This is a genomic window from Capnocytophaga canimorsus, from assembly GCF_002302565.1.
Classification (GTDB): domain Bacteria; phylum Bacteroidota; class Bacteroidia; order Flavobacteriales; family Flavobacteriaceae; genus Capnocytophaga; species Capnocytophaga canimorsus.
Genome location: NZ_CP022382.1, coordinates 1,982,814 through 2,040,484, shown reverse-complemented (window position 1 = coordinate 2,040,484; position 57,671 = coordinate 1,982,814). Strand labels below are relative to the sequence as shown.

Genomic DNA, 57,671 nt, shown 5'->3' with positions numbered 1-57,671 from the left:
CAGGCATCGGAAAAGAAAACTGACCCTGAGTCCATTGATCAGCAGTCGTTTTGTTAACCTTACCACTTTGTTTAAATCGGATTCTATCTCCAATATGGAAAGAAGATTTTTGTAAAGTTCTTGTATAGGTATCGGGATTTATAGGAATAAGATTTCCCGAACCATCGTACTTAGGCACTCCTTGATTATCAGGATCGGTGGGCTCAAAACCATAAACGGTACGCTCAATTGTAGGAATTTCACGTACAAACCCATCGGCACATCCAGAAGAACACCCATAAGGTGTTAAGTCAACTTTAATGCAGCGAGTTGGCATTGTAAATGAGGTACCACAAGACTCGGTTCTTTTAAGTTCCATATTTAATTTGTACCACGCTTCATCCCCTCCTACTGTTGTACCACAATTATAGGTAGCGTCAAATTTAATCTTCAACCCATTAATACTGAAGTCAGCACCTGACCATACTTTGTTATCGTATGGTTTAATATCATTCTGATATTTAAATCGAAAACGCACCTCATTGCCATTTGTAATAACCTCGCTAGGATTTACTGGAACTCCTGTATTTGTAAAAAGTTTAAGAGAACTTTCTTGTATGTTAGTAAACGAAGGTGAGAGTTGTAAAACAATATCAAAATAATCGTCTTTTTTAAGTCCATTCCAAGTAGCTAATACCCTATTAACGTTAAAAGAACCATTATAAACTTTTCCTCCTTCTACAGAAACACTAGCCTCATTAAATCCTCTAAAATCAATTTCTTGTCCAACATTTATTGGTGTTTGATTTGTAGTTACAGGTGCAGAGGTTACGCATTGATTAGCATTGCTATATCTCACTTTTGAAACAATATATCCATATGCTAAATTAGCAGGTGTAGTAGCACACCCTACTGTAGCAGAATTATTACGGGATTTTACACGTACATATAATGCACCGCCCGCAGGTATATCACGCAATCTCATCTCATAAAGCCAATGTTTTCCTGTGGTCCCAAAACGACCTCCCCATTCCGCTTTCCACTTGTAACCGTCTCCTGCCATAGGAGCCGTTAGTATAGGCGTTTCTACATTTTGAGTAAATGCATGGTCATCTGCCATTTCGTAACTGTTCTCTATAAAATAAGTAGAGCCAAAACGATCACCAGTGGAAGTTTCGATAGTAAAAATAAGATCTTTTGCAACACCTTGACCTTTATTTTCAATTTTGATGTAATGATAGATATCTGTGTCCAAGCACAAGCCTCCATTTTTAGCTACTGTGAGTGGATTACCATCAGCCCCTACGTGAATAATCTCTAAAATCGGTTTCTTAGTATTGTCTAACGAAATAGCAGGGGTTTCTGTAGCAGCATTTATTTCAGGATAATCACACGAAGCCAAAGCATCACACCCGTAAGTCGCAGTGTAAGAACTAGAGAAATCAGTACAACCTTGTAAACGCACTGTTTGTTTGATACTTACCGTTTGCCCTGGTGCCAACACACCCCCACTAAACTCATACGTACCGGCACCATCATCACTTACCGTCCAATCTGTGGCAGGTGAAGTATCGGAACTTACTATTTGCAAACCCGCTCCCAAAGTAGTTTTTATTCTAAAACTTTTGATGGTACCATTACCTCCGTTACGTAAATCGATGGTACGCTCTACTTGTTCCCCAGAGGGTAGGTTCACGGCAGAAGGAGTAATACTGGTTTGCAATGCAGCATACAGTACGTTAATGTCTTTACTACTTTTTATCTGTTCAGTTCCCACCCCTATGAGCCTATATAAAATCTTAGGTTTAGTAGCCCCCTGTACTGTAGTGGCAATTGCACCACAAAGGGTTCTTGCTCTAAACCTTATACTCATCTTAGGACTAGTTGTTGATGTAGCAGGTACATTTAGTTTAAGTATTACTTTATTACCTGATCTTGATTGAAAAGTAGCACTCCCCACATTTGCTTGAATTGAGCCATCTTCATACTCAAAATCATTAGGCAAAGTAATTTCCAAAGTAGCATCATTGGAAGCAGTATTACCTAGAATCAATTCAACCACATACTCACCAGCATCCCCACAAACACTGGGCTGTGGCGGGTCGGTTTCTCCCACCAACACCGCATAAGATGTAGGAGGACTCTGCGAAAAGCCTATCGTTGTAGTAAAGAACATCGCTACAACCATCAGGATACGAACGCTACATCGCGTTACAACATCATAGTTTTTCATTAGTAATTTTCTCATTTTTCTTACTTATATTTTGGCGGCAAATTTAACACTAAAAATGAGCAAAATTGACGTTTTCACATTTTATTTTATAATTTAATTGGTTTTCATTATTTGCCTTGCAATTCTAAAAGAGGAAAAACAAATCTAAAAACAAAAAAAATCCACTGATAGTCAGCGGATAAAACAAATACAAACAAAAAAATATGACAAAAGTCAGATAAACAAGTATTTATTTTTTTAACTCAATTTTAACTTTATTTCTATTCTTTACAATTCACCAATACAACTTCTTTTCCGTCAAAAACGGCATAAGTAAAATAGTGAATCCAATCGCCTGTGTTTATGTACTTGGAATGACTCGAAAGCTCAATCTCCATTGGCAAATGCCGATGTCCGAAAAGAAAATAATCATAATGTTTGGTTTTTAACTTGCGTTTGCAGTATTGCACCAACCATTCGTTATCTTCTCCTAAGAATTTCACGTCTTCATCTCCTGAAATTAACTTATTTTTTACCGAAAGGTGTTGTGCCAGTCGCACCCCAATATCAGGATGTAGCCATCGGAAAAACCATTTTGCTACTGGATTGGTAAACACTTTTTTCATCCGTTTAAAACCCTTGTCGCCTGGTCCGAGTCCGTCGCCGTGCCCCACCAGAAAGCATTTACCGCAAGACTCAAACTCCAGCGGTTTGTGAAAAACAGGAATATTCAATTCTTTTTGGAAATAATCGTTCATCCATAAATCGTGATTTCCAACAAAAAAGTAAATCGGAATTCCTTTATCGGTTAGGGATGCCAATTTCCCCAAAACGCGTACAAACCCTTTTGGAACAACCGTTTTATATTCGAACCAAAAGTCGAATAAATCACCCAACAGAAAAATCGCTCCTGCATCTGCTTCAATCTGGTCAAGCCAATTCACAAAAGCTAATTCCCGCTGACGACTTGCCACGAAATCAGGTGCCCCCAAATGATTGTCAGAAGCGAAATAAATTTTTTTATCTGGTTGAAGTTGTAAGTTCAAAGTTTTAAGTATAATAGGGAAAAAATCCAAGTTACAAGTTATAAGAGAAAGAAATTAACAATAACAGCTTATTGCCTAATGTCTATAATCTATCACAAATTGTCCGAAGCAAACCATTCAGCGTATGAACTTTCAGTTTCTTGCAAACGAAGCGAAAATAAAGTTACATTTTCGGGTAAATATCTTTTGATACGATTGGCAAAATCAGCAACCAAATTTTCACTTGTAGGCTGATAATCCACCAAAATAATATAATGTCCTTTGGCTTTAAGTTCGTTTGCCAACTCCAAATGTGGTGAATTGGCATTGAAAATCATCGCGTGGTCAAATTCATCAATAATTTCCTGCTTCACGATGCGTTTCAAATCACCAAAATCAATCACCATTCCGTATTTTACATTATTGGGGTCGTTTATAGGCTTACCAACTACGGTAACGTGCAACTTATAGCTATGTCCGTGCAGATTTTTACACTTTCCGTCGTAACCATACAAAGCGTGTCCCGCCTCAAATTCAAACTTTTTAGTAATGCGTATTGTACTCATGTATTGTATATAATCAATATGCAAAATTACTAAAAAAAATCAAGTGACGTTTCCAAAATTTAGAGGGATTATAATTGAAACCACAAGAACATAGTTTTTCTATGTCTCTATGTGATTTCAAACTTAATAGGTCAAGCGCATGAAAAATTTTGAATAATTTCTTTTAGGTAATCTGTATTGTAGGTGGCTTTGAGTCTTCGTTCCCACGAACTAATTCATTGAAATAATCCGCCGATAAGCCCTCTTCACTGCTGATATAATATCTCATTTCTTTCTGAATATCAGCACCTAAACACCTTTCGGATTCAATTTGAATCAGGGTTTTCAACCCCGCCCAAACCGATAAATTTTCGTCAAGCAACACCGATTTTAAGGACAGGAAATAATGCCCTTTTTTCGCCATAATTAAAGATGCTATTTCTTTCTGACAGCCCATCGCATCAATGCTAACTACCGAATTTTCAATATCTAAACTATTGATGATTTCAGGAATAGCCGTTATCTCATTGGATTTATCTGCTACTTTTTTCTGTCCGATACAAAGTTCGTTTTCGCTCACCCAAGCACTTACAATGTAAAGCTCTGTATTTCCATTCTTAAATCATGTTTTCGCTTTTTTTCATTGAAATTCAAAGTTTTTTTTATAAATTGCCACTGATTGTCAGTGATATCTGTTGGATAATTTTTCATCGTAACATAATTGTTTATTCACCAAAAGTTACGAAAAAATATTTAATATCAACAGCTGACAATCATTTTTTTGTTTTTATAAAAATTCTCAATACGAATTTTTGTAATATCTTTTTTAAACAGGCTCTTAAAAGAAAAGAAAAATGTTACTCGAAGTCAAAAACAATGTTAGAAAATTCCTTGAAACTTTTATTTTTGAAGCTAAATAATCAATTAAATATAATAATTTAACAATTCCAAAAATATTATCAGAGTTAAGAATAATATGTTATTGAAATCATAAAATAAATTCGAAAAAAGGTACTTATTGGAGTTGAATGAGGATTTTATTATCCTAAATGATTCCCCTGAAAAAGTAATTAAAATTTTGAATAAATCCTACAAATAAAACAGTACAATATGTTAAAAATCAATGAATACAAGTGAATGTTAGAGTTGTAAAATAGTTAAAAGTATTGACAGTGCTGTTAGTGATTTTGTTCGCTATTTTGTCTTGATCCTAGTATAACAAAAAGATTCCTAAAAGTTTAGGAATCTTTTTGTTATTAGGTGTATTGTTAAGGCTTGGATACTTTCAAAATCCAGATACCATTATCGCTTTCCCCAACAGCAGGTAACCCGTTGTTTATCATTAAGTTTCCAGCATCATCAAGGGAGCTGAAAGGTGCATTCAGATAAACGTAGGTCATATTAGTTTGTGGATTTACAAAGCCTAATGCTTTTATACCTTTGCTTTGCAGACGTTGTATGTATCGGAATGCATTACGTTTGTCACGGAAAACACTTACAATTACGTAGTAACCTGCACTAATCTTATCTCCAGCAACTTTGTCTTCACGAACGTTCAAGCGTACTTCCGCTTCTTTTAGAGGATCAACTTCCTTAGGCTTCTCAATAACTGGAGGTTTAGGTTTTTCCACCTCCGCTGTTTTTGGAGCCTCTGGGGTTACAGGTTTTTCCTCTTTTTGAACTTTAGGACGCTCAGATTCTCTACGCGCCTTTTCTTTAGCTAACTCAATTTCACGCTCTTTAGCTTTCACTTTTTCTTTGAGTTGTTTTGCTCTCTCGTGGCGCTCTCCTCCGAACTGATATGCTAGTACAACTTCGTAAGATCCACCTAAATTGTTGGCAAAGGTACCAATGCCTTGCTCGTAACCGAAACTAGCACTAAAATTGGCTCCTACGTGAAAGCCCAGTCCGCCAAAGATACCGTATTTTCGGTCATATCCAGCATAAATCCAGCCTAAATTAGGCATATCTAAAACGGCATTTGCACCTAATTGAAAGTTTTCGGAAGTTCTACGAGCTCGAAGCATTGTTGAAAAAACAGCATCTTCAAGCATTCCATATCCACTCAAAATTTCGTGACGATACATAAAATGCCCTACCAATGATTTCTCTTGAAACGGCACTGCCATTTCGCTTGCAGAGAAAGCATAATCAATTAAATTTTCTGCATTTATCCCAAAATGGATGTTTCCGAAATTGATGTCAAAACCAGGTTGTATGTTCACCATTCCGGTGTTAGAAATGTTATCTAAAATGGGGTCGTTATGCTGATTTACAATAATATCATTTCGGTTTAGCCCACTCATACCAATCATCGTATTTACCCCTAAGCGAAGGTAATTTTCATCACTAATCTCAATTTGATGAATGTAATTCCCGATGATTCCGTAGTTGGTAAAAACCCCTGCTTTCTTTTGAAAAAGCATACCATTAGCCATATTCTGCAAAGACCATTTTTTTCCGTAGGAAACCCCATAAGTAGTGAAATGGTTTTGATGTCCGAGCCATTGATTTCGATGATAAAGAGCAATATTAGTTTCCTTTGGGCTCATAATGGCAAAAGCGGGATTCATCAAAAAGGAATTGAATTTCACCGCAGAATGTCCAGGCATTTCATACGGAAAGTAATGTCCTCCTTTTTGCTGTGCCGATATAAGAGACCATTTTGTCAAAAAGAGGAATAATATAATGTAGTATTTATTCATAAGTTATAATTTATTTGAGCACTGAAATGGTTCCTTGTTTTTCAACTTTACCGTCTATTTCAATTACATATAAATAAACCAATGCTCTTTTATTTAAATCTTTGGTATAGTTTTTAGGCCAATCGTTTTTGTAATTTGTGGTTGAAAGTTCTACTTTTCCTTCTGGGGAATATATAGTCACTTTTACATAGTCTCGATTTGAATAGGTACTAGGGATTGCCCAAGTGTCGTTTGAGCCATCACCATTAGGAGTAACCACGTTCGGGATATCATTAATAATGATTGCCTGTGCATTTAAGATAATTGTTGTTTTACATCCGCCTACAGTTGCTGTTAAAATGTATTTTCCTGTTTCTTTTAGAATTACAACAGCTTCATTACTCACTACGGTGCCATCGGGAGCTACCCAAAGATAAGTATCTGCTCCTGAAGCTGTTACTTTTACGCCGTCAGTTCCTGTAATGTTCACGGTTTTAGTAACATCTACATCAACGGTAACTACATCAGTACTAAAGTTAGTAACATTGGCTGTTTCTGAAATTTTAGAACATCCTCCGCTGGAAACTTTTACGTGATAACCACCTGGCTCAGTAACTTTGAGTTCGAATGAGGTAGCTCCGTTTATCAATTCGTTGTTTCTGTACCATTGATAGTTGTAAGTGCTTGAAGTTAAAGATGATTTCAGGATTAAATCAGAGCCATCGCAAAGTACGTGACTTGCTCCCGAAGAAATTGTAACATCAGGAATGGTGATGAATGAAACAGATAACTGATTTGAGTTTACAATGATGGTACCGTACCCTACATTTAAACTATAATTGTCAGAAACTACGCCCGTAGCGGGTTTATGTATCGTAATTTGAGGTGCTTTCTGTCCTGCTTCAGGGACATCGTTTTTAACCCATTGTAAATCAAATTTTTCGTACTCATTTGCAGGAATCAACACCGTTTCTTGAGTGTCGGTAGTTTTGGAAAGAATGGCTTCTAATTTTTGGAGTTCCATAGTGACTTCTGTTCCGCCACAAGCATTTTGACTTTCTCGATAACCGATAACAGCATTAAATCCGATAGGTGCCACAAATTGTTTAGGAGTGGTTCTGATGGTTGCTCCGCATCCGCCTACTTCCGTAAGTTCTACGTGATAACTACCAGGTTGATTTACAGTGTAATTTGGCTGATTTTCGCCTGTAATAGGCATATTGTTACGATACCATTGTATGGTAGGGTTGGTCATATTGTGTGATATTCCTAAATGATAAGTTTTGTAGCTTAAAAAAGCTTGTTTTTGAGTGTTTTGATTTATCCAATTGGCAAATACTTCTTTTTTCTCGGCATATACAAAGTTTGATGATGCTTTACAATCGCCAGAGGTAGTTATTTGCACGTGATAAAGCCCCGTTTCTGAAATTTCAAGCTGATATCCTCCCTTTTCTTCCTTGATAGAAACTCCGTCTTTGAACCAAGTATAGGTGGCATTAGCGTCTTCAACACTGGCTTTTAGAAGGTGTTTTTCGCTACAGAATTGCAGTGCTTGATCGCCATTATTTAATTTAACATAATCACCATCAGCTAATTGTACTGTTAATTCGTTTGAGCGTGGAAAACTAACTCCAGAAGCCCCTGAAAGCCCCAATTGCAATGTGTATCTTCCATTGTTAGCAATTGATGACACTAAAACTTCGGAAGTGGATGAAGAAGGAAAAACAGTCTCATCTTTAAGCCATTGGTAGGTAAATAAATTATAATCGGAAGCAGGAATATTAAATTTATCACTTCCTTTGGAGGCAACAATGGATTTGACCACTAAAGCTATTTTGTCATAAGTACAATCAGTATAAGGGGTTTTATAATCAATAGTAACCGTGTATTTATCAGGGTTGACCAAAGTAATAACTTGTGTATTCACCGAGTTGGCGCAATCACCACTTTGGGTAACCTTTGCGTGGTATTTTCCCGCTTGATTAGCTGTGTAAGAAGCTCCGTTTGCTCCTACGATTTCAACATCGTTTTTGTACCATTGGTAGGTAGGCGAGGGAGCGGTAGTGGTTACCGATAAATTTTTCGTTTTCCCAGGTAGGATAACGTTACCTTCCTCAGAAGAAATGTTAGCCAAAAAACTATCTTTAAAACGTACTTCTATTTTGTTAGACAATTCGGAACATCCTTGGCCAGAGAACATTTCTACGTGATAAATTCCTGCTGCGGAGGTAGTATTGGCAGTGGTGAAAGAATACATTCCAACTCCGGAAGAAATCTGCGTTCCGTTGCGAAACCATTTGTAGGTAGCAGTTGCGTTTTGTACGCTAGCTGTCATTGTGTAGCTATTTCCTTTACAGATGATTGCGTCAGCTGGAGTTCCGCTTATGGTAAGTCCTGAAGTACCAGCGGCGCTAAAAACAACGTTATTGGAGCGGGTTGAGGCTGAATTGGAGCAATAATCACCATAATCAACTTCAGCATAGTAAGTTCCTGCTTGTGAAACCACTAAAGAATGTCCTTTTTCATTAGCAATAAGTTGGTTGTTTTTATACCAACGGTAGGCTTTTGCTCTTTGTTTGTCCACCGAGATGGTTTTGCTGTGTCCAGGACAAAGTGTTTCGTCGGAATGCCCTCCATTGAGAACAAGCGGTGTATTTATTTCTAAAAAGTAGGCTGAGAATGATGTACTTTCAACCGAATGTGCAGGATACGTACTTCGTACTCTTATTTTATATGCATTACCGTGTACCTCTTTAGGAAACTGAAAAGTCACTTTGGGTTCCAATTGGTTGTTTCTATCGGTATAAGTTCCTAATATTTTAGGGTTGGAAAAATTTCCAGTTTCATCGGATAATTCTAAAATGTATTGGTTACTTCCGTTGGGCATTGGAGGGGTCCACTTGAATTTAGCAGTAAAGGTATTATGACTTTGAGAAACACAAGCGGCATTAAACTCTAAGGTTAGTCCGCTTAACCCCTGTGAATATATACTACCTGCGATAAAAATCAGAAGTAGTGTAAATATATTTCTTACAGATAATTTCATCTTGTTGAGTATTATTTTAGTAGTTAGTGTAATACAAATTTTCGGATGATTCACACCCAATGTAATATAGTTCCGTACCGCAAATGTACGTAAAATATGTAGTTTATTTTGCTTTTAACAGTAAATTATACTTTGAATATTTCATTTAATAAATTTTTTACATAAAAATAGGATATTCTACTAATTTAATTTTAAAAATTAAACGTATTTAGCTCATTTATTTGTTTTAAAACGACTGAAAAATGCAAAAATATTACAAAAAAAGAGTTGCTCTAATTAGAACAACTCTCTTTATCCTGCTTGATTTCTAACCTTTTACTTTGAAAGGATAGGTTTTTCTTTTGCTTGAACGAAGTCTAAATCATAACCAGCGAATTTTTTAAGATAATTCTGCAGGGTAGTTCCGTTTGCATCAGCAAAAGTATAGTTTCCTTGGTACTTGAAAAATTTCTTGACACTGTTTACTCCTGCTAAGTGAGCGGCAGCAAGTATGCCCGATTCGGTAATGTAAATGCCATTGACCTTTTTACCAACAAATTGGTTGATTTCATTTCTAAGTACCCATTTACTTCTTTGTAAGCTTACTAATAGTAGCTTTTCTTGAAGTTCTGGAGAATTTAAGAATTCATCCACATTTCTCACTCCGTAGTGGCGTAATGTTGTTTTACCAAATTGGTATTTACCAACATATCCGTACGGATTTACAACAAAGTAATTTCCTCTTGATTCTCGGTAAGCTAAGGCTTCCTTGAAACCGATAAACGATTTACCAATCAAAGGAGGAGTTAAGAACTTGTTCACGTTGCTATTGTGGTCGGCTGCAACGGTAGCCAGTTGAGGTTCTTTCACAATATAGTTGCCGTGTATATCCACCCGATTTCTTTCGCCAATTCCTGCGGAAAATCCAACGACACAGAGCGCAGTTGCTCCTAAAATTGTGAAGAGATACCTCTTCTTAATTTTTTTCATAAATATAAATTTCTTCAAGACTTACATCCTTAACTTAGCGTGTAAAAGGCGGCTCGAAATTTGCGGTGCAAATGTAGGTATTTTTTAAAAAACACAAAGTTTGGGTCTGTTTTTATAACTTTTTAACGAGATTTTTGAGACTATCATCCTTTAAATCAATCACTTATCTTTTAATGAAAATATTTTTGGGATTATTCAACGAAAAGGCTGTACTGAGGTAGATAAATTTGTGAAAATTTAGAGGAATTTGTTTTTAGTTTTTTGGTGAATGAAGCTTGTTTAATCTCACTTCAAAATTATTGAGACCTTTGCAAGGCAAATTTCCCTAAAATAACTTGTTAATTATTTGAATATTAAGTGATTATTTTGTAAATTTGCTTTATAAAACGCACCAAAACCCTATCCGCTATGTCCTTTGCTGCTTACGATGTAGAAAGACGCACCCGAAAACCAACAAATTTGTACGACAATATATCCCTAAGGGTTTTATTTTGAGAAAATTAGCAAAGAGAAGATTAAAGAAATTCAACATAAAATTAACCGAAGACCAAGAACTGCGAAGCACATCACGAACACCTTAACTTTAAAAACTATAAAAAGTGAGTAATGACATTAGATTTTGAAGAACCTAAAAATTTATTTCATAAATTCGTGGCATAAAAAATTGCACTTGGGGGATGAATGTAGCATCTTCAATTATAGGCTGTATAATTTGTATAAATTCTTGTAAAGATATATTGACTTCAATATCAATATCGAAAGAAGTAAAATCAAAAAAAGTTAAAGTATTATTTTCTTAGTATTCTACTCCAAAATAATCCATTACTAATCCAGATTTATTACTTAATAATATCAAAAATTCTTTAAAAGCACTTGGGCGAACGCAATGTAAGAAGCCTAAAATAGGAGCTCTATTAGCGTTACAATTTTTTATTTTATCTATATTCATGACTTTACTCCCTTTGTTCCTGTTGAAAAAAAGTTTATAAGAAACATTTCACAAAGAAAAACGAAAAAGGCTTCACATTTCTGTAAAGCCTTGATTCTCTTTGTGGTCCCAGCTGGGCTCGAACCAGCGACCACCTGATTATGAGTCAGGTGCTCTAACCAACTGAGCTATAGGACCTGCTTTGTTGCTAAAAGCGAATGCAATATTACAACTATTTTCTTTTCGGAGCAAATTTTTGAATACATAATTTCATTTTTTTATATGTTTTTTACTTTATTTACTTGATTTTTAGATTGATTTATCATATTTATGTTTTTATACAAAAAATTTCAAAACGATTACTAAAAACTAAATCATCCCTAATTTAAAGAGTTTTAGGCTTGTTTTCTGTTTTTTTGGAGCAGCTATCCTAAAAAATGCTTATTTTTGCAGTTTAAAAAATAGGTTAATTATATGCAACTATCAGAACAAGAGATAATTCGTAGAGAAAAACTTGATAAATTAAAAGAATTGGGTATCAATCCATATCCAGCGGAATTGTATCCTGTTGATACAACTTCTGCCGATGTAAAATCGAATTTTCAAGAGGGAAAAAAGGTAACTTTGGCTGGGCGACTAATGTCTGTCCGTATTCAAGGGAAGGCCTCTTTTGCTTCATTACAAGACAGCCAAGGACGCGTACAACTCTATATCAATCGTGATGAAATTTGTCCCGACGAAGACAAAACCCTTTACAATGAAGTATTTAAAAAATTGCTCGACTTGGGTGATTTCATCGGTGTGGAAGGCGAACTTTTCCTTACACAAGTGGGTGAAAAATCAGTTCGGGTAAAAAACTTCAAACTACTAAGTAAAGTACTCCGTCCGTTACCGCTTCCTAAAACCGATGCCGATGGAAATACCTTTGACGCCTTCACCGACCCCGAGCTTCGTTATCGTATGCGTTACGTGGACTTGGTGGTAAATCCACAGGTGAAGGAAGTTTTCATCAAGCGTACCAAACTTTTCAACGCAATGCGTCAGTTTTTCAATGAACGTGGTTATATGGAAGTGGAAACACCTGTTTTACAATCCATTCCAGGAGGAGCAGCGGCTCGTCCGTTCATCACACATCATAATTCTTTGGACATTCCTTTGTATATGCGAATTGCCAACGAATTGTATCTGAAAAGACTTATCGTAGGCGGATTTGACGGCGTGTACGAGTTCTCGAAAAACTTCCGAAACGAAGGAATGGACAGAACTCACAACCCCGAATTTACCGCAATGGAAATTTATGTGGCGTACAAGGACTACCATTGGATGATGGAGTTTACCGAACAATTGTTGGAGCATTGTGCTATTGCTGTAAATGGCTCAACCAAAGCTACTTTCGGCAAACACGAAATTGATTTCAAAGCTCCGTATCCGCGAGTTACGATGACCGAAGCCATTCAAAAATTCACAGGGTTTGACATCACAGGGAAAACCGAAAAAGAATTGTTCGATTTTGCTAAATCTATCGGGATTGAGGTTGATGACACAATGGGCAAAGGCAAACTAATAGACGAGATTTTCGGTGAGAAATGCGAAGGAAATTTCATTCAACCTACATTTATCACGGATTATCCGAAAGAGATGTCGCCACTGACCAAAGAACATCGCAACGACCCCAATCTGACCGAGCGTTTCGAGCTGATGGTCTGCGGAAAAGAAATCGCCAATGCGTATTCCGAGTTAAATGACCCTATCGACCAACGCGAACGTTTCGAGGCACAGATGGCACTTTCCGAGCGAGGCGATGACGAGGCGATGTTCATCGACCAAGACTTTTTACGAGCATTGGAATTTGGTATGCCTCCAACATCAGGCTTAGGAATCGGAATGGACAGACTCATAATGTTCCTGACCAATAACGAAAGTATACAAGAAGTACTTTTCTTTCCACAAATGAAGCCTGAGGCGAAAGCCACACAGACAGTAGAGTTAAACGAAGATGAAAAAATGGTGTTTGAAATTCTCCAAAAAGCCGAAACACTTCCGTTGGAAGAGTTAAAAGCCCAATCGGGATTATCCAATAAAAAATGGGATAAAACCATCAAAGGTCTGACCAGCAAAAAGGTAGCTTCGGTTGAGAAACAAGGCGATAATTTATTGGTGAAATTAGTATAACATAAGGGCGAAAAATCTTTTGCCCTTTCATATAACACAAAATAAAATAGGACGATACGAATTGGTAAAGCAATTACGTATCGTCTTTTTTATGAAGTAAACATATTCATCAAAAAGGGCGAAAAATCTTTTGCTACTACGTATCCGAATATCAATGTTTTCACTTAACTTTATGACCTAAACCGACCTCACACAAAGAGTTAAAAGTATTTTAATCCTTTGGAAAAGAAAATCAAGTGCTGGGAATACAAAATGAAGCAACATATAAGTAAAAATAACGATTATTTAACCTTTCAGTAGTTCAATATTTAGAGCTTTATTCATTATGTTTGCATCGCTATAATAAAAAACTGCAAATATATGAAACGAATTATTTTTTCAGCACTAATTGCTGTGCTAATTATTAGTTGTTCAAAGGATAACAATAACATAAATGAACAACCCAACACACAGGAGATTCTATTTCCTAAAAAAGTAACAACCTCTTTCAAAAGTAATAACGACTCTGGTGCCGAAGTATCAATTGTCGAAGTTATAGAAGCTAAAATGGAAAATGGAAAACTTTTGGCTGAGGTTTTTACTATGTTTGAAGACAATGAAAAAGTAGATGGTTACGAAAATACTATGACCTACGAGAATAATCTGCTAAAAACTCTTACACATTTAGATACTAAAAAAAACAAAATAGAAAACAAAACAACTTACAATTATGCTGGTGGAAAATTGGTTGAAGAAATTGAAGAGAATGATAATGCTCAAGAATCCAAAACCGTAACATATAAGTACACGAATGATAGATTAACTGAAATTCAATACAATCGAAAAGATTCTGATTTAAAATTTCCACAAGTAACCAAATTTGTATATCCTTCGGCTACAGAAATACAAGAAATTGAGCATTTTTCCATAGTTACTAACGGAATAGAATATGCAAAAGTACGCACCAATACACACACGCTTGATACACAAAAAAGAATAATAAAAACTGTGAGAGTTGATGAGAGTTCAAAAAAGACTATTGAGTATCAATATGATGACAAAAACAATCATTTATACTATCAACTGGATATACCAAGTAGTCCAACCCTTTTTATTGACCCAATATCAGCAAAAAATAATATAATTTCTGAAAAACGAATCAAAGAAAAACTAACAGACCCCAAACGCACTGAGATGGAAAGTGTTGATTATACCTATCAATATAACGATAAGAGATATCCTATAAAAATAAAGAGAGTTCATAAAGAAAATAATAAAGTAGTTCAAGAAAGTACTGTTGAAATTACCTATTACTAAATAAATATAAAGAAGAGACATAATAAAATATGTCTCTTTCTTTTATCAAAAAACTAAAAAAGCTAAAAAGTTATTCACCTAAAAATAAAACCAATCTTGTAAGGGCGAATTGCTATCGCCTTTTTTTACAAAATACCCCTATTTTTCAACAAGGGCGAAAGGTTCGACTTTATTTAGCTTGACAAAAGTTTTTTGTAGTATATCGTACTTTTTGAATTATATTCAATCTTTGTAATCATACAATATTTTATGAAAGCATTATCAAAATGTAAATTCTGTCAATGATTTTTATCTGATTTATAGAGTGTTAAAAATATTTTTTTAGAATTATTATGTTAAATATTATTTTTATTCAGTTTAAATAGATATATTTGCCCTGCTAAATTAGTTAAAACCATTAATCAATGAGAAAAATAAAAGTTTTTTTAGGGCTAATGCTTATGGCATCAGTAATGTTTGTTTCTTGCGGAAAAGATGACAACAAAGTAGAACCACCTATTATTCACGAAATCAAAGTGGAGAATAACGCTCTAATCATTTTAGAGGGAGAGAGCAAAACCATAAAAATTGTTTCAGGAAATGGAGGTTACCAACTTAAATCGGATAATGATAACGTAGCGGTTACTGAAAAAGAGGGAGTAATTACCATTACTGGACAAAAAGCAGGGAAAAGTACTATTTCCGTGACTGATAGCAAAGGAAAGAAAGTTTCTATCAGTGTTACTATCAACGCATTAGTTTTGGATAAAGTGGAAGTTTCTCTTCAAAAAGCTGAAAAAGCAATAGTTGTAATACTATCGGGAAGTGGAATTTATTCCGTAGCTTCTGATAACGAACCTATTGCAACTGCCGAGCTTTCAGGAACAAATATTACCATCACAGCTATTGCCGATGGTACAGCTACAATAACCGTTACTGATACCAAAACCAATAAGGCACAACACGTTAAGGTAATCGTAAAAACGCCTATTCCTGAGAATTATTATAATTTAAGCAACGATAAAACAACTTTGGTAAAATGGCTTAATGACGAGCTTACAACCCTTGATATGGAAAATGACCCAGTGCTAAGCAAGGTAACTTCCATCGCAGCAAGAGCTTTTTTGGATTCAAAATTGACAAGTATTACGCTACCCAAAGGATTGAAAACTATAAAAGAACGTGCCTTTGAAAATTCTCCATTAACATCGTTAGTAATTCCAGAAGGGGTAACTACCATAGAGGGCAGTGCTTTTTATAGTTGCAAAGCATTAACAACCATAACGTTACCTCAAACACTAACAGAAATTGGAGAATCAGCTTTCAAATCCTGTCATAAACTTAACAATGTAGTTATTCCTGACGGAGTAAAACAATTGAAATCAGATGCATTTTCAGATTGTAGAGAGTTGACTACCATTACATTATCAAATCAATTAACTCATATAGGAGATACCGCTTTTAATGGATGCGGAAAATTGGCTTCTATTGAACTTCCTGAAACCCTTGAAGAGATAGGAATATCTGCTTTTTCAGATTGTAAAGCCTTGACAAGTATCACAATTCCAAATAAGGTCACTACATTATCAACCACTCTTTTCTGGGATTGTAGCAATCTGACTTCGGTAACTATGGGAGAGGAGGTAAAAAATATAGGTGGTGAAGCTTTCCGTGATTGTTCGAAATTGACTACTATAACCATTCCAAGCAAAGTAACTGAAATGGGAGAAAATATTTTCTCAGGTTGTGAGAGTTTGGTTTCTATTACGATGAAACCTGTAACGCCTCCTACATTAGAAGGTTCGTTGTACGATGATGAATTGACTGCTTTTAAGCATATTTATGTGCCGTCAGCAAGTTTGAATGAATATCAACAAGTTGAAAGTTGGAGTGAGTATGAAAGTAAAATAAGTGCTCAATAATTATAAATTAAATAAAATGAAAAAAATAGGTTTGATTTTAGGGCTACTCTGTTTCGGATTAGTAGCCATAGTCTCTTGTGATAAGGACGACAATAAACAAGTGGAAGTTCCTGCGAAAGAAATCAAAATAGGTAAAGATGCTGTAAATGTTTTGGTCGGAGAGACTCAAGTAATTGACATTACCGACGGAAATGGTGGCTATAAAGTAAAATCTTCGGACGAAAATAAAGCTGTTGTATCTATAAAAGGTGAAAAACAAATAGCTGTGGAAGGTAAAAGTGCTGGGGAAGTTACTCTGACCATAACGGATAGTAAGCAGAAAAGTATTACAATTAAAGTAACAGTTTCTGACTTTTTACTATCAGCTACGGAAATAAGTATCATAGCAGGAAAATCTGACATTGTACAGATTTCCTCAGGTTCAGGAAATTACGAGGTGACTTCAGAAGATGCAAACATAGCCACTGCCGAAATTGTAAGCAATGAAGTTAAAATTACGGCAAAAAATGTAGGAACAACCCAAGTTGTTGTGGTTGACAAAAAAACAAATAAAAAGAATTCCATCACTGTAAAGGTAGTGAATGACCTGAAAATGGAAAAATCTGAATTGACGGTAACTAACGGAGATTTTGAAATTATAAATATTCTTGGAGGAGATAATGCAAATGGCAATTACGAATTTGAAATTACGGCTACTCCTACTGATGTGGCAAACACTGAACACCAATGGTATGATGCCACACAAGGACATCATCTAAAGGTAACAGGTTTAAAACCAGGGGAAACTACTGTTACAGTGAAAGATAAACAAACACAGCAAGTTACAACATTTAAAGTTACTGTGAATTTGAGTGAATTTTCTATCCCTCGCACTGTGTTGGAACTTTCAGCAGGAACAAGTACAACCATAAACATCAAAGGCAATGGTAAATATGAAGTTAGTTTGGCTAATTCTTCAATAGCAACTGCTACAGAAAGTAATGGTGTGCTTACTATTGCTGCTGTGGGAAGTGGCTCAACCCAAATCACGGTAAAAGATATTCTGAAAGATGAAACTAAAATAATTTCGGTAGTGGTAAAATCTTCTTTCACGGTAGATGCTAACGGGGTTTTAACGGCAGTTGAGCCTTCAGCTATTGTTGCTAATTTGGTAATTCCTGAAAATGTGAAGGAAATTAAGCAAGATTTATTTTCCAGAAATGCGGTTCTTGTAAGTGTAACAATGAAAAGTGTAGAAGTAGTTCAAGAAAATGCTTTTTATTTCATCAGAACACTCACTTCTGTAACTTTTGGAAATAAAATAAGGGAAATTAAAGCCGATGCGTTTAAATTTTGTACTGGATTAAAATCTGTAAAGGTAGAAGCAACAACACCTCCAACACTTGGTAATAAAACATCTACTTTCAGAAAAATTCCTGATGCTGTTTTAAAAGTTCCAACAGGGACCAAAGCCGCGTATGAGGCTTCCGATTGGAAGGAATATTTCACGAATATTGTTGAAGAATAAATTTTTTAAAGGCTGTCTGAAAAGGCAGCTTTTTTTTGTGCTATAAAAATGTGAAGTAAAACCACGATTTTCGTAAATTAGCAACGTGAAATTTATAAATGCGTATAAACAATGAAAGTAGGGATTATTTTTTTATCTTTATTATGGGCTTTGCAGAGTTGTACATCTGTTGAAAAAGAAATCATTTCTGCAGATACAAATGTTTCGATAATACCGCAAGTTGCCAATATTGAGTTGGGTAGTACTTTTTTTGAATTTGATGCCAATACCAAATTTGTAGCTAATGATGAAAATCAGCAGAAGGCAATATCATTACTCAATGAAAAATTTCAAAAGGCAGCAGGTTGGCAACTGCAAAGAAGTGCTACGGCAAATAATTCTACTGAAAATGTGGTTGTTTTTACCCAAAATTCAAACCATCAAGCAGAAGCCTATACCTTGGAAATCTCTGAAAAACGAATAGAAATTCAATCCAATGATTATCGTGGTTATGTACACGCCATACAAACTTTAAGGCTTTTACTACCTCAAAATATTGAAAGTGAGCAAAAACAACAAACCGCTTGGCGAGTTCCTACCTTGAAGATAACTGACCAACCTCGTTTTTTATGGAGAGGATTGATGCTTGATGTGGCTCGGCACTTTTTTGATAAAGCCTATATTTTAAAAACCATTGATGTAATGGCGATGCTTAAGTTAAATGTATTGCACCTACATTTGGTGGATGACCAAGGGTGGCGCCTTGAAATAAAAAAATATCCGAAACTCACTGAAATAGGAGCTTGGCGCGTTGATCAAGAAGATAAGCATTGGGATGCACGTTCAAAAAACAATCCCTCTGAGCAAGGCACCTACGGAGGATTTTATACTCAAGAAGATATTCGCCAAATTGTGGCTTATGCCCATAAGCGAGGAATTGAAGTGATGCCTGAAATAGAAATGCCTGCTCACGTAACCAGTGCCATTGCAGCTTATCCGAAGCTCTCTTGCCATAAGCAACCTGTGGCAGTACCTTCGGGAGGAGTTTGGCCTATTACTGATATTTATTGTGCTGGACAAGAGCAAACATTTACCTTTTTAGAAGAAGTTTTAACCGAAGTTATGGAACTTTTCCCTTTTGAGTACATTCATATCGGAGGAGATGAAGCAACCAAAACCGAATGGAAAAAATGTAAGGATTGTCAGCGTCGTATAAAAGATCATAAATTGAAAGACGAACACGAGCTCCAAAGCTATTTTATCAAAAGGATAGATACTTTTCTTTCTTCCAAAGGGAAAAAATTAGTCGGTTGGGAGGAAATCATAGAGGGTGGACTACCTAAAAATGCCACAGTAATGAGTTGGCGAGGATTTGATGGAGGCATAAAAGCCTCCGAATTAGGTAATGATGTAATTATGACCCCAGGTGATTTTTGCTACTTAGATCAGTATCAAGGCGATCCCGAAAAAGAACCTTTAACCATTGGTGGAAATGTACCTTTGAGCAAGGTATATACCTTTGACCCCATTTTGGAGGAAATGACTTCTGAACAAAAACAACATATTTTAGGAGGGCAAGGTAATTTATGGTCGGAATATGTAACCGTACCTGCTGAATCTCAATATATGATTTTCCCCAGAATTTTGGCACTTTCAGAGGCTTTATGGAGTCCAAATTCCGTAAAAAATTGGGAGAATTTTGTAAAACGTACCGAGGCACTTTTCCATCGATTGGACGTGATGGGTATTAATTATGCCAAATCAATGTATCAGGTACAAATCCGTGAAACCATCACCGAAGCAGGAAAAGTTGAAATTACTTTACAGAGTGAATATCCTAATGCCGACATTCGTTATGCCATTGCAGATGGCAACTATCAGAAATACACATCGCCTTTTCAAATCAATCAATCTGAAAAAATACGTGCAGTAGTGTTTAAAAACGAAGCTCCCTTCGGTGCGGTTTCTCAAAAAGAGGTACGCTTTCATAAGGCGGTAGGCAAAAAGGTATCTTTTGAAAATCTGTATCATAAAAATTATCAAGGGCAACAAGAAGCCACACTGACCAATATTGTGCGTGGCTCTAAAAATTTTCACGACAAACAATGGTTAGCTTGGTTAGTCGATGATGCCTCTTTTGTTATTGACCTTGAAGAGAGTACCCTTATTGAAAATGTACTTTTAGGGGTGATGGAAAATCAAGGACAAGGAATTTATTACCCAACCCAAGTAGCGGTTTCTCTTTCGCAAGACGGCAAGAAATACACTCCAGTAGGAACTTTTAATCGAGCTTTTGAAAAAAACGGATATGCAGTAATCACTGATTTTGAAATTAAGTTTGCTCCTCAAAAAGCGCGTTTTGTAAAAATAAAGGTAACCAATTTAGGCAATCCGCCAAAAGGTGGTGATGCGTGGCTCTTTATTGATGAAGTTTCAATTCAATAAGCATACAATAAAAATAGGTTAAAAAATAAGTGATAAAAGTATAAAAATATGTATCCATTAAGAAGAAACCGAAGATTGCGTACCAGCGAGGCTATTCGCAGCTTGGTCAGAGAAACTATCGTTACGCCCGATGATTTTTTGGTACCACTTTTTGTGGTGGAAGGCAAAGGTGTAAAAGAAGAAATCGCTTCAATGCCAAATTATTATCGATATAGCTTGGATTTACTTGAAAAAGAGGTAAAAGAACTTTGGAAATTAGGTTTGAAGTCGGTACTATTGTTTGTGAAAGTTCCTGATAATTTGAAAGATAACAAAGGAACAGAAGCTGTAAATCCCAATGGACTGATGCAAAGAGCCATCAAAACGGTAAAAAATGCTGTTCCGCAAATGCTGGTAATGACCGACGTGGCACTCGACCCATATTCTGTTTACGGACACGACGGAATTATCGAAAATGGGCAAATTGCTAACGATGCCACCGTTGATGCCCTTTGCCAAATGAGCTTATCACACGCCCAAGCAGGTGCCGATTTCGTAGCACCAAGTGATATGATGGACGGAAGAATATTGAACATTCGTGAAACGCTGGAAAATAATGATTTCCAGAATGTTGGCATAATGTCGTATAGTGCCAAATACGCGTCTTCTTTTTATGGTCCTTTCCGTGATGCGTTGGATAGTGCTCCTGTTGACGTTCAAGATATTCCAAAGGATAAAAAAACGTATCAAATGGATTACCACAATCGTTTGGAAGCCCTCAGAGAAACACGAATGGATATTGAAGAAGGTGCGGATATTGTGATGGTTAAGCCAGGATTATGCTATTTGGATATTGTTCGGGAAGTAAAAAATATGTCGGAAGTTCCTGTGGCGGTATATCAAGTTTCGGGCGAATACGCAATGCTTAAAGCCGCAACCGAAAAAGGTTGGCTCAATCACGATGCGGTAATGCTCGAACAAGTGACCGCTATCAAAAGAGCGGGAGCAGATATCATCGCTTCTTATTTTGCCAAAGAGGTCGCTAAACTAATAGGTTAAAATTTAAAAACGATTTAAAGGGCACTTTTGAAAGTGCCCTTTAAATCGTTTTGTTATACTTGTAACTCCTCCTTTACCTTAGTACAAGTTTACAGGCTTCTTTGAGGTAAATCATTCTCACCGATAGGGATTTCCTAAAAATTATTCGTAGCTACAGCTACTTTCGGCTTTTTACGTTATCTTTGCAAACTAATATTTTCAATTTTAAAGACTTAATTCGATGAAAAATGAGCAAATTTCTCAGGAAGACTTCCTTGGAGAAAATCACATAAGTACTTCTGCAAAAACACCTCTTCGTGATGATGCTTTTGAGCTTTCGGAGGAAGAAAAAATCGCCCGAATTGAAAAAGCAATGGCAGATATTATGCACACTTTAGGGCTTGACCTAACCGATGATAGCCTTAAAGGAACGCCTCGGCGCGTAGCTAAGGCTTATGTTAAGGAAATCTTTGGAGGGCTAAATCCTTCACGCAAACCTGGTTCTTCCACCTTTGCCAATAATTACCATTATGGCGAGATGCTTGTGGAGAAAAACATCGTGGTGTATTCCACTTGTGAGCATCATTTTTTGCCCATTGTGGGTAGAGCCCACGTAGGGTATATTTCCAACGGAAAGGTTATTGGGCTGTCTAAAATGAACCGAATCGTAGAATATTTTGCCAAACGCCCACAAGTGCAGGAGCGCCTTACGATGCAAATCGTACAGGAAATGCAAAAAGTACTCGGTACAGAAGATGTCGCTTGTGTGATAGATGCTAAGCATTTGTGTGTAAATTCACGAGGAATCAAAGACATTGAAAGTAGCACCGTAACGGCAGAATTTGGCGGAAAATTCAAAGACCTTGCGGTAAGAAAAGAATTCCTTGACTACATAAAACTAGAAACTAAGTACTAATGAATGCTTCTGAGAAGATTTTTTTTGAAAAAGGAAGTATTAAGGTTTCGCAAACCGAGTTTTGTGTCCGAAAAGAGTGCTTTTCAATTCGTGAGATTGCTTCCATAAAAAAAGAAAAAACACTCTTCATTCAGAAAAAGAGTAAAGTACCCGCCATTGTTTTGATGATTTTCGGTATGAAATTCCTTGTAAAGGGAATGTATAAAGAAGACCTAATCGTTGCAATACTCGGTGGAGTAGTTTTACTGGCAGGAGGCATTTGGGTACTTCAAATTAAAGATATCCCTATCGTTACACATCATTTGGATATTGAGGTCTCGCACCAATCAAAGCGGGTGTTCAGCTCGTTAGAAGAAGATGAAGTCCAGCAACTTTATGAGGCTTTAACCCAAGCGATAAATCAGCATCAGTATTTGGAAAGTAACAAAAAAACGAGGCACTTTGAAAGTGTGTTTAAATCCAACCATTAAGTCATTTATTTTGAACAATTATGCAACACGTGCTTAACATATACAACTCCCTTACGGGCGAAAAAGAAAACTTTATTCCTTTGAAGGAGGGACACGTCGGGATGTACGTCTGCGGACCAACCGTTTACAGCAATGTACATTTGGGAAATTGCCGAACCTTTATGTCGTTCGACCTAATTTTCAGATACTTAAAACACATCGGATATAAGGTTCGATACGTTAGGAACATCACAGATGCTGGGCATCTTACCGACGATGGCAACGTTGAAAACGACCGCTTCGTAAAACAATCTCGATTGGAAAAACTCGAACCGATGGAAATCGTACAAAAATACACGGTGGATTTCCATAAAGTATTGGAAATGTTCAACAATTTGCCTCCGACTATCGAACCTACTGCTACGGGGCATATTCTCGAACAAATACAACTTACCGAAAAACTCGTCAAAGAGGGTTTTGCATACGAAAGTAATGGTTCGGTGTATTTTGACGTGCAAGAATACAATCGACGCGGACTAAATTACGGAGAGCTTTCACGCAGAAATATAGAAGAGCTATTCGCCAACACTCGCGATTTGGACGGGCAAGGCGAAAAGAAAAATCCGCAGGACTTCGCCCTCTGGAAGAAAGCCTCACCTGCTCATATTATGCGGTGGGCATCGCCTTGGGGAGATGGTTTCCCGGGCTGGCATTTGGAATGTACCGTAATGAGCACTAAGTACTTAGGTGAAGAGTTTGACATTCACGGAGGCGGAATGGACTTGAAATTCCCACATCACGAATGCGAAATCGCTCAGGGCAAAGCCGGACACGGACACTCACCCGTACGCTATTGGCTACACGCCAATATGCTAACAATGAACGGGCAGCGAATGAGCAAATCCACAGGAAATTACATTTTACCAATGCAGCTTATTTCAGGAGAAAATGACTTCTTCGAGAAACCCTTTAAGCCTTCGGTGGTGCGTTTCTGTTTTATGCAAGCCCATTACCGCAGCGTTTTGGATATTTCCAACGAGGCAATGCTCGCAGCCGAAAAGGGCTTTAACCGACTTATGGAGGCAGGGAAAATCCTTTCGTCCTTACCAATTTCAAAAAACTCTTCGTTCGATGTACAAAATTGGAAGCAGCAATGCTACAACGCAATGAATGATGACTTCAATAGCCCCATACTCATTGCTCAACTCTTTGAGGGCGTTCGCATCATAAACTTAGTGAAAGACGGCAAAGAAACCCTAACCGAAACCGACCTTCGTGAGCTCGAAGCCACTTTCAACACCTTTGTTTTTGAGGTATTGGGACTAAAAGACGAACAACAGGCTACTGAAAATAATGATAAATTGGACGGCGTAATGCAGATGCTCATTCAGATGCGTATGGAAGCTCGTGCTAATAAAGACTGGGCGTTGTCCGACAAAATCCGCGACGAGCTGAAAGCCATTGGTATTCAACTCAAAGACGGAAAAGACGGAACTACGTATAGTTTGGAGTAAATCAACCGTAGGTTAAAGTAATAATATAATGAACAATACATTAAAAGATGAATTACAAAATATCATTAACGGCAATGAATACGATGGGCAAACAAGCCTTATCCAAACAATCCAGCGTTTCCTTAGAGGAAATGAAACGGCAAGTAAAGACCTTAAAAGCCAAGAGTCTGTCAAAAGTCAAGAAGAAAAAAGACTCATAGGCTACATTGAGGAAAATAATTTGTGGTTCGAGGAAAATATCAACCCAGAAAACTATCTCACGGAAGGGGCTGAACAAAAGATTTATCGATACGACAACCATAACGTAATAAAACTCAATAGTTGTGTTTTTTACGAGAGGTGGTACGACTATTTTAATAGTTTATTGATACATAATCATCTTTTTAGTGCGACTAAATATGAGTTACTTGGTTTTAAATTGGTGGAAGGAAATTTACATTCCGTTGTGAAGCAAGAATTTATTCAAACCGATGAAATCACTGACACACAACAAGTAAAACGTTTTTTGGAATATAACAATTTTAAAAATGTTAGGCATAACGATTATATTTCATCAGAGTTAGGGCTTATTTTGGAAGATTTACACGATGAAAATGTACTAACAAAAAACAATGTTTTATACTTTATAGATACCGTTTTTTACCTAACCAAAGATTTTTAAGCAACTGGAAATTTCTGAAAATCACACGAACCAAAATCCGTATAAATTTTATTGTTTTTCCCATTTAAAAAAGAACAATGAAAAAAAGCAACATCAAGAAACGCAGAAAGAAAAGATAGTAAAAGGATTAGAGCTTAGTTACCAATGAATGATTGCTCATAAGCGTAAAAACAATCAGAAGATAGTAGTAATGCGAGAGGGCAAAATAGTTACTATCAATCCTTAGTTTTAGTAATTGAAACACCAACCCGTTCACAAACAAAATACAATATTTATCAAAGAAACACGTAAGCCAATTATAACAAAACACAAAAGAACATAAATCTTCTTTATACTTTCGCTTTTTTAAAAACCAAATGACTGATTATTTGCTTACTACAATTCTTTATCTTACCTTTGAAGCATCATTCAAATTCTTTCTTAGTAAGAGGTAAAAAATTCTGACGTCACGATTTCAAAAATGCGACGTCTCATTTTGTAAATTGCGACGTCGGAGTTTTCAAACTCATACGTATCGTTTCATAAAAAGCATTTTATCAACTTTTTAAATCATTCGTTTGTTATGGCTGTAAAATTTAAAGCAATTCAGAAACAGAACCCACAAAAACGCAACGAACCTGCAAAGTGGTATCCACACGCAATAGGCGATGGCGAAACAAACCTACAAGACTTAGCCGATTATGCTTCGTCAGTGTCCACGGTATCCAAAGGAGATATTTTGGCAGTGCTTGAAACCGTTTTGACAAAAGTGAGTGCTGACCTCTCAGAAGGACGCATCGTACGTGTGGGAGAGTACTTCACCTTGCAAATGGGACTAACGGGGCTTCCTTCCGAAAAAGAAGAAGAAGTAAGTGCAAGTAAAGTGAAGAGTTGTCACATTCTCTTTCGTCCTGGAAAAATGTTGAGCAATATGATTAAACTTGCCACCTTTAAGAAATTGTAAAACAAAGCTATCCAAATCCACTCCTTACACGAGTGGATTTGTTTATTACTAACTTATATAAAAGAACTTTGTACTGATATTTTTAATCAATTCATCATTTTTAATTTTCTAAAATTATGTTTTATTTTGCATTTCCGTACGATGAATTTCTTTTGATAGAAGGCTGAAAACTATTAAACTTCACCTTTTATTTTCCTGATTTGTACTGATACCATTTAATAACCAACACATATTACATAATGAATCTTTCGTTATTTGGAAAAATTATATCCAGCGGACTTAAATATTTCGCTTATTTCTTTTTATTTTTTCTCGCTAATCGTTTCCTATTTTTGTACGTATATGGTAATTATGAGCAACTATCCTCTCATAAAACAGATTTGTTTCGAGCCTTCTTAATGGGAGCTCGATTTGATGTATCTGTCATTTGCTATGGGTTTTTACCTTTAGCTCTCTTTTGGCTAAGTTCATTATGTATTCGAAAATCTTTCAGTAGAAAATTTGAAAATGCTTATTTGATTTTTAGTAAATATTACCTTTTGTTTGTTTTATTGGTTTTTACAAGTTTGCAGATTATTGATTTCTTTTTCTATCAATTCTTCCAATCACATATCAATATTCTCTTTTTTGGTATATTTAATGATGATACGTCTGCCGTTCTTCACTCCGTTTGGACAGACTATCCCATATTTAAGATTTTACTGGTTTTCGCTTTCATTTTTATAAGTTTCATAGTTGTTCATAAGTATATCTATCGTGGCTTTCTTGAAAATACAAATCAAATTTCAAAAAAAGCAAGTATGCTTTTACTGATAATATTTCCTTTATTTGTTATCGGTATGCGTGGAAGTTTAGGCGTTTTTACGCTTCGTCGTGAGCATACAAACGTCAGCACTAATCTTTTTATCAATTCACTTTGTTATAATGCTCCGTATGCTTTGCAGTTTGCTAACGTTGAACTTAAAGAGAACTACCTAAATCCTAATATTGAAAGAACCTTGCAGGACAACGGATTTGAACGTGTCGAACAAGTAAAAGAAGCGTATCAACAGCCTGATAGCAACTTGTTTAATTCAGAAATGTATTCGACAACTCAGGAAAATGATTTCTTGGAAAAAAATCCACCAAACGTTATTTTCTTTTTGATGGAAAGTATGAGTAATCATTATTTTGAGCTTCATTCCAAGGAATTAAACCTATTGGGTGATTTATCTCCAATGCTCTCTGATTTATATTACTTTAAGAATTGCTTATCTTCTCATAATGGAACAATCAATTCCTTAGAGAATTTATTGATAAACACCCCTAAGGGTATCGTTTCTCAGTCGCCTTACTTCGATGTTTCATACTCATCATCAGTAGCAAAGCCCTTTAAAGAACAAGGATATGAAACGATGTTTATCACAGGAGCGAACCTCTCGTGGAGAAATGTGGACAATTTCATCAAGCATCAATATTTTGATGTTATTGAAGGAAGCTCACATATTTTAGATAAAATCCCCAGTGCCGAAACCTTTGCTTGGGGGGTTCACGACGGATATCTCTTTGATTATATTACTGAACGATTAAGTGCTCCTTCGCAAAAGCCACGTTTTATCTTTTCATTAACTGTAAGCAATCATACGCCTTACCAAGTACCTTCACACTATACCCCCTATCCGATTGATATAAAAGAGCTTGAAGAAACCATTAGAGTGGACAAGCAAATGGCTTCAGATAACTTTTACGCTCATCAGTATGCAACTTCGCAATTGGCAAAATTCATTGCATTTATTAAAAATTCTCCTTTGGGAAAAAATACAATTATTGCAGTAACTGGCGACCATAATATCCGACAAGTTTTTGAATACGATAGTGAGAATGCTTTTCTCCAACGAAGTGTTCCGATACTTTTCTACGTTCCAGAGGATTATAAACCCCTGTTCTTTGATGCAAACGTTATGGCTTCGCACAAAGATATTTTCCCTACATTATTTCATTTGAGCCTTTCCAATCAAAAATATGTGTATTCGGGAGATGATTTATTTTCAAAATCTTTAAATTATCGCTTTGGTATAAATGATTATAACTTCATTGCCGATTCTCTCGGAGTACTTTTCAAAGGAAACCAAAAGCCCTTATATTTTACGTGGAAAGACAGCACAAAACGGAAACTTGCTCCTAACAATTCTGATAGTCCACACGCAGAATTTCTGTCAAACAAACTGAAAAGTTTCGAAACTTTACAGACAATCCAAATTTATTCCGACATCAAAAATCAGAAAAAAAACTAACGGATTGGGTTTAGTAACAACAGTATCCCATAAAAAACCAACGCAAATTCGTAACAAAAGAAAAGTCGTAGCTTTTTAAATGTAGAACTACTAAGGTGAAATTCTGCTATTTCGCTCAGATTGGCATACCGTTTGTTTTACTAAGTGGAACCGAAGCATCAGTGATGATTACAGTAAATTCAATAATGATTTGAAGTGTTCCTACACTTGTTTTACAATCAGAAACTCACAAAGGTTAACGTCTTTTTTAGAAGAACCCTCCCTTTTCTTTGTTGTATAAATAGTTTGTTTATTCTATATTTGCGAGGGGCTCTTAATGCTGAAATTCTTTTTATTCAATTAAAAATCAGTAATAAAAAGTGAACTTTCTTTTTTAAAAAAGAGAAAAAAGAGAAGTTTTCAGCAAAGGACGATATTCTCTTTTTCATCAAAACCTCAAAACCTTACACGATGAACTACGACCGCATTAACGAAAAACTAACCATACTTGCCGATGCTGCCAAGTACGATGTTTCCTGCTCTTCCAGCGGAGGCAACCGAAAAAATACCCATAAAGGCTTAGGAAATTCGGCACCCTCGGGCATATGCCACACCTACACCGAAGACGGACGCTGTGTGTCTCTGCTCAAAATATTACTCACCAACCACTGTATTTACGATTGTATCTACTGCGTATCCCGAAAAAGCAACGACATTAAACGAGCTGCTTTTACTGTAGATGAAGTGGTGGATTTGACTATCAACTTTTACCGTCGTAACTACATCGAAGGGCTATTCCTCAGCTCGGGAATTTTCAAAAATGCCGACTACACGATGGAACGCCTGATTCTTATCGCCAAAAAATTAAGAACCGAGCATCGTTTCAATGGGTATATTCACCTGAAAACCATTCCAAATGCCTCGCCAGAGCTTTTGCAAGAAGCCGGTTTGTGGGCTGACCGACTCAGCATCAATATGGAAATTCCTACCGTTTCGGGCTTAAAGCTATTGGCTCCTGACAAAAGCCACGAGCAGATGATTCAACCAATGAACCATATAAAAAACAGCATCGTACAGGCTCAATCGGAACGAAAAATCATAAAATCAACTCCCAAATACGCTCCTGCCGGACAAAGTACACAGTTTATCATCGGTGCAGCAGGCGAAAACGACGTACAAATTATCCTCAGTGCCGACCATTTTTACAAGCAATTTCAACTCAAAAGGGTATATTATTCGGGCTATGTTCCTGTTACGGCCGATAGCAGACTACCCGCACTTACCACGCCTGTTCCCACGATTCGGGAAAATCGGCTTTATCAGGCAGATTGGCTGATGCGCTTCTACGGATTTGAAGCACGCGAAATTTTAACGCCTCAAAATCCTTTTTTAGATTTAGAGATAGACCCAAAACTAGCTTGGGCACTTAGAAATCCCCAACTTTTTCCCGTGAATTTACAAACAGCAGCCTATGAAATGATTTTGCGTGTTCCAGGTATTGGGCGAACTTCAGCTTACAAAATCGTGAATTCCAGAAGATTTCAGACCATTACAATGGAACATCTGAAAAAAATGGGGGTTGCCGTAAATCGAGCTAAATTCTTCATTGATTTGGCAGAAAAGAATCCGTTTCTAAAATATTTAGACCAACTTGAACTTAGGCAATTGGTTATCAGTAGTATGAAATCTAAATATAAAAATCATTTTTCCCAGCAATTGAGTTTATTCTGATGATACGTTTGGTCTATGATGGCAGTTTCGAGGGATTGCTTACGGCTGTTTTCGAAGTTTTTGAATACCACTATGCGGATGTTGAGATTGTATGTAGCACTCATACCCTTGGTGCACTTTTTTCGGAAGAACAAGAGGTGGTAACCCATTTCGAAAAAGCAGAACGCGTAGTGAAAGGCATTGAAAAGTATGCCGATAAATCCGCAGTAAACCAACTTCTGAAAGTATTTCTATCGGAAGACCCTCAGCGAGAGTCTTTGATTCTGTATGCCGTACGCTATTTGGTAAATACCAAGGAAAATATTTTCGAAAATTATGCCGATACTCAAATGATGCGCATTGCTCGTTTGGTAAAGTCGGTTCAAAGGGAATCTCACAGAATGAAAGCCTTCGTGCGTTTCCAAAAACTGCAAGATGAGAGTTTTTTCGCTCAAATAGCTCCCGATTTTGATGTTCTACCTTTAATCATCAAGCATTTTAAAGACCGATATGCCGACCAAAAGTGGATGATTTACGACCTCAAACGCGGTTATGGTATTTATTATGACTTAGAAGAAGTACTTCCCGTAGTTCCTGATGCTGCTACCAAGCAAAAACTTAAAAATCCTGAGGCTTTTTTCCACGAGGAGGAGCGCCCCTACGAAACGCTTTGGAAAAACTACTTTCAAAGTGTGAATATCAAGGAGCGATACAACCCAAAACTCCACCGACAATATGTTCCTAAACGCTATTGGAAGTATTTGGTGGAGAAATAGAAAGTATTAAAATTGGGGCAATGTAGTAGCATAATAAGAATTTGTTTCCTATATATTTGCTCACCTTATCCAAAAGTTGTGATTTGTTTTCCGAAGCTATCTTTACAATGGCATAACCTCACGTAACTATTCGGGTTTCGGAAGAACGAACTTAAATCCTTTCCCACGAATTACGAAAGTTGTATCACGAACTTCTTCAACAAAAACAGGATACGTACCTGTACCAATAGAAAAACTTGTAGGATAAGGAAACGATTTTATTTCTACCTGAACATTTTGTCCTTTTTGCGGATTGAGTATCTCACCTACCCGAACGGCACTTCGTTGATTAAATCCGTCATTAACACCATACGGAACAGTACTATTAGTAAACCAAGTTCCTACTCCTGCTCGTTTAACAACCAATTTAGGTTCTATGTGAGAAAGTGTACGTGAATAACTCGAATAGTAACCTAACTTTTCCAGATTTCCTTCTGAACGAACCACTACTTTAAGTGTTTTTGAAGCTACTCCATTTGATACAGCCGTTATGGTAGCTTCCCCTTCGTGTAGGGCATTTATCTCCAGAATGTTAGTCTTTCCGTTCCATTTTAAGTTTAGAATTCCGTAAGGGTCATCAACATCTAAATTAACGATATCACCTCCGCCCGTTAGGCTGACAAACTTACTTTCATCGCGGGGATGAAGCAAAATATAATCCTGACTAATGCTTATCTCCTGAGGAATCACGTTTATTTTAAGGTGTGCCTTTCTGTCGTGCGAAGTAATCGTGGCGAACGTTTCGCCTTCAAACAATCCTTTTATTTTTAGCGTGTCCTTATGAATAGTTACCTGAGCCAATTTTGAATTCTCAACGTTTGCCAAAAATTTCTCATTCCCTCCTGATAAAACAATCTTCCTTTCAGTAAGTTTATTTATAGAAATCTCTTTAAGCGACTCACTCCCCTTCCCTACTTTAATTTCCGGATACTCATCTTTGTTCCCTTTTTCACAAGACATCAATCCCAGAAAAACAGCTAACAAACTCATTATTATAGTATGTTTCATAATAATATTATTTATCTTATCAAACTTATTATTCACTTTTATTTTTATCTTATTTGGCTTTCCTAACAAATAAAAAACATTTCCCAATCTATGGAAAACATCATTTAAAGCATTTTTATACAGATTTTACTTCACATCTAAGTAATAATCCAACTCCCACTTCATATTTGGAGCCTCTTCAATGACGATTTTTAGCGTTTGCTTTCCTTTTTTAGGAAAAGTAAGCTGATTATTAGTCGGAAATACCTGTTTTGAGTTTATAAAATACTGGATTTTTGCATTTTTATTTGCTAAATCATTATAATATAGGTCGATTGTTTGAGAAACTTCTCCATCAATGTTAAGGGTACGCAGATGCGGAACACGTTCCATATCATTCTGACTTCTTCTCATATCGTTGGTAATGGCATTTATCTCTTTTGAAAAGTCGGACACCTCACTTCCTTTTAAAGCACGAACTTTTATTCTATAACTCTTCTGAGGTTCTAAGTCCGTAACCAGAAATCGATTTGTTTGCGTCTTGCCTACAGACTGGTCATTCACGAAAACTTCCCATTGCAGCTGTCTGTCGGCTTCTTTATCCCATCTTACTTCAATTTCTCGCTGATATTCCCTTGTGGAAACCCCTGTTGGGACTGAAACACTACCGCCTCCGCCATTGCCCTGATAAACCAACGAAATATCATCAATACTGATGAAACCATTACTTTGTGATACATAAAAAGCTATTCCCATTTTGTTAATCCCTGTAGGAACGGTAAGTGTAACTTCTCGCTTTTGCCATTGGCTTGTAAAAGAAACCTTTCCGAGAGCTTCCCTTTTGATTCTGCTATCACCATCATACCAAGATACATAAAGCTCCATATTTCGGTCAGATACATCTCCTTTATACCAATATGATAAAACGTACTGGGCATTTGCCTCTACATCAATTGCATTTGTCTCTCCTTCTTGATGAAGATAAAAAGTTCCTGAATTAGCATAAATTTTGGCTGCGTAACTTCCCGAATGTGCATCAGAAGACCGCTGATAAGCAAATCCATTAGGGAAATACCAATTATCAGGTCTGCTTGAACTTCCTCCTTCAAATCCTCCATTAGGAACTAAGTTACTTTGTGCTTGAGCAACAAGTCCCACGATTAAAAATACTATGAATATTCTGTATTTCATCTCTTTTTCTATTTATATCTGTTTGATATTATTTTATTGCTTTTAGTTTCTTGATAAAGTTTTATGAATTAAATAAAATCTCATCAACTTTATACAATTTATCACACTCCAAAATCCTCCTTTGAAGGAGGTGTCCGAAGGACGGAGGATGTCTTTTGGATTTTACATCCCCCCTACCCCCCTTCAAAGGGGGAATCAGTACAAAAAACTATTTTTTATTATCTATATCATCAAAAAATTTATTTATTCCAGATGATTTAACTCATTTATAATTTTGTTTTCTTTCTAAAAAACCATAAAAACCTTTTAAATCATATATTTTTTATTGTTTTTTATCAAGGATACACTCAATCCCTGATGATTTTTACGCCTCCCCAGTAGGGATATATTCAATCCCTAATGATTTTTGTCCTTTCCCAGCAGGGATATACTCAATCCCTAATGATTTTTGTCCTTCCCCAGCAGGGATATACTCAATCCCTGATGATTTTTGTCCTTCCCCAGCAGGGATACACTCCTTCCCTGATGATTTTTATGCTTCCCCAGTAGGGATACATTCCTTCCCTAATGATTTTTGTCCTTCCCCAGCAGGGATAAACTCTATCCCTGATGATTTTTTGAATTTCCTTGTTAAAAATAAGAACAATCTATCTGTTTTTGAATATTTATCAACTTCCTTTTTACTGATTTCTTCTTGATGAAAAGAAAATCCACTTTACTTTATCTTTTTATATCATTGATTGAAATTCCGAAAGGCTTTCCTATTTCAGAAGCAATATTCTTTAAAGAACCTTTATGATTGACATCGGAAAGGAGCTTGTCTTTATCCCACAAACCTTTATCATTTTTAAGTTCTTGCAGATAACTTTGGATTTCCTCATACGTGAAATAAGGTTTTCCCTCTGCGTTTCTGGCAAATTGCATCGTGTAAATAAGTCCGTACGCACGAGAGATAAAAGGAAATGCATAGCCCGTCCCTTCATCCATATTGACTAAGGTGTTTTCACCCACCAAAATATCCACAATCTGAATGGCGATGGCTCGGGAAAGCTCACTTCTGATGATTTTCAGATGTTTTTTCATATCCTCATAACGATATCTTCCCAACTCAATACGCCCCTGAACAAAAGCATTGAAGAGAGTGCGTTCGCTATCTTTGAGCAAAGCAATTCCCTCAGCTTGTACCAGCGGACGCAAGAAAGCGAAGTATCCGTACGCCAAATCCCAATGATGTTCCAACTCGGTGTAATTCCTTCCCACCAGTAATTCTACATTTTCGTGTTTGGCGATAAGCTCGGCATTGTCAAAAAATTGTTCGTCCAAGTGATAATTTAGGATTTTATCCAAATAAATAGCTCCCAACAACGAATTATTGAAAATTTCAGCTACCACCAAGCCTTTTTCATCTGCAAAGGAAAGATTTACATCACCGATACTCTGCCCGATATATCCCGTGCGTCCGTAGTTAGCAGGACGATTTCTGTGGTCAGAAGGATTGGCTTCTCCTCTTCCTGCAATCGCACTAGATACATCAATGAGCGTTATTATATCTTGTTCAATAACCGATTTTTTAGCAATATGCAAAGGCGAAGTAGCTATTTCTTCTTTCGGTTTTAGGTGATACATTCCGTTGGTAAACAATCCCATTACCTCATCATAATTGCTTTGATTTGAAATCTGAGCTCTTTTCAGATAAGAATTATAGATTCGGTCGATAGGCTCTTTGACCAGTTCGCATTCCAACACGTCAACGCTACTGCTTCCGTTGCGGGAAAAGCTGTACTTGAGTTCGAGAGGCAAAGGCTCTACGTACGCCGACTCTACCGTCTCTCCCTCGCCTTTGTTACACCCCAACACCAAAAGGGACACTATTAAAATTGTATATTTCCACATATTTTTTCTGTTTGTAAGAACAAGAATCGCCTTGTTCAGTTGGTTATTTAATTTTGTGTGTTGTCTTCATTCTCAATACAATTTGCTCCGCTGTCATTCCAACACGTTTATGGCAAAATAATATACTCGCAATACGGGGACGGAATTCTGTTAGGTCCTTCATTGTTTTGCGATTGCTCGGTACTGAGGGTTGGAACAACAATAAGTCCGTCTTTTGAAACGGCTGAGATACTTGCTTTTATGTTCGAACCTCTATCACCAATTCCATTGACTAACAAATACATCGGATAGCCGGACTTCACTCTAAACGTTTTAGAAAATTCCACTCCATCGGTAAGTTTGTGAGTTATATTGCTGTTCGAAGCATCTGACCCCACTGCAACTATTTGCTTTTTGTCATCAATAAAACGGACTTCAAATCGGGCAAGAGATGAAGTTTGTGGAGCTTCTCTGTACTGACATTTTATGGTTACGTCGTACTCCCGCTGGTTATCAATGGAAACCCCAGGATAGCGATAACTACTCAAAGCATCGTTAGGATTGCACAATCGGACATTCATATCCTCGTAGGCATTTTCAGGCTTTTCAATTCCTTTCCAAGGAAATAATTTGCTATAATCTTCCTCTGCTGGGTCGCTATCTTTTACATTACAGGAAAAAATCCCCAATAGTATTATCAAAAATAAATATTTTCTATTCATTGTCATATCATTTTTTCGCTTGTTTCTATTTGTCAACTATTTCAGCAACAAAATGCGTTGGTTCGCCATCAGGATAAAGATGCTTGCTCACAAACATATATCTTTTATAAATAGGGTCGTACACTTTGACCAATTCGCATACAAATGTATCTCCTTTTCGCTCAAAATCATAAAAAATATAGTTCTTATCATACCGAATTCCCGTTCTAAACGTAATTCCTTGCTCTGTTCCTACATATCCTGAACCCAAAGCATAACTCTCATCAGGAACTGTAATATTCGGGTTGGCATTCCATTTCTTACCTGCCAGAAAAACATAATACCGATTGGCTGTCATTGATTTCAAAAAACGATTGTATTCAGGAGTTCCCGTTGTGGTTTTGATAACAACGTCACTTTGGAAAAAAACACGACTTCCTTTTCGGATAACAATTTGCGGATTTTTCATTTTTGCAAAGAATGTTCTGTTTTCGTATGCTTTCTGAACATTATTTTCTGACGGATGCTTCCACGCCTCTTCTGATTTTAACTTTTCAAAGACGATGTATTCGCGAGCGGGTTCAATAGAATTAGTGGTTTTGAACAACAAATTTTGGTCAAAATCCTTACGCAAATACAAAAAATCGGACTTGCCTTCTAGTTGTTCGTTTACCAATTGATGAATGTAATTATAGGTCGTAAAACTAAGCTCGGTAAAGGTATTTTGCTTAATTTCGAACTGACTTTCTTGTGGTTTCGAACTACTATTAGCATCAAAATCAGCTAACATTGTTACCTTTCCTTCGGGAGTAAATTTCATTAGAAAATAATGCCCTCCGTATCCGTATTGGTCTCTGTAATAGAAAATTTCTTTCTTAAAAACTTCATCTTTATTGCTAAAAGCCAATGAATCCGTTTTTGAAAAATACATCACCTTCCAGCCATAAGGAGCCTCCGTAAGTTCCTTACGTAATTCATTGATATTTTGCAGATTTCTTTGCGAAGGAGAAATCCCATCATCTTCCTTTTTGCAAGAAAAAAGTCCTATTATAGCCAACAGAATAAGATATTTTTTCATATTTTATTGATTTACGTATGATTTAAGTCGCTGAATGCTGATGGTTTGCATTCGTTTGAGATTAATTTTGATTTCCTTTTTGAAATAATCTTCTACAAATTCTTGCTTTTGGCGAAGTTTTTTTACGGCTTCTTGGGCTTCTTGCTGGTCTTCTGGGTCAGAAGGATTAAAAGGTATTCCACCCAATGCGATAGCGTTTTCAACATCTTTGGCACTGTGCGTCAGATAAGTACTAACTACCTCAGCCATATCATCTTCAGGAGAAAGCATCGAATGAATAGTGAAAAACCCTCTGCGATTGGCTCTAATTCCTTCGGTACTAACCACTTCCGACACCGAGTTTCCGTTATTCAACACTTCCTCGCAATTATCTTTATATAATTTCCCTTGCGTGGTCACATTTTTTCCAACACTGAAAAATCCCATACGAAGTGTCAGAAAATCTTGGTCGGCTTTTACCACATAAGCAAACGATTGGTTGGCTTGTACATCTCGGTCTCTTGTGCAATCAGAAGCCTTACGGATATATTTGACAATAGGCTCTCTTTCAGGCAATTCTTTTGTATTAGACACATATCCTCCTGAACTGATTTTCAAAAATTTATCTCGGTCGTAAGGCAATAATTCCATCAATCGTTTGGCAAATTGATGGTGTACGCTTCGCATTAAGGCAAAGACTTTGGCATAATCCTTCTCATCGAAATTATTGACATCGTACAGGTGCATTTCTGCCGAAGTAGTTGCGGTGTTCGACAATAATTCCACTCCATTTTCATCAACATTTTGCCCTCCGTACATATAAATCTTAATCGGATTTTTTCCTTTTAAGAAATCCTTGCCGCCCACATTTGCCAATGTATAGGTTTCGAGCCACAAATGCTTTATGGTTTGCAATACCTTTTGAATATTTTTAGCCTCTGGCGGATAGGTGTAACTTCCTTTCGGAGCCGTGTTTCCGTCCCAACGATAATTGACCTCAATTCCGTAAGGTAAGGTAAATTCATTGCGTATCCAAGTATCCAATTCGGTATAATTACGTTGCACAATGTTGGCTTCCACCACGCTTTGGTCGGATAGCTTTTCTTTGTTACAACTGAGCAAAACCAATGTTAATATTATGTATATTCTTCTCATTGTATGTTGATTATTTTTTATTTTAAGCGGAAAGGACACGTCCTTTCCCTACAAGTTATCTCGGATTGGGTGCTAAACCTCGATTGATGGCTTCGGCAGGAATTTGCAATAACTTTCGTGGGTCTTCCTTGCGAAGCGGTTGGTAAATTGGGCTTTTAGAATTTCGGCGAATAGGAATGTAAAATCGGCGGATGTCAAACCAACGCAATCCCTCGTGCAGAAATTCCTTCTGACGAAAATCCGAAATGATTTTAACCAAAGCCAATTGCTTTAAAGTCAGCCCATAAAAAGGACTATACACTTCATAAAAACTACTATTGATTGACGTGTACGACTCATTAGAACACGGCGGAACTGCCAAATTTCCGTATTTTCCTCGTATGTATTCTTTCAAATCTTCAACCGATTTTTCGTATTCACGCTTCATTGCGTAGGCTTCCATTCGGTTAAGCAAGACTTCATCAGTGGTGAAAAGCACATTGGTTACATACAAATCTTTGGGCTTCGTTCCTGTACTTCCCAAAAGAGACAATTCATCGAACTTGGCAATATACGTTCCGTTATTTACAGGTCTTTCCGAATCGGAAAACAGATAAGTTGTTACGTAATTGAGCTTTCTTCCTGCATCACTATCGCAACCGTCAATCCCTTTTGACGCAAATATCTCACTGATTTTCTGGTCAGTAAATCCGTATTTATCAACAGGCAAATTGCGTTTCCAACGCGATTCGGTAGTGGTGATTAGCAGATTAGCAGGTTCTTCCGTTGCAGTATAGGTAGCGAACAAAGATTTACGATTATTGCCGTGCAATCTGGCGTAATGTTCCCAATTTCGCAAGGTTTGTTTGGGGTTGCTTCCCAAAACGTAGTCAGCATACTCAATAACCAAATCCCATTTGCCTTTTATCAAGTAAAACCTCGAAGCAAAGGCATAAGCCGCTTTTTTGTTGAAGTGAAATTTAGGCTTTTTGTAGAAATTATCATCAACCAACGTAATTCCTAACTTTAAATCGGCTTCAATTTTTTCGTAAACTTCAGCAACTGTTCCACGTTTGTAATCGACTAAAGCGTGTTTTTCAGGTTTGGTTAGATACGGAATACCAGCACTATTCTTGGCTTTTTCCGTTCCGTAAGGTTCTGCCCAGATGTTGACCAACATAAAATGTAAATACGCTCGAAGCAAAAAAGCCTCTCCGTACAAAGCCTTTACTCGGTCCGTTTTCGGATATGAAGCCAACAATTCCAACGCTTTGTTTGCCTGTGCGATACCTGCATAACACGCATTCCAGTAGTTTAAGGGCGTGTCCAAATCTTCTTGGTCGTAATCCTCCCAGAAGTACATCGCTTCGTTCAGACGCGTGTGTACCCCTCCGATTCGCTCCTCGACATTGTCGGTTCGGGCTTCCAGAAAAGCAAAATAACTCGCCTGAGGATAAGCTCCTGTGAGTAGTTCTGCTATTTTTTCTTCCGAATCAATTGCCACATTGAGCGACGAATCAGGGTCTTTGTCCAAAAAACCTTGACACGAGGTCAGAAACAAGCCTACTAATGTTAGTTTTATGATTGATTTCATATCATCTGATATTTTTATTATTTGATTTGATGCTCTTTCGTTGGGCAAATACTAAAAAACTATCTTTCTTCAAAATAAGCCCTCACTTTCGGAGCGACTTCCTTCCCGAAAAGTTCAATGGCTTTCAATACCGCCTGATGAGGCAACGAACCGATAGGCATATGTAGCATAAATCGGTCTAATTGCAGGGTTTCAATAGTTTTTATAATCTTTTCGGTAACTACTTTTGGGTCGCCTACGAACATTGCTCCGTATTCCCCTACCGAATTCAAATATTGCTCTTTGGTAAGCGGTTGCCAATGCGGTCTGTCTTTCGAGATGGCATCAACTACTTGTTTGGTTGGGTGGAAGTACATATCCACAGCTTGTTGGTTATCTTCAGCGATGAATCCCCACGAGTGTGATGCTACTTGCAACTGCTCTGCCGTATGTCCCCACTGCTTACCTATTTGGCGATATGCGTCAATCAGTTGTTTGAATGCACGAGGCTCTCCCCCGATAATAGCAAAGGCGATAGGTAATCCCATTTTAGCAGTGCGAACGGCAGTTTCAGGACTTCCGCCTGTGGCTACCCAAATGGGTAACTTTTCTTGCACGGCTCTGGGATAAACGCCTCTTGCGTCCACCGAATGCGTTAGTCGTCCTTCCCAAGTAAGAAGCTCTTTTTCGGAAATTTCCAAAAGCATATCCAATTTTTCGTGAAATAATCCGTAGTAATCATCTAAGCTATACCCAAATAGCGGAAAGGATTCAATAAAAGACCCTTTCCCGACCATTATTTCGGCTCTTCCGTTGGAAATAGCATCGAGGGTGGCAAAATTTTGATAAATACGAATCGGGTCGGAAGAGGAAAGCACCGTAACAGCACTCGACAGACGAATGTTTTTCGTATTCACCGCTCCTGCTGCCAATACCATTTCAGGCACCGATACGGCAAAATCCGAACGATGATGCTCCCCAATGGCGTAAATATCAAGTCCTACGGCATCGGCAAGTTCCATTTCTTCAACCATATTTTGTATTCTCTCAGCGTGTGAAATGGCTTTACCTGTAGCTTCCAGCGGAGTCGTTTCTCCAAAAGAAGTAATCCCTAATTCTATTTTTTTTGACTTCATTTTTATATTCTTTCTTGTAGTATTTATTGTACTATTCTATTTTTATATATTGTTATTTTATTGCTTCCGTGCTACAAATCGGATAACAGAACCTATTCCATTATGAAGAAGCCCTTCGGAAAGTGCTACTTCTTGCTCAACCAATGTTTCAAACTTAAAACCGGCAAAATCGGATTGAATTTCTTCCAAAGAGAACAATGACTCAGCATCGGCTGGTCCTCCTATTTTCGGATTTTTCTTCCGATAGTCGAGATGTTTTTTGCTAAATCCTTCAAAAATAATGATACCTCCTTTTTTGAGAAGTGTTATCAACTTTTGATGATAGGCGGAACGTATTTGGGGCGGAAAATGAGCATAAATCAGTGCAATTGTATCGAATGAGGCTTTATCAAAGTCCAAATTAGGCAGTTCGCCAACCTTATAATTTACAAAAACATCATTTTCTTTTGCCAATTGCAATGCTTTTTTCTTTCCCTCTTCACTAATATCGAAAGCGGTTACTTCCCACTGATTTTTAGCCGCATACACTGCATTTCTGCCCTCTCCTTCTGCTGGTAATAAGATAGAAAGCGGACGAAGTCTGTCAATTTCCTCCTTAAAAAACCGATTGGGCGACTTGCCATACACAAAATCGTCTGTTTTATAATGATTATTCCATTTTTCTATCCAAATATGACTATCCATTCTCTACTATTTCCTATTTTTTTACTTTTAATTATTTAGGCGAAACCTCAAAACGAGCGTTTCCACCTTTCGGGATTTCCCCGAAGCATCAATCCGAGTGTTTTCATCTTTCAGGATTTCCCCGAAACGTCAATCCGAGCGTTTTCTACCTTCAACCAATTAGGCGAAACCCCAAAACGAGTGTTTTCTACCTTCAACCAATTAGGCGAAACGTCAATCCGAGCGTTTTCTATCTTCAACTAATTAGGCGAAACCCCAATCTGAGTGGTTTCAGTTATTGTCATTTCGAGCGAAGTCGAGAAACTTACTATTTCTCTTAAAAAAGATTTCGACTTTGCTCAGCCTGACAAGTGAATGCCATTACCTTTTTAGTGGGACGAAACTTGTCTCGTCCCTACGGCGTTAAAACCCAACATTTACCGTCAACGTGAATTGTTTTGGGGTTGGTAGCGATACCCCACCTGAACGATAATACTCGGGGTCTTGACCGTTAAGACGTTTGTCCGAATAAATCAAAAACGGATTGGTAACCTGCCCACGTACATTGATGGTACTCAAGCCGAATTTCTTTGCATAATGTTCTGGAACGTTGTAACCAAGTGAAATGTTTTTCATTCGCACGAAACTTCCGTCGGCTACCCTATTTTGCGAATAATTATAAGTGTTATACGCCCGTTCGATGTTCTCCTCGCCAATAAGTCGGATTAAATCTTGCGAAGGCAACGCAGGAACTTCCGTTCGCCACTCATCACCTGGGGCAATCCATCGGTTGTAATATTCAGTTGAAAAAACATTTAGGTCAGCGAAAGCTGGGTCGAACGACGGATTTAACCGAATTTTATTCCCCGCCTGTGCCGTGATGAAAAACGACAGCTCCCAATTCTTATATTGAAAGGTATTGGACAAACCACTATTCACATTTGGCTCAATCGAACCGTGATAAATCAAATACGTTTTAGAATACTGGGCGTCCAGAAAGTCGGCTCCCGCAATGTTGCCATACGCTCGGTTATTAAGCGGATACAAGCCAAAATCAAAAGTCGGCAATCCGTATGAATTCAAACCTTGATAGTTAAACGAAAAGAGCGACCCTTTCGGAAACCCAACGATGTTCCCACGTCCCGCCCCAGCAACCATATCAAAGGTGTTCGGCGTATTGAGCAATCGGGTGATTTCCTGATTCATATAACTTATGGTAAAGTTGGTTGTCCATTTGAAATCGTCCGTCAAAATGTTTTTAGAATTTAAAGCCAATTCCACGCCTCGCGTACGCATATCGCCAAAGTTAGCGTATTTGTAGTACTGCCCACCCACGCCCGAAGTGCGGATAAGGTCAATCAGGTCGAACGAATTACGTTGATACACGTCAATGGTTGCATTGAGGCGATTGTTGAAAAATCCGGCATCGATACCAATGTTTAATTCGTACATTTTCTCCCACGTAAGGTCACGATTTTCCAAATGGAGGATACGCAGTGCGTTTTCGCGGTCTTCAAATCGGAAACGATTTAAAATCTGGTTTTTGTACACCGCATTCGAGTTGATGGCTTGTTCGTTCATCTTGGCGGTAAGCCCGTAACTGGCACGGAAAGCAAGGGTTGAGAAATAGTCTTGGTCTTTCATAAAACTTTCTTGGTCGATATTCCATTTTCCACCAATATTCCAAGTAGGAAGCCATTGAGAACGGCTGTTTCTACCTGCTGTATTCGACCCCTCGTAGTTAAGCACCGTATTGAAAATGTATTTTCCTTGATAACCATACGTACCACTTAGTGAGAAGGTTACTCCGCGCTCGTATCGCTCCAAAAGCGAGAAATAATCCGTTCCTTCATTTAATAATTTTTGAAAAATGAGCGGATTGGTAAAGATTTGATTGCCTTTATCGTACTGAATGCCGTATCCTTGAAACGGATTTACGCTGCGGTCAGCCGAACGAATTTCGGCAAAGCCAAACCCTTTGATGTCGTGTTCGCCCAATTGTTTGTTGTAATCCAACGCAAAACGAGCTTGGTAACTTTTGAGGGTAGTTTCGGTTTTGTTGAAAATTCCTCCGTGAGTCAGACCTACTTTAGGTTGCAAAAGCGGATTATCCTTGTCTTTTATCAGATAGATGTTCTGCTGAGCCACCCAAGGAGTTTCGTTGGCACGAAAAGCCTGAACTACATTCGAACCCTCTTTGATGAAATGCGATGTCGCTGTAAAAGCTTGTCGTGTAGAAAGCAATACAGTTGCTTCCAAGTCGTTATTAAACTTATAAGAGGCTTCTCCTTGTATTTTGAAGTCTAACAGATTTATATTTAGGTAATTATTTTGGTATTCGTTTAGAATATTAAACGGAGCCCAATTGTTGCGATAGTATTCCAACTCGCCATTACTGCTACGCGGACGAAGCGTTCGGCTGGTGGATAAAGCATAGGAAAAAGGATTGATGTCAAAGTCACGCTCGAACGAACCAAGGGTAGTATTCTTGCGTTGCGTGAATGTTCCTGGGGCTTTTTGCTGACGCATATTCCCTTGTGCAGAAAGTGTCGTTTTGAATTTATCGTTGATGTAGAATGTATTTTTCAGATTAGCCGTGATGCGTTGTACATTGTCAGTAATTGTCCAGCCACCATCATTATAAAATCCGATAGAAGCATACGTTGTGGTGTTTTTTCCTCCGCCCGAAAAAGTAATGGTATGATTCTGAATGGGATTAAGCGTAAAAAGATGGTTGAACCAATCGGTATTGGTGTATTCGCGTTCTTTGAAAAAAGCTCGTTTGCCTTCTTCTGTATTTTCATAGTAATACGCCCCTGTATTGGGGTTAATCGTGCTGATGCCTTTGTACCACTGATAATAAATACCACTGCGTCTGCCGTAAAGAGCATCGCGTAAACCGAAATATCCTTTATTAGCCAGTTCTTGGTAAACGGACATTGTTTCTTGTGAATTTAACAAATCAAAATCTGCATACGAAGGTATCTGACGAAAACTTTGCTCGTAGGAGTAGGTAATGCGATTTGGGGTGTCGCGTTTGCCCGATTTGGTTGTGATAACAATCACTCCATTTAAGGCTCTCGCTCCATAAACGGAAGTCGCCGAAGCATCTTTAAGTACTTGAATATCCTGAATATCGGTAGCATTAAGTCCGGCTATAGCAGAACTTATAAGAGTTACGGCATCGCCCGAAACCAATTGGTCGAGACTAAGAGAAACTAAGTCCTCATAAACCGCTCCGTCGATAACCCACAGTGGTTGTACATTCCCAATGATGGAAGCCCCGCCACGAATGTTGATGCGTGGTGCCGAACCGAATGTACCCGTCACGTTTTGAATGGAAAGCCCTGCTACGCGTCCTTCGAGCATACGCGAAACATCAGCCACGCCGTCCATTTTTATTTCGTTCATCTTCACCGAAGCCGAAGCTCCCGTAAAAACACGACTTTTTATCTTCTGATATCCCGTAACAACCACCTCACCGAGCTGCTCAGTTTCTTCCTGAAGTGTAATTTTCAGATTATTGGACGTTATTTTTACTTTTTTCATCTGGAAACCAACATAGCTCACCTCCAACGTTTGCCCTTGTTCGCCTTTGATGGTAAATTTTCCTTCCATATCGGTAGTAACTCCCACATTTCTTTCTTTGAGAATTACGGTTGCCCCTAAAAGCGGTTCGCCTTTGGCGTCAGTAACTGTTCCTTTAATATCCGTCTGTGCCAATGCCCACTGCGAACATAATAAAAGTACGCTATATAGTAGTTTCTTTATCATTGATTGATTCATAAATGATAACTTTTATTTTTTTAACTAGTTATTTTTACAATATTTAACAACATTGTCTACGAACTCTTTAAATTCATCACACCCGCTATCATATGAAGTAATTTTCTTTAAATACCACCAATAATCACTTTCAAAGAGACTCTCTTTATTTGGAAAAGATTCAAAAAATTTTTCTAATGTATTTTCTTTTGGAGGATTCGGGTTGGGTTTAGCAATTCCGTAACATATCTTATCTGATTCTCTTTCAATTTCTATTAAAATCCTAAAAGGAAATTTCTCTTCATACGCTTTAATACCCACACTTGGATAATTTTTTTCGTTCGTAGATTTGATTAACTCCCATTCAGTACTAAAAGTCTCAAAATTAGATTTATATTCCTCCAACTTTTCATAACATTCCTCTAAAAAATCAACTTCCATTTCTGATTTTAATGCGAACAATTGATTTCTAACCTTATCTAATTCATCTATTTTATCATTCAACTTTTCGAATTTATCATTTATTGATTTATGTTCAATATCTAATTTTCTTAATATCTCTTTTTTTAGTTTTTCACTCATTGGTTCTTGTATGGTTCTTAAATTAAAAAATCCTTCTAAATGGTCAATATATTGTTCAATAGCACTTATTAAGTGAACATCTTTAATTCGTACGTCTGGTAAAACTTTTCCTTTCAACCAACTTAATATATCATACCTAAAATTCAGTTGAATATATCTTTTTTTTTCAAAATCGCTTCCTTTGTATTTTCCCCAACTTTCAGCTGTTGGCTCTTTCCTACCATCAGCTGAGAGATAAAGTACATAAATTTGTGATTCTTCATAACCAAGTTCTTTTACCTTAGCAATATACCTTTCTATCTGTCCTTTTTGGTCAATGGCATTACGAATCTTATTCTCAAAAATAATGGCGTAATTTTTATCTTTTATAAGTATGTCAATTCTTCCTTTTTCGCAGGATATTGTTGGACTTTTTACTTTCAAATGAGAAAAATTACTATTACGCTCTGCAAGCAAACTCAAAAAAGAACTTAATATCTCATAATTTTCATCGTTTTTTTGTTCCAACAAACGTCCTAAAATTCGGCTATGAGCATTTTCACCAGCTCTCAATAAATCAATAATGTTTATATGATAAGGTAACTTTGCTTCTTCTTCTTTAATTTTTTCAAAGATACTATCACAAAAATCATTAACTTCCGAAAATAGTTTCATTTCAGGATTTACTTCCGATGAACTTGTTGAACTCATATTACACTACTTTATCCTTTTTATAATAAATAACTTTTTGTTTTGAGTCTTGTTACCAATTTACCCCATTATCAATTGATATTTCTTCTCCTCATCAATGTTTTATTCAAATATCAAATGATATTTGCTCATTTCACTGGTATTTTGCCCCATTATCAACTGATATTTGTCTGTTTCATTAGTGTTTTTATCAAAATTGAATTAGGCGATGCCCAGTTCACCGATGAAATGCCCTTCGCAGTATCTGCGATGAGTAATTCACCTCTGTTTTAACAAAAACCGAATCAGACGAAACCCATTTCACTCGTGTTTTAAATAAAATACAATCGTATATTCGGCATTTCACTCGTGTTTCAACAAAAATACAATTTTATATTTGGTGAGGACAGGACACGTCCTGTCCCTACTAAAACTTCACATTCACCCCTGAATAAATACCAAAAGGATGTCCTGCTCGTAAGCCCGAAGGATGCCGCGACACCAAATAAGTTTTATTCGTTAGGTTGATAGCGTTCAGCGTAAGTGTCAAATACTTATTCACACGAGCCCTCGCCGATGCATCAATAATGGTATGTGCAGGGATTTTGTTATGCTCCGCAATACGTCCCTGCCCAGGTGTGGTACGCATATCACCATTATAACGCACCCCGATATTCAGCTCAAAACCTTTGTACTCCGCCCCTAAACTCGCATTGAAGCTATGTTTGTTGATGTACGGAATTTCATCGCCCACAAACACACGTCCCCACGTATTTTCCTCGAAGGAATTAAGCATTTCGGTATCGGTGTAGGTGTATGAAATCTGTAAAGGTAATTTGAATTTGCTCGTTTCAGGCATTGGCTGATAATGTACCAAAAATTCCGCTCCTTTTACTTTGGCTTCTCCTACATCGAACTGTTCCAATGTACCGCTACCTCCAGCTGCTGCCAAATCGCTTCCCAACATATTGCTATATTTGTTGTAAAAACCAATGAGTTCGGCAGTTAAGTTATTGGTTGTATATCGAGTTCCTAATTCCCAATTCACGCTACTTTCAGGTTTTTGATTCATTCCTGCACTTGGTGGCGAAAATCCTTTATGAATGCCAGAAAATACTGACCAAACGGGCAAAATCTTGTAATGTATCCCCAAACTCGGAATGAAAACTCGTGCGTAATTGTTCACCTCACGACGGATTTTCCCCGAACGGCGAACATCATTCTTTGTATAATCTTTTTTATGCAAATCGATGTCTTCGTAACGCAATCCAGCAGAAAGAGTAAGCGAACGATGAGTGATTTTCGTCAGTAAATACGAGGCTAAAGCAGTTGCCGAAGTAATTCGGTTGGCTTGTGAACCGTGAATTCCCGCAAGAAAAAGTTGCATTTGTCCGTTTTTTATGGAATAGCTATCGTCCCACTGAAAGCGGTCTTCTGCATCGGCGTGATAGCGTAAACCTGTTTCCACATCAAAGAAAGTTTCACCAATGTAGAAATGATAATCCGCCTTTGTTTGTAATCCTCTGGAAAAATAATCCCGATTGTTGGCTCGAACAATAAGTCCCTCACCGATGTAATCCGTTTTTCCTGTCAGAATATCAAAATACAAATGATTGGTTTCGGGGTCTTCCAATACGGCATTGATAGAACGCTTTTCGGCAGAAGTAATTCCTGCTTTCACGTCGTTGAGTTTATACCAATTTCGGTGGAATTTCGTATAATACGCATTGGAAGTTATCTTAAACTTTGAAGAAATGTTGATAACGTACGTCCCCACCCACTGCTGATGTTTGGTTTTCATATTATCCACACGCGAACCTGCGTAGCGAAGGAAGGGTGTTGTTTTGAAATCGGTTTCAGAAACGCCTACATAGGTTTCATCGGAATTTTCGTCGGCATACCCAAATTTAAGCTCAAAAGAATGATTTACGCCCTCTTCTTTATCGGTTTTTGCCATCATTTTGGCGATAAAATCGTTGCGTTTGAAACCTGCGTGTTGGTTATCGGCAAACTTTTTAAATCCGTTGGACTGGTAACGCAAATATTCTACCAAATATCCGAAATGTTTGCGTTTGTCGCCCAAATTAAAATGACTTTTGAAGGTAGCATTTGTTCCGTAAGAAGTGGTGAGTTTTCCTGAAAATTTATTGGGAATGGGCGTGGAAACCATATTGATAGCCCCTCCAGTAGTGAAAGGACCATATTGCACTTGGCTACTTCCTTTAAGAACCTCAACGGCAGTCATTCGAGCCGCATTAGGGAAATAATACGCCGCTGGAGCGGAATACGGAGCAGGTGCCGCCAAAATGCCGTCTTCCATCAACGTGATTTTCTCACTTCGTTCGGCTTTAGTTCCCCGCAAACTGATATTAGGACGAAGCCCATAACCATCTTCCTCATAACTATTTACACCAGGTACGGCTTTGAGCATTCGGTTGATGTCGGTATAACCCAGTTTTACAATTTCGGCAGGTGAAATGTAATACGCTGACCCTGTTCTGTTTCGAGCTTGGAATTTACTTCCTAATATTTGGTTGGCACTGATAACTACCTCTTCTAACTGTTGAATGGAATCTTTTTTTTGTTCCTTTTCCTGAGCGAAAACACTCATAGCCGTCAGAAGAAATAAAAAAGAACCTATCTTTTGGTAACACATAAAAACTTCTTACGATTTTTATTTAGATTATTTTTATAAGGCACAAAAGTAAAATTTATTTAGAATAAAGCCAAATAATCCTATAATTAAGTTTCAAACTAAACAGAAACATAGTCTTTTCCCTTTGTTCTATAGTAAAACCACATAGGAACATAGAAAACTATGTTTCTAGAAAATTTACTACGCTAAAAATAAATGCTTCCAATGCTATTTTTTCGTGAGAAAGACGCTTCTGTTTTAAACGTCACAACTTATCAATACCTTTGCAAAATGACGTAAAAAAGGCGTATTAAAAATTAGAGTAAAAAGCTGAAATCCTCATATCTTCGCGAAAAATAGGAAAACTATGAATATTGAAAAACTATCACAAAAAATTAAGGAATTACGAAAAATGAAATGTCTTTCGCAAGAGGAATTAGCAACCCAAGCAGGAGTTTCTCTCCGAACCATTCAGCGTGTGGAAAAAGCAGAAAACACACCGTCAGGAGAAACTTTAAAACGTATACTAACCACTTTGGGTACTTCATACGAAACACTTATTGCTGAGACTATAACCGAAAAACCCTTGCGAACCCTACAAGGTGTAAAAGAGTATCTGCATATTTTTAGCGATAAACTGATAATCAATAGGTCTGTTATTCCTGAAAATATCACAAAAACTTACGAAAAATCTATTTCATTTTTGTTTAAAACGTTAGGTGTTGTATTTATTGGAACACTATTATTTTCTATAATAGCCGTTGTACTTTTCTTTTTAGACAACACTGATTTGGCTATTTTTGCAACTGGTTTTGCAACCATTTTTCTGATAGTAACTTTCCTCATAATGTGGTTTTCTTCGGGGACAGCTCCTTATATTGAACGTAAACATATTGTAGCAACAAAAATAGAGAACACGAAACTCGGAAATATTCATTTCATAGTAACTTACCGAGACGGAAAACGTATAAAAGAAAGATCAATTACTTTCGAAACTCGTGATTTAATGTATATTCAAGAAGGATTAATTTCTGAGAATCTTTTGGAAAATGATAAAGTAAATCAAAATTATGACACTTTAATTATTATGTTCTCCATACCTATATTATCTTCCTTAACAAGATTTTCTGATAAATTTGATTTTCCTGTAGTTGTTACCCTATGGAGCTTAACTGGTATTGTTTGTATAATAATCAAAGTCATCATAAAATCAATTCGAAATAACAAAAAATACGCCCAATCACTTTAATTTTTTAAAACACAAAAACGCACCAAATAAATTGAGCTATTTGGTGCGTTTTTTACATTTATAAAATCGTTTTACTCCATCATATAGGTAGCATCAATGAGTGTATTTTGCTGGTTTTTAGATTGTAAGATAAAAAACAAATTTCAATACTTATCATTTGTTTTTAATGCGTTTTGAAGTATATTTTTATCAAAGATGTTATCTTTTTCAGAAATAGGCACTCCTCTTTGAAGTAAAAATCGTGAGCTTTGCCCTCCCACTCTTTGTCGCCTATAATCTATTGCATTCCAAAAAAATAGCGATGAATCATTTTTATCTTGGTGAAAAAATAAATCTAATAACTTGATATTATCTTTTTTACTCCAAAACTCAATGCCATCACCTTTTACGATCCAAAAATGAAAATTTGAAGGATATACAAAATCACTATAGCCCCATATAGGTGATTCATCATCTATTTCAAAGGCTGTACCTTTATCAATATCTACAAATTTAAGTTCGTTTACGGTTACTGCTCCTTGTCCACTGCCTTCGTAAAAGTTTTTACCCTCCAAACCAAAAGCCAAAGTTGAGGCTCCAAAACTTTTAAATCTCTTTATTTCAATCCCTGTTTGAAAATCAATCAATCTGGTATCAGCGTGTCGAATTCCTGAAAGGATGTACTTATCTTCAAATGAAGATAAATCAAGAATTCCTCGAGCATCTTCGCAATTATTTAGTGTCGTTTTGTAGCGGATTTTCTTTTGTTTTGTATCCCACAATATTAAATCACAATTTTCTGTCCCTATAAGCAAATAATTTCCATCAGGAGTATAATATAATGTTTGTATAACCTTTTCTGTATGGAATTCATCGACAAGTTGCCCAATTTCTGCATTCCATATTTGGATTTTTTTATTATTAGACAATGTAAAATTATGATTTGCTTTATTTGATTTGAGTCGGGTTACTCCAAAATCTAAACGATTTTCCCACTTTTTGTGTATTTTACCCTTATCCCAAACAGTAATACCTGATAAATCTTGCACAATCAAGTATTTTTCATCCTTTGAAAAGTCAATGTTTTTATTCAAAAATCTGGTTTCAGATGTCTGCTGCTCTACTTCTCCTACATTTAAGTCTATTTTCCATAAAGTACTCCCCTTGTGTACGTATAAATTCCCTTTTTCGGATAACCCAACAATAGAAACTCCCGAGTAAAAATCAGAGTTTTTGTAATCTAATTCTATTTGTCCAAAAATGAATTGATTAAAAAGGAAAAAAATAATAAAAACGTTTGGTGCTTTCATAATGTTTTCTTTAAAGTATGATTAAACAATGAGCAACAATTTTTATACCAAATGACAGTTTCAAAAAATTATTCCATCATATACGTAGCATCAATGAGTGTATTTTGTTGGTTTTTAGATTGTAATGCATAGTTAAATCCTTTACGAACGCAAAAAGCCCCAATTTCACCACTCTTACTCAAAGCGATAAAACCTACTTGCAGATGCTCCAATTCGGGCGTATTTTTATACAAATCATAAATGCGTTTGGTCACGATTTCACAAGCCTCTTGCGGAGATTTTCCGTGTCGCATCAGCTCTACCACCATCGCACTACCCGCCGTACGGATAACCGCTTCGCCCAAGCCCGTTGCCGCAGCTGCCCCCACTTCATTATCCAAAAACAGACCTCCACCGATGATGGGTGAATCTCCCACTCTACCCGCCATTTTCCAAGCCATTCCGCTGGTAGTACAAGCCCCTGAAAGATTTCCGTTTTCGTCCAATGCCAACATACTAATCGTGTCGTGGTTTTCAATATTGATAATAGGCTTATATTGAGAGGTTTTTAGCCATTCTTCATAAGCCTTCTTTGACTTTTCAGTCAGTAAATCTTCTTCTTTAAACCCTTGTGAAAGAGCAAATTGCTTAGCTCCGTCCCCTACGAGCATTACGTGAGGTGTTTTTTCCATTACCAAACGAGCCACCGAAATGGGGTGTTTGATATTTTTCAAACAAGCTACCGACCCCGCATTGTTTTGGCTGTCCATAATACAGGCATCGAGCGTCACGTTTCCTTCTCGGTCTGGATATCCGCCATAACCTACCGATGTTTCTTCGGGGTCGGCTTCGGCAGTCATCACGCCTTTTTCAACTGCATCTAAGGCGCTTCCGCCCGAGGCGAGGATTTTCCAAGCAGCATCGTTGGCAGGTAATCCGTGATTCCAAGTACTGATAACCAAAGGTTTAACATTTTCAGATTTGTCTTGTTCAGAAGTTTTTTCTGATGAATTTGACTTACAAGCCACTAATAATAAGGAAATTGTGAAAAAATAAATGGTTTTCATTTTTATAAATTTTGATGAATCATTTTTATGAAAAATTCTGTTTCTTTTCGGAAAATATCAATTGGGTAAGAATGGCTCATCTTGTTAATCAAATGAATTTCAATATTTTGATTTTCAGAAATATCATTGCGAAGTAATTCTAAAGATTGCCAAGAAGGAAGCACTTCGTCTTGTAAGCCAATTACAATTTGCATATATTGGGTGTACGACCGATTGAAACGGGTAGCAATGGGCATTTCACTGCGAAAAGTTAATGCAGGATTGAAGAGTAAACAAGGTTTTTGCAAAGCTTGAGCCAAGTAGTAAGTCACTAATCCTCCAGCACTTGAGCCAATTATAGCATCTACATCGTGATACGTTTCTTGCAATTTTTCAAACAGATTGGGTGTGTTTTTATAATCCAAAACAGGAGCATCAATCGTTGCGTATTGCTGTAAAACCGCTCTTCGGTCGTCTTGCAAAAAGCTATCCAATCCGTGTAAATAGAGTATTTTCATATAAAAATATTAGCCCGTGCAAGATACGTGTTTTTATTTGTTAACGAACGATAAATTACAAATTAAATTTTTCAAGAGATAATATTATGGCTTGATTTTTGAAACGAATTTAGTACTAAAAATGTAAAAAATAATGAGAAAAATATTTTTAATCTCCTCTCTCATACTATTTACAGCTTTCACTACTCAAAGCCATTTTAGAGAGCGACTTTCTCAAGCTGCAATTAGCCTTATAAATCCTTCCGTTAGGTATGTTGCTGACTATGTTTCTATTGATTATCCAAACGGAGACGTTCCAGCAGACACGGGAGTTTGTACTGATGTTATCATAAGAGCTTATCGAAAACTAAATATTGACCTTCAGAAGGAGGTTCACGAAGATATGAAAAAAAGGTTTACTCAATACCCTAAGATATGGGGGCTTAAAACCACCGACAAAAACATTGACCACCGCCGTGTTCCAAACCTACAAACTTTCTTTAAAAAACACGGAAAAGAACTTTCAATCACTCAAAATCCTGAAGATTACCAAATGGGAAACATTGTAACTTGGATGCTTCCTGGCAATTTACCTCATATTGGCATCGTTATCCATAAAAAATCAAACGACGGAAAACGTCCTCTGATAGTACACAACATAGGCAAAGGACAAATAGCCGAAGATATACTTTTTAAATACCCAATAACTGGACATTATTTCTATCAAGGCAAATGAACCTCACAAGGAAACAGGTAAAAAAACATATAAAACATTGCTTTGTGTCTTTATTTTACTTTTTTCCGTAGATTTGTAACTTTAAGTTGTAAGATTATGGGACATAAAGCAGGTTTTGTAAATATTATTGGAAATCCTAATGTAGGGAAATCAACACTAATGAATGCCTTTGTGGGCGAAAAACTATCTATTATTACCTCAAAAGCACAAACCACAAGGCATCGTATCTTTGGTATTGTCAGTGGCGATGATTTTCAGATTGTTTTTTCGGATACTCCTGGAATTATAAAACCGGCATACGAGCTACAAAACTCAATGATGGATTTTGTAAAAAGTGCCTTTGAAGATGCCGATATTTTGATCTATATGGTAGAAGTTGGCGAAAAACAGCTCAAAGATGACTTATTTTTTGCTAAAATCAATAAAATGAATATTCCTGTACTTTTGCTTATCAACAAAATTGATAAATCATCACAAGAAGTTTTGGAGGAACAAGTGGCTTATTGGAAAGAACAAGTACCTAAGGCTGAAGTATTTCCTATATCAGCTTTGGCAGGATTTCAAACCAATGAGGTTTTCAATCGTATCATTGAGCTTTTACCTGAATCACCCGCTTTTTTTCCAAAAGACCAACTCACCGACAAACCCGAACGATTTTTTGTTAACGAAATCATTCGAGAAAAAATTCTACTTAATTACAAAAAAGAAATTCCGTATGCTGTAGAGGTTGAAACAGAGTCTTTTGTTGATTCGGAGCACATCATTCATATCCGTTCGGTAATTATGGTGGAGCGCGAAACCCAAAAAGGAATTATCATCGGGCACAAAGGCGAAGCCCTAAAAAAAGTAGGCACACAAGCACGTACCGATTTGGAAAAATTCTTCGGCAAACAAGTACATATTACCATTTTCGTTAAGGTAAACAAGGATTGGCGCTCTAACGCCCGTCAGTTGCGCCGTTTTGGTTATCGAGAATAGGCTTTGGATTTTCCGTGCCAGACGACTCAATGGTAAAAATTTCTTGCACTTCCCAATTGGCTCTAAGTTCAATAAGCTTAGGATGATAGATGATTTTTTCAGGTTGAATTCTCTTTAAAAAATTACCCGTATCCCATTGTTTATTGTTGTTTTGGTCTTCAATTATCCGCATTTTGTATTTCCCTGGATTAACATTACTGAAGACGTATTCGGGCTGAGCTTTATTCGCAAAAATCTGTTTTTCAACGTTTACCCCTTTCTCATCGGTGAGTTCCATCACTATAGGAAAATGTAGCGAAGCGTTTATAGTTACCTTTAAGGTAGATAACTCTTCCACTTTTGAGGTTTTTACTCGTTGCTGTAACGTATCGTTGGGCTGCCCAAAAAAGTCGGTAATCGCCTCAGGTAGTGCCGTGATGCTATACTCTTGATTGTGCTGATTTTCAAATATCAATAAAAATTCCAATCCATTTTGTTCCAATTTGGTTTTGAATGGAATGAAAACCGAATCTTTGTTCATTACTCGTATTTTTGTACTATCGGTCTTGACTATAGGCGTATTCGAACTCCAACCGAAATACTTACCAATGGGGAGTGTACTGGAATATTTAGATGACAATTTTAAACTGTCGGCTTTGGTTTCTTTCAGTCTGATTTTGAATGTATCTATTTTTTGTCCTCTGGCAAAGGTAAATACCAAAGAATCTTTTTGTTTTGGAGTAAACCATAAGTTCAACGAATCTTTTTTAGGTTCTTTGGTGATGATGTATTTAAAATCTTGAGAAACAGGAGCAATGGGTTTTATTTCAATGCTATCGGCTTTGCCTTCATACCCAAAAACGATACGATTGTCGGCAGCTTGAAAAGGTCTGGCAGGTTTAAAATCAGGAATTTGTTTAAATAAAGTTAGGGTATGAAATAAGCTATCATTTTGCACCGAAATGGGGTTTTCTAAGAAGCCTATTTTATCTTCCTTGGGGTCAAAAAGATAATTGTTATTTTTATCCTTCAATGCAATAAGCATATATTTGCCCTCTTTTACATTATTGATTTCGAAGGATTTCAAGCTGTCTAAGGTATTGGCAATATACATCGGTTTTTGCTTAAAAACTAAAGAATCCTTATAATTTTCATCATACGGATAAAGCATCACAGAAACAAAATTGTCAGGCTTGGGTTTTATAGCATCTTGAGTTTCACCACGTACACTTAACGAATCAATAAACGCTCCGGTAGAAAATACATACTTCAAAAAGGGAAACGCATTCCCCTCGTTATAATCTTGAATGCTATTTCCGAAATTAAAAACATAGGTTGTGTTAGGCTTTAAAGTATCGGTAATTTTCACATCTATCCATCGAGAAGCTGAAATAGGCGAAATTTCAGGAAAATTCTCTAACGGAGGTGAGATAATTAGTTGTTTACGAATATCTTTAGCAACTACCAACTCATCAAACACAAAGCGAATTTTTTTAGCATTAAAATGGGTAGCTCCTGATTTTGGCTGAACTTCAAGTAACACTGGCGGAGTCTCATCTTTGGGACCTCCGGTGGGAGAACCACGCCGAGCACATTGTACCAATACAGATACCAACAAAAATAACAATATCGCGGAAAAATATTTTCGTAGCATTTTCACAAATAAAAATTTGATTATAAACACATTATCATTACATATGTTTTTTACAATAAAACATACAAATCACAAAAATACTATTAAAAAAAGGTTTAATAACAATAAAAGCGACAAAAAAATAAAAATAACCAAAGAAAGCCCTTATTTTTGCCTAAATATTCAATTTTAAAGTTTTGATTTTTTCTTGGATTCTCAACAAAGTACCTCGTCAGTGGTTGATTAAAATCAGCTATTGGGTACGTCCGTTTTTAAGTTTTTTTTTAAGAGGAAAACGATATACTGACCCCATTGACGGCAAAGGTTTTCGTCAATTTTTGCCTTACGGATACGGCAAACAGCGCCCCAATGTACTCTCCCCTTCAACCCTTTCGCTGGAGCGTCACCGATTGCTTTGGCTATTTTTGAAACAAGAAACTGATTTTTTCTCCCGAAAAATGAAAGTATTACACGTCGCACCCGAACAAGCCTTCTATAAAAGATTTAAAAAACAGCCAAACTTAGATTATATCACTACCGATTTGTACTCGCCTTTGGCAGACGTTAAGGCTGATTTATGCAACTTACCCTTTGCCAATGACACGTTCGACTTTATTTTGTGCAATCACGTTTTGGAACATATCCCTAACGATACCAAGGCTATGCACGAACTTTACCGAGTAATGAAAAAAGGAGGTCGAGGCATTTTTCAAGTTCCACAAGACCGTAACAGAGCGAAAACATTTCAAGACGACTCCATTACTACACCCGAGGAGCGCACTCGTATCTTTGGGCAGTACGACCACGTGCGTGTTTATGGTATGGATTACTTCGATAAATTGAGAAGCATTGGTTTTGAGGTAAATGAGATTTATTATGGGTATCATTTTTCAACAGCTGAAGCAGAAAAGTATCGTATCGACCCCAATGAAATTATTCCTCTTTGTATTAAATAGTAATTTGCCTAATAGCCATTTCCTATTTTTAATAAGAAAAAAACATAAAAGTGTTGCGTTTTTGATTTATTAATTTTACATTTGCGCCCTAAACGAGAGGAGGTGTACTAATTATGCTTATAATTCCAGTTAAAGAAGGGGAAAATATAGACAAAGCCCTAAAACGTTACAAAAGAAAATTTGACAGAACAGGTGTTGTGCGCCAATTGCGTAGTAAGCAGCATTTTACGAAACCTTCTGTGAAGAGAAGAAGTGAAATTCAAAAAGCACAATATATCCAAAGACTAAGAGATCAGGAAGATATATAGTTTTGACAAAGCATATGTTGGGTATTGTACTCAATTAAAATACTAGAAAACCATAGCGAAAATTCGTTATGGTTTCTGTTTTTTATAGACT

At 37.0% G+C, this 57,671-nt stretch carries 43 protein-coding genes, 1 tRNA gene and 1 pseudogene (1 of these 45 only partly in view); 20 read left to right on the top strand and 25 right to left on the bottom strand.

The window, feature by feature from the left end:
• The 4 genes from CGC47_RS08915 to CGC47_RS08900 all read right to left on the bottom strand — a co-directional run.
• A protein-coding gene (locus CGC47_RS08915; protein WP_114626114.1) for a T9SS type B sorting domain-containing protein crosses the window boundary here: on the bottom strand, window positions 1-2,227 show its 5' portion. 6,344 nt of this gene lie to the left of the window's left edge; only the first 2,227 of its 8,571 coding nucleotides appear in the window; the start codon lies at window positions 2,225-2,227; its stop codon lies beyond the left edge, outside the window.
• A gap of 245 nt (window positions 2,228-2,472) precedes the next feature.
• Window positions 2,473-3,237, bottom strand: a complete 765-nt coding sequence (locus CGC47_RS08910; protein WP_095900261.1) for a UDP-2,3-diacylglucosamine diphosphatase — start codon at window positions 3,235-3,237, stop codon at window positions 2,473-2,475.
• Window positions 3,238-3,329: 92 nt separating this feature from the next.
• Window positions 3,330-3,782, bottom strand: a complete 453-nt coding sequence (queD, locus tag CGC47_RS08905) for a 6-carboxytetrahydropterin synthase QueD (protein WP_041999725.1) — start codon at window positions 3,780-3,782, stop codon at window positions 3,330-3,332.
• Between the two features lie 163 nt (window positions 3,783-3,945).
• Entirely contained in the window at window positions 3,946-4,341 is a 396-nt protein-coding gene (locus tag CGC47_RS08900; RefSeq protein WP_232779656.1) for an ISAs1 family transposase, read from the bottom strand.
• 260 nt (window positions 4,342-4,601) lie between these two features.
• On the opposite strand from CGC47_RS08900, the pseudogene CGC47_RS11000 reads away from it, so the two are divergent.
• Window positions 4,602-4,703: pseudogene (locus CGC47_RS11000) on the top strand (IS1 family transposase); the annotation flags it as partial.
• A gap of 326 nt (window positions 4,704-5,029) precedes the next feature.
• On the opposite strand, the gene CGC47_RS08895 reads toward CGC47_RS11000, so the two are convergent.
• The 4 genes from CGC47_RS08895 to CGC47_RS08880 all read right to left on the bottom strand — a co-directional run bounded on the left by CGC47_RS08895 (window position 5,030) and on the right by CGC47_RS08880 (window position 11,586).
• The gene (locus tag CGC47_RS08895; protein WP_052456106.1) at window positions 5,030-6,466 is read right to left on the bottom strand and encodes a PorP/SprF family type IX secretion system membrane protein; all 1,437 of its coding nucleotides are present in this window, start codon (window positions 6,464-6,466) and stop codon (window positions 5,030-5,032) included.
• Window positions 6,467-6,476: 10 nt separating this feature from the next.
• On the bottom strand, window positions 6,477-9,491 hold the full coding sequence (locus CGC47_RS08890) for an Ig-like domain-containing protein (protein WP_041999723.1): 3,015 nt from the start codon (window positions 9,489-9,491) through the stop codon (window positions 6,477-6,479).
• Window positions 9,492-9,806: 315 nt separating this feature from the next.
• Window positions 9,807-10,460 carry a lysozyme family protein gene (locus CGC47_RS08885; RefSeq protein WP_041913494.1) on the bottom strand — a complete coding sequence of 218 codons (654 nt, stop codon included), beginning with the start codon at window positions 10,458-10,460 and terminating at the stop codon, window positions 9,807-9,809.
• A 1,052-nt stretch (window positions 10,461-11,512) separates the two neighbouring features.
• Window positions 11,513-11,586, bottom strand: a tRNA-Ile gene (locus CGC47_RS08880).
• 276 nt (window positions 11,587-11,862) lie between these two features.
• On the opposite strand from CGC47_RS08880, the gene lysS reads away from it, so the two are divergent.
• From lysS to CGC47_RS08810, 14 genes are all read left to right on the top strand, one after another.
• The gene (gene lysS, locus CGC47_RS08875; RefSeq protein WP_041999720.1) at window positions 11,863-13,560 is read left to right on the top strand and encodes a lysine--tRNA ligase; all 1,698 of its coding nucleotides are present in this window, start codon (window positions 11,863-11,865) and stop codon (window positions 13,558-13,560) included.
• A gap of 360 nt (window positions 13,561-13,920) precedes the next feature.
• The gene (locus CGC47_RS08870; RefSeq protein ID WP_095900260.1) at window positions 13,921-14,856 is read left to right on the top strand and encodes a hypothetical protein; all 936 of its coding nucleotides are present in this window, start codon (window positions 13,921-13,923) and stop codon (window positions 14,854-14,856) included.
• Between the two features lie 404 nt (window positions 14,857-15,260).
• On the top strand, window positions 15,261-16,757 hold the full coding sequence (locus CGC47_RS08865) for a leucine-rich repeat domain-containing protein (RefSeq protein WP_041999220.1): 1,497 nt from the start codon (window positions 15,261-15,263) through the stop codon (window positions 16,755-16,757).
• Window positions 16,758-16,773: 16 nt separating this feature from the next.
• Complete coding sequence (locus CGC47_RS08860) at window positions 16,774-18,264, top strand: leucine-rich repeat protein (protein ID WP_095900259.1); 1,491 nt, start codon at window positions 16,774-16,776, stop codon at window positions 18,262-18,264.
• Between the two features lie 111 nt (window positions 18,265-18,375).
• Window positions 18,376-20,688 carry a glycoside hydrolase family 20 protein gene (locus CGC47_RS08855; protein ID WP_041999217.1) on the top strand — a complete coding sequence of 771 codons (2,313 nt, stop codon included), beginning with the start codon at window positions 18,376-18,378 and terminating at the stop codon, window positions 20,686-20,688.
• A gap of 48 nt (window positions 20,689-20,736) precedes the next feature.
• Entirely contained in the window at window positions 20,737-21,726 is a 990-nt protein-coding gene (gene hemB, locus CGC47_RS08850; protein ID WP_041999214.1) for a porphobilinogen synthase, read from the top strand.
• 220 nt (window positions 21,727-21,946) lie between these two features.
• Window positions 21,947-22,621, top strand: a complete 675-nt coding sequence (gene folE, locus CGC47_RS08845) for a GTP cyclohydrolase I FolE (protein ID WP_013996500.1) — start codon at window positions 21,947-21,949, stop codon at window positions 22,619-22,621.
• Window positions 22,621-23,091, top strand: coding sequence for a DUF6232 family protein (locus CGC47_RS08840; protein ID WP_041999211.1), 471 nt, complete (start codon window positions 22,621-22,623; stop codon window positions 23,089-23,091). Before folE ends, CGC47_RS08840 begins: the two co-directional genes overlap by 1 nt.
• Before the next feature lie 20 nt (window positions 23,092-23,111).
• The gene (gene cysS, locus CGC47_RS08835) at window positions 23,112-24,584 is read left to right on the top strand and encodes a cysteine--tRNA ligase (RefSeq protein ID WP_095900258.1); all 1,473 of its coding nucleotides are present in this window, start codon (window positions 23,112-23,114) and stop codon (window positions 24,582-24,584) included.
• 28 nt (window positions 24,585-24,612) lie between these two features.
• Window positions 24,613-25,245: a putative polyvalent protein kinase domain-containing protein gene (locus CGC47_RS08830; RefSeq protein WP_095900257.1), complete on the top strand. Its 633-nt coding sequence runs from the start codon at window positions 24,613-24,615 to the stop codon at window positions 25,243-25,245.
• 562 nt (window positions 25,246-25,807) lie between these two features.
• A complete protein-coding gene (locus CGC47_RS08825; protein WP_013996495.1) occupies window positions 25,808-26,188 on the top strand; it encodes an HU family DNA-binding protein in 381 nt (126 codons plus the stop codon).
• Window positions 26,189-26,427: 239 nt separating this feature from the next.
• The gene (locus CGC47_RS08820) at window positions 26,428-28,461 is read left to right on the top strand and encodes an LTA synthase family protein (protein WP_095900256.1); all 2,034 of its coding nucleotides are present in this window, start codon (window positions 26,428-26,430) and stop codon (window positions 28,459-28,461) included.
• A 450-nt stretch (window positions 28,462-28,911) separates the two neighbouring features.
• A complete protein-coding gene (locus tag CGC47_RS08815; protein ID WP_041986742.1) occupies window positions 28,912-30,171 on the top strand; it encodes a putative DNA modification/repair radical SAM protein in 1,260 nt (419 codons plus the stop codon).
• Window positions 30,171-30,926 (top strand): TIGR03915 family putative DNA repair protein, encoded by a 756-nt coding sequence (locus CGC47_RS08810; protein ID WP_041999205.1) that lies wholly within the window; start codon window positions 30,171-30,173, stop codon window positions 30,924-30,926. Before CGC47_RS08815 ends, CGC47_RS08810 begins: the two co-directional genes overlap by 1 nt.
• A gap of 126 nt (window positions 30,927-31,052) precedes the next feature.
• Here CGC47_RS08810 and CGC47_RS08805 read toward each other — a convergent pair whose 3' ends face one another.
• From CGC47_RS08805 to CGC47_RS08750, 13 genes are all read right to left on the bottom strand, one after another.
• Entirely contained in the window at window positions 31,053-31,973 is a 921-nt protein-coding gene (locus tag CGC47_RS08805) for a hypothetical protein (RefSeq protein ID WP_041999223.1), read from the bottom strand.
• A 126-nt stretch (window positions 31,974-32,099) separates the two neighbouring features.
• Entirely contained in the window at window positions 32,100-33,143 is a 1,044-nt protein-coding gene (locus tag CGC47_RS08800; RefSeq protein WP_095900255.1) for a carbohydrate binding domain-containing protein, read from the bottom strand.
• Window positions 33,144-33,863: 720 nt separating this feature from the next.
• Entirely contained in the window at window positions 33,864-35,036 is a 1,173-nt protein-coding gene (locus CGC47_RS08795) for a DUF4856 domain-containing protein (protein WP_095900254.1), read from the bottom strand.
• Between the two features lie 107 nt (window positions 35,037-35,143).
• Window positions 35,144-35,737, bottom strand: coding sequence for a hypothetical protein (locus tag CGC47_RS08790; protein WP_232779655.1), 594 nt, complete (start codon window positions 35,735-35,737; stop codon window positions 35,144-35,146).
• A 25-nt stretch (window positions 35,738-35,762) separates the two neighbouring features.
• Window positions 35,763-36,794: a DUF4302 domain-containing protein gene (locus CGC47_RS08785; RefSeq protein ID WP_041999461.1), complete on the bottom strand. Its 1,032-nt coding sequence runs from the start codon at window positions 36,792-36,794 to the stop codon at window positions 35,763-35,765.
• A gap of 3 nt (window positions 36,795-36,797) precedes the next feature.
• Window positions 36,798-37,928, bottom strand: coding sequence for a putative zinc-binding metallopeptidase (locus CGC47_RS08780; protein WP_041999458.1), 1,131 nt, complete (start codon window positions 37,926-37,928; stop codon window positions 36,798-36,800).
• 55 nt (window positions 37,929-37,983) lie between these two features.
• Window positions 37,984-39,501, bottom strand: coding sequence for a RagB/SusD family nutrient uptake outer membrane protein (locus CGC47_RS08775; protein WP_041999471.1), 1,518 nt, complete (start codon window positions 39,499-39,501; stop codon window positions 37,984-37,986).
• Window positions 39,502-39,560: 59 nt separating this feature from the next.
• Entirely contained in the window at window positions 39,561-40,616 is a 1,056-nt protein-coding gene (locus tag CGC47_RS08770; protein WP_095900252.1) for an LLM class flavin-dependent oxidoreductase, read from the bottom strand.
• A 57-nt stretch (window positions 40,617-40,673) separates the two neighbouring features.
• Entirely contained in the window at window positions 40,674-41,300 is a 627-nt protein-coding gene (locus CGC47_RS08765) for a class I SAM-dependent methyltransferase (protein ID WP_095900251.1), read from the bottom strand.
• A gap of 110 nt (window positions 41,301-41,410) precedes the next feature.
• Window positions 41,411-41,539 (bottom strand): hypothetical protein, encoded by a 129-nt coding sequence (locus CGC47_RS10950; protein ID WP_256593357.1) that lies wholly within the window; start codon window positions 41,537-41,539, stop codon window positions 41,411-41,413.
• 163 nt (window positions 41,540-41,702) lie between these two features.
• Window positions 41,703-45,065 (bottom strand): SusC/RagA family TonB-linked outer membrane protein, encoded by a 3,363-nt coding sequence (locus CGC47_RS08760; protein WP_169922929.1) that lies wholly within the window; start codon window positions 45,063-45,065, stop codon window positions 41,703-41,705.
• Between the two features lie 24 nt (window positions 45,066-45,089).
• Window positions 45,090-46,316 carry a PD-(D/E)XK nuclease family protein gene (locus CGC47_RS08755; protein WP_041999451.1) on the bottom strand — a complete coding sequence of 409 codons (1,227 nt, stop codon included), beginning with the start codon at window positions 46,314-46,316 and terminating at the stop codon, window positions 45,090-45,092.
• Between the two features lie 406 nt (window positions 46,317-46,722).
• Window positions 46,723-48,951 (bottom strand): TonB-dependent receptor family protein, encoded by a 2,229-nt coding sequence (locus CGC47_RS08750; protein ID WP_041999447.1) that lies wholly within the window; start codon window positions 48,949-48,951, stop codon window positions 46,723-46,725.
• A 346-nt stretch (window positions 48,952-49,297) separates the two neighbouring features.
• On the opposite strand from CGC47_RS08750, the gene CGC47_RS08745 reads away from it, so the two are divergent.
• The gene (locus CGC47_RS08745) at window positions 49,298-50,179 is read left to right on the top strand and encodes a helix-turn-helix domain-containing protein (protein ID WP_052456100.1); all 882 of its coding nucleotides are present in this window, start codon (window positions 49,298-49,300) and stop codon (window positions 50,177-50,179) included.
• Between the two features lie 143 nt (window positions 50,180-50,322).
• Here the strand turns inward: CGC47_RS08745 and CGC47_RS08740 are convergent, their stop codons facing one another.
• The 3 genes from CGC47_RS08740 to CGC47_RS08730 form a co-directional block, all read right to left on the bottom strand.
• Window positions 50,323-51,252, bottom strand: a complete 930-nt coding sequence (locus CGC47_RS08740) for a WD40 repeat domain-containing protein (RefSeq protein ID WP_147269760.1) — start codon at window positions 51,250-51,252, stop codon at window positions 50,323-50,325.
• A gap of 284 nt (window positions 51,253-51,536) precedes the next feature.
• Window positions 51,537-52,514, bottom strand: a complete 978-nt coding sequence (locus tag CGC47_RS08735; protein ID WP_095900249.1) for a N(4)-(beta-N-acetylglucosaminyl)-L-asparaginase — start codon at window positions 52,512-52,514, stop codon at window positions 51,537-51,539.
• Window positions 52,515-52,516: 2 nt separating this feature from the next.
• The gene (locus CGC47_RS08730; RefSeq protein ID WP_041999440.1) at window positions 52,517-53,011 is read right to left on the bottom strand and encodes a YqiA/YcfP family alpha/beta fold hydrolase; all 495 of its coding nucleotides are present in this window, start codon (window positions 53,009-53,011) and stop codon (window positions 52,517-52,519) included.
• Window positions 53,012-53,144: 133 nt separating this feature from the next.
• On the opposite strand from CGC47_RS08730, the gene CGC47_RS08725 reads away from it, so the two are divergent.
• Complete coding sequence (locus CGC47_RS08725; protein ID WP_095900248.1) at window positions 53,145-53,726, top strand: DUF1287 domain-containing protein; 582 nt, start codon at window positions 53,145-53,147, stop codon at window positions 53,724-53,726.
• A gap of 96 nt (window positions 53,727-53,822) precedes the next feature.
• Window positions 53,823-54,704: a GTPase Era gene (gene era, locus CGC47_RS08720; protein WP_013996474.1), complete on the top strand. Its 882-nt coding sequence runs from the start codon at window positions 53,823-53,825 to the stop codon at window positions 54,702-54,704.
• Here era and CGC47_RS08715 read toward each other — a convergent pair.
• On the bottom strand, window positions 54,664-56,337 hold the full coding sequence (locus CGC47_RS08715; RefSeq protein WP_041999468.1) for an Ig-like domain-containing protein: 1,674 nt from the start codon (window positions 56,335-56,337) through the stop codon (window positions 54,664-54,666). The two genes, era and CGC47_RS08715, sit on opposite strands and share 41 nt — an antisense overlap.
• A gap of 176 nt (window positions 56,338-56,513) precedes the next feature.
• Here CGC47_RS08715 and CGC47_RS08710 point away from each other — a divergent pair, with 176 nt between their 5' ends.
• Window positions 56,514-57,272 (top strand): class I SAM-dependent methyltransferase, encoded by a 759-nt coding sequence (locus CGC47_RS08710; RefSeq protein ID WP_095900247.1) that lies wholly within the window; start codon window positions 56,514-56,516, stop codon window positions 57,270-57,272.
• Between the two features lie 113 nt (window positions 57,273-57,385).
• Window positions 57,386-57,580 (top strand): 30S ribosomal protein S21, encoded by a 195-nt coding sequence (gene rpsU / locus CGC47_RS08705; RefSeq protein ID WP_013996471.1) that lies wholly within the window; start codon window positions 57,386-57,388, stop codon window positions 57,578-57,580.
• Window positions 57,581-57,671 lie beyond the last annotated feature (91 nt).

Coding starts and splice junctions, on each gene's coding strand:
- queD (WP_041999725.1), bottom strand. CDS start 3,782: ATGAGTACAATACGCATTACTAAAAAGTTTGAATTTGAGGCGGGACAC.
- CGC47_RS08895 (WP_052456106.1), bottom strand. CDS start 6,466: ATGAATAAATACTACATTATATTATTCCTCTTTTTGACAAAATGGTCT.
- CGC47_RS08890 (WP_041999723.1), bottom strand. CDS start 9,491: ATGAAATTATCTGTAAGAAATATATTTACACTACTTCTGATTTTTATC.
- CGC47_RS08885 (WP_041913494.1), bottom strand. CDS start 10,460: ATGAAAAAAATTAAGAAGAGGTATCTCTTCACAATTTTAGGAGCAACT.
- lysS (WP_041999720.1), top strand. CDS start 11,863: ATGCAACTATCAGAACAAGAGATAATTCGTAGAGAAAAACTTGATAAA.
- CGC47_RS08870 (WP_095900260.1), top strand. CDS start 13,921: ATGAAACGAATTATTTTTTCAGCACTAATTGCTGTGCTAATTATTAGT.
- CGC47_RS08865 (WP_041999220.1), top strand. CDS start 15,261: ATGAGAAAAATAAAAGTTTTTTTAGGGCTAATGCTTATGGCATCAGTA.
- CGC47_RS08860 (WP_095900259.1), top strand. CDS start 16,774: ATGAAAAAAATAGGTTTGATTTTAGGGCTACTCTGTTTCGGATTAGTA.
- CGC47_RS08855 (WP_041999217.1), top strand. CDS start 18,376: ATGAAAGTAGGGATTATTTTTTTATCTTTATTATGGGCTTTGCAGAGT.
- hemB (WP_041999214.1), top strand. CDS start 20,737: ATGTATCCATTAAGAAGAAACCGAAGATTGCGTACCAGCGAGGCTATT.
- folE (WP_013996500.1), top strand. CDS start 21,947: ATGAAAAATGAGCAAATTTCTCAGGAAGACTTCCTTGGAGAAAATCAC.
- CGC47_RS08840 (WP_041999211.1), top strand. CDS start 22,621: ATGAATGCTTCTGAGAAGATTTTTTTTGAAAAAGGAAGTATTAAGGTT.
- cysS (WP_095900258.1), top strand. CDS start 23,112: ATGCAACACGTGCTTAACATATACAACTCCCTTACGGGCGAAAAAGAA.
- CGC47_RS08830 (WP_095900257.1), top strand. CDS start 24,613: ATGAACAATACATTAAAAGATGAATTACAAAATATCATTAACGGCAAT.
- CGC47_RS08825 (WP_013996495.1), top strand. CDS start 25,808: ATGGCTGTAAAATTTAAAGCAATTCAGAAACAGAACCCACAAAAACGC.
- CGC47_RS08820 (WP_095900256.1), top strand. CDS start 26,428: ATGAATCTTTCGTTATTTGGAAAAATTATATCCAGCGGACTTAAATAT.
- CGC47_RS08815 (WP_041986742.1), top strand. CDS start 28,912: ATGAACTACGACCGCATTAACGAAAAACTAACCATACTTGCCGATGCT.
- CGC47_RS08810 (WP_041999205.1), top strand. CDS start 30,171: ATGATACGTTTGGTCTATGATGGCAGTTTCGAGGGATTGCTTACGGCT.
- CGC47_RS08805 (WP_041999223.1), bottom strand. CDS start 31,973: ATGAAACATACTATAATAATGAGTTTGTTAGCTGTTTTTCTGGGATTG.
- CGC47_RS08800 (WP_095900255.1), bottom strand. CDS start 33,143: ATGAAATACAGAATATTCATAGTATTTTTAATCGTGGGACTTGTTGCT.
- CGC47_RS08795 (WP_095900254.1), bottom strand. CDS start 35,036: ATGTGGAAATATACAATTTTAATAGTGTCCCTTTTGGTGTTGGGGTGT.
- CGC47_RS08790 (WP_232779655.1), bottom strand. CDS start 35,737: ATGAATAGAAAATATTTATTTTTGATAATACTATTGGGGATTTTTTCC.
- CGC47_RS08785 (WP_041999461.1), bottom strand. CDS start 36,794: ATGAAAAAATATCTTATTCTGTTGGCTATAATAGGACTTTTTTCTTGC.
- CGC47_RS08780 (WP_041999458.1), bottom strand. CDS start 37,928: ATGAGAAGAATATACATAATATTAACATTGGTTTTGCTCAGTTGTAAC.
- CGC47_RS08775 (WP_041999471.1), bottom strand. CDS start 39,501: ATGAAATCAATCATAAAACTAACATTAGTAGGCTTGTTTCTGACCTCG.
- CGC47_RS08770 (WP_095900252.1), bottom strand. CDS start 40,616: ATGAAGTCAAAAAAAATAGAATTAGGGATTACTTCTTTTGGAGAAACG.
- CGC47_RS08765 (WP_095900251.1), bottom strand. CDS start 41,300: ATGGATAGTCATATTTGGATAGAAAAATGGAATAATCATTATAAAACA.
- CGC47_RS08760 (WP_169922929.1), bottom strand. CDS start 45,065: ATGAATCAATCAATGATAAAGAAACTACTATATAGCGTACTTTTATTA.
- CGC47_RS08755 (WP_041999451.1), bottom strand. CDS start 46,316: ATGAGTTCAACAAGTTCATCGGAAGTAAATCCTGAAATGAAACTATTT.
- CGC47_RS08750 (WP_041999447.1), bottom strand. CDS start 48,951: ATGTGTTACCAAAAGATAGGTTCTTTTTTATTTCTTCTGACGGCTATG.
- CGC47_RS08745 (WP_052456100.1), top strand. CDS start 49,298: ATGAATATTGAAAAACTATCACAAAAAATTAAGGAATTACGAAAAATG.
- CGC47_RS08735 (WP_095900249.1), bottom strand. CDS start 52,514: ATGAAAACCATTTATTTTTTCACAATTTCCTTATTATTAGTGGCTTGT.
- CGC47_RS08730 (WP_041999440.1), bottom strand. CDS start 53,011: ATGAAAATACTCTATTTACACGGATTGGATAGCTTTTTGCAAGACGAC.
- CGC47_RS08725 (WP_095900248.1), top strand. CDS start 53,145: ATGAGAAAAATATTTTTAATCTCCTCTCTCATACTATTTACAGCTTTC.
- era (WP_013996474.1), top strand. CDS start 53,823: ATGGGACATAAAGCAGGTTTTGTAAATATTATTGGAAATCCTAATGTA.
- CGC47_RS08715 (WP_041999468.1), bottom strand. CDS start 56,337: ATGCTACGAAAATATTTTTCCGCGATATTGTTATTTTTGTTGGTATCT.
- rpsU (WP_013996471.1), top strand. CDS start 57,386: ATGCTTATAATTCCAGTTAAAGAAGGGGAAAATATAGACAAAGCCCTA.